This window comes from Pseudomonas sp. F-14 TE3623, from assembly GCF_053629015.1.
This window is the reverse complement of sequence record NZ_JBRJHM010000001.1, coordinates 628,598-685,307: the sequence shown is the minus strand read 5'-3', so window position 1 is coordinate 685,307 and position 56,710 is coordinate 628,598. Positions and strand designations below refer to the sequence as shown.

General features: G+C 59.7%; 52 protein-coding genes and 1 pseudogene (1 of these 53 only partly in view). 30 read left to right on the top strand and 23 right to left on the bottom strand.

The window, feature by feature from the left end:
* Positions 1-44: 44 nt before the first annotated feature.
* From AB7M29_RS03155 to glmS, 9 genes are all read left to right on the top strand, one after another.
* Complete coding sequence (locus AB7M29_RS03155) at positions 45-515, top strand: F0F1 ATP synthase subunit B (RefSeq protein WP_052966016.1); 471 nt, start codon at positions 45-47, stop codon at positions 513-515.
* A gap of 12 nt (positions 516-527) precedes the next feature.
* Positions 528-1,064 carry a F0F1 ATP synthase subunit delta gene (locus AB7M29_RS03150; RefSeq protein WP_027926211.1) on the top strand — a complete coding sequence of 179 codons (537 nt, stop codon included), beginning with the start codon at positions 528-530 and terminating at the stop codon, positions 1,062-1,064.
* A gap of 21 nt (positions 1,065-1,085) precedes the next feature.
* A complete protein-coding gene (gene atpA / locus AB7M29_RS03145; protein ID WP_454246311.1) occupies positions 1,086-2,630 on the top strand; it encodes a F0F1 ATP synthase subunit alpha in 1,545 nt (514 codons plus the stop codon).
* Positions 2,631-2,680: 50 nt separating this feature from the next.
* Positions 2,681-3,541, top strand: a complete 861-nt coding sequence (gene atpG, locus AB7M29_RS03140) for a F0F1 ATP synthase subunit gamma (RefSeq protein WP_052966018.1) — start codon at positions 2,681-2,683, stop codon at positions 3,539-3,541.
* A 27-nt stretch (positions 3,542-3,568) separates the two neighbouring features.
* Positions 3,569-4,948 (top strand): F0F1 ATP synthase subunit beta, encoded by a 1,380-nt coding sequence (gene atpD / locus AB7M29_RS03135; RefSeq protein ID WP_038980433.1) that lies wholly within the window; start codon positions 3,569-3,571, stop codon positions 4,946-4,948.
* 45 nt (positions 4,949-4,993) lie between these two features.
* A complete protein-coding gene (locus tag AB7M29_RS03130) occupies positions 4,994-5,419 on the top strand; it encodes a F0F1 ATP synthase subunit epsilon (RefSeq protein ID WP_010465460.1) in 426 nt (141 codons plus the stop codon).
* 118 nt (positions 5,420-5,537) lie between these two features.
* The gene (gene glmU, locus AB7M29_RS03125) at positions 5,538-6,905 is read left to right on the top strand and encodes a bifunctional UDP-N-acetylglucosamine diphosphorylase/glucosamine-1-phosphate N-acetyltransferase GlmU (protein ID WP_454246310.1); all 1,368 of its coding nucleotides are present in this window, start codon (positions 5,538-5,540) and stop codon (positions 6,903-6,905) included.
* Between the two features lie 219 nt (positions 6,906-7,124).
* Complete coding sequence (locus AB7M29_RS03120; RefSeq protein WP_217856986.1) at positions 7,125-7,901, top strand: DeoR/GlpR family DNA-binding transcription regulator; 777 nt, start codon at positions 7,125-7,127, stop codon at positions 7,899-7,901.
* Between the two features lies 1 nt (position 7,902).
* Positions 7,903-9,735, top strand: a complete 1,833-nt coding sequence (gene glmS, locus AB7M29_RS03115; RefSeq protein ID WP_217856985.1) for a glutamine--fructose-6-phosphate transaminase (isomerizing) — start codon at positions 7,903-7,905, stop codon at positions 9,733-9,735.
* Positions 9,736-9,815: 80 nt separating this feature from the next.
* Here the strand turns inward: glmS and AB7M29_RS03110 are convergent, their stop codons facing one another.
* Genes AB7M29_RS03110 through AB7M29_RS03085 form a run of 6 tightly spaced genes read right to left on the bottom strand, consistent with a single transcriptional unit; the run spans position 9,816 to position 15,554 of the window.
* Entirely contained in the window at positions 9,816-10,748 is a 933-nt protein-coding gene (locus tag AB7M29_RS03110; RefSeq protein ID WP_201061092.1) for a phosphatidate cytidylyltransferase, read from the bottom strand.
* 1 nt (position 10,749) lies between these two features.
* Positions 10,750-11,370, bottom strand: a complete 621-nt coding sequence (locus AB7M29_RS03105; protein WP_454246309.1) for a lysophospholipid acyltransferase family protein — start codon at positions 11,368-11,370, stop codon at positions 10,750-10,752.
* A gap of 11 nt (positions 11,371-11,381) precedes the next feature.
* Positions 11,382-11,837 (bottom strand): hypothetical protein, encoded by a 456-nt coding sequence (locus tag AB7M29_RS03100; protein ID WP_217856983.1) that lies wholly within the window; start codon positions 11,835-11,837, stop codon positions 11,382-11,384.
* The gene (locus AB7M29_RS03095) at positions 11,827-13,137 is read right to left on the bottom strand and encodes a phosphatase PAP2/dual specificity phosphatase family protein (RefSeq protein WP_454248695.1); all 1,311 of its coding nucleotides are present in this window, start codon (positions 13,135-13,137) and stop codon (positions 11,827-11,829) included. Before AB7M29_RS03095 ends, AB7M29_RS03100 begins: the two co-directional genes overlap by 11 nt.
* Positions 13,134-14,891: a bifunctional alpha/beta hydrolase/class I SAM-dependent methyltransferase gene (locus tag AB7M29_RS03090; protein WP_454246308.1), complete on the bottom strand. Its 1,758-nt coding sequence runs from the start codon at positions 14,889-14,891 to the stop codon at positions 13,134-13,136. The genes AB7M29_RS03095 and AB7M29_RS03090 overlap by 4 nt, the downstream gene beginning before the upstream one ends.
* Before the next feature lie 39 nt (positions 14,892-14,930).
* Entirely contained in the window at positions 14,931-15,554 is a 624-nt protein-coding gene (locus tag AB7M29_RS03085; protein WP_123720110.1) for a CDP-alcohol phosphatidyltransferase family protein, read from the bottom strand.
* Positions 15,555-15,713: 159 nt separating this feature from the next.
* Between AB7M29_RS03085 and AB7M29_RS03080 the strand changes: the two genes are divergently transcribed.
* The 6 genes and pseudogenes from AB7M29_RS03080 (at position 15,714) to AB7M29_RS03055 (ending at position 23,634) form a co-directional block, all read left to right on the top strand.
* On the top strand, positions 15,714-16,616 hold the full coding sequence (locus tag AB7M29_RS03080) for a LysR family transcriptional regulator (RefSeq protein WP_454246307.1): 903 nt from the start codon (positions 15,714-15,716) through the stop codon (positions 16,614-16,616).
* A gap of 130 nt (positions 16,617-16,746) precedes the next feature.
* Entirely contained in the window at positions 16,747-17,373 is a 627-nt protein-coding gene (locus AB7M29_RS03075; RefSeq protein WP_217856979.1) for a glutathione S-transferase family protein, read from the top strand.
* Between the two features lie 63 nt (positions 17,374-17,436).
* Positions 17,437-19,467 carry a pyridoxamine 5'-phosphate oxidase family protein gene (locus AB7M29_RS03070; RefSeq protein ID WP_454246306.1) on the top strand — a complete coding sequence of 677 codons (2,031 nt, stop codon included), beginning with the start codon at positions 17,437-17,439 and terminating at the stop codon, positions 19,465-19,467.
* Positions 19,468-19,917: 450 nt separating this feature from the next.
* A pseudogene (locus tag AB7M29_RS03065) lies at positions 19,918-20,016 on the top strand (DUF6124 family protein); the annotation flags it as partial.
* 305 nt (positions 20,017-20,321) lie between these two features.
* Entirely contained in the window at positions 20,322-21,515 is a 1,194-nt protein-coding gene (locus AB7M29_RS03060) for a DUF3142 domain-containing protein (protein ID WP_454246305.1), read from the top strand.
* Positions 21,502-23,634 (top strand): hypothetical protein, encoded by a 2,133-nt coding sequence (locus AB7M29_RS03055; RefSeq protein WP_454246304.1) that lies wholly within the window; start codon positions 21,502-21,504, stop codon positions 23,632-23,634. The genes AB7M29_RS03060 and AB7M29_RS03055 overlap by 14 nt, the downstream gene beginning before the upstream one ends.
* Positions 23,635-23,637: 3 nt before the next feature.
* On the opposite strand, the gene AB7M29_RS03050 is transcribed toward AB7M29_RS03055, so the two are convergent.
* On the bottom strand, positions 23,638-24,267 hold the full coding sequence (locus AB7M29_RS03050) for a LysE family translocator (protein WP_217856975.1): 630 nt from the start codon (positions 24,265-24,267) through the stop codon (positions 23,638-23,640).
* A gap of 145 nt (positions 24,268-24,412) precedes the next feature.
* Here AB7M29_RS03050 and AB7M29_RS03045 point away from each other — a divergent pair, with 145 nt between their 5' ends.
* The gene (locus AB7M29_RS03045) at positions 24,413-24,886 is read left to right on the top strand and encodes an Lrp/AsnC family transcriptional regulator (RefSeq protein ID WP_052966045.1); all 474 of its coding nucleotides are present in this window, start codon (positions 24,413-24,415) and stop codon (positions 24,884-24,886) included.
* Positions 24,887-24,944: 58 nt separating this feature from the next.
* On the opposite strand, the gene lpdA is transcribed toward AB7M29_RS03045, so the two are convergent.
* Positions 24,945-26,345, bottom strand: a complete 1,401-nt coding sequence (lpdA, locus tag AB7M29_RS03040; RefSeq protein WP_454246303.1) for a dihydrolipoyl dehydrogenase — start codon at positions 26,343-26,345, stop codon at positions 24,945-24,947.
* Positions 26,346-26,553: 208 nt separating this feature from the next.
* Here lpdA and hflK (AB7M29_RS03035) point away from each other — a divergent pair, with 208 nt between their 5' ends.
* The 5 genes from hflK (AB7M29_RS03035) (at position 26,554) to cfaB (ending at position 33,913) form a co-directional block, all read left to right on the top strand.
* Complete coding sequence (hflK, locus tag AB7M29_RS03035; RefSeq protein ID WP_454248694.1) at positions 26,554-28,518, top strand: protease modulator HflK; 1,965 nt, start codon at positions 26,554-26,556, stop codon at positions 28,516-28,518.
* Complete coding sequence (gene hflC, locus AB7M29_RS03030; RefSeq protein WP_454246302.1) at positions 28,515-29,564, top strand: protease modulator HflC; 1,050 nt, start codon at positions 28,515-28,517, stop codon at positions 29,562-29,564. Before hflK (AB7M29_RS03035) ends, hflC begins: the two co-directional genes overlap by 4 nt.
* On the top strand, positions 29,561-30,619 hold the full coding sequence (gene hflK / locus AB7M29_RS03025) for a protease modulator HflK (protein ID WP_217856972.1): 1,059 nt from the start codon (positions 29,561-29,563) through the stop codon (positions 30,617-30,619). The genes hflC and hflK (AB7M29_RS03025) overlap by 4 nt, the downstream gene beginning before the upstream one ends.
* Positions 30,616-32,526, top strand: a complete 1,911-nt coding sequence (locus AB7M29_RS03020) for a cation-translocating P-type ATPase (protein ID WP_454246301.1) — start codon at positions 30,616-30,618, stop codon at positions 32,524-32,526. Before hflK (AB7M29_RS03025) ends, AB7M29_RS03020 begins: the two co-directional genes overlap by 4 nt.
* Before the next feature lie 199 nt (positions 32,527-32,725).
* Entirely contained in the window at positions 32,726-33,913 is a 1,188-nt protein-coding gene (cfaB, locus tag AB7M29_RS03015) for a C17 cyclopropane fatty acid synthase CfaB (protein ID WP_217856970.1), read from the top strand.
* Here the strand turns inward: cfaB and cls are convergent.
* A complete protein-coding gene (gene cls, locus AB7M29_RS03010) occupies positions 33,910-35,349 on the bottom strand; it encodes a cardiolipin synthase (RefSeq protein ID WP_052966051.1) in 1,440 nt (479 codons plus the stop codon). The two genes, cfaB and cls, sit on opposite strands and share 4 nt — an antisense overlap.
* 132 nt (positions 35,350-35,481) lie before the next feature.
* Here cls and AB7M29_RS03005 point away from each other — a divergent pair, with 132 nt between their 5' ends.
* Complete coding sequence (locus AB7M29_RS03005) at positions 35,482-36,003, top strand: DUF3617 domain-containing protein (RefSeq protein WP_454246300.1); 522 nt, start codon at positions 35,482-35,484, stop codon at positions 36,001-36,003.
* Positions 36,004-36,081: 78 nt separating this feature from the next.
* Here the strand turns inward: AB7M29_RS03005 and AB7M29_RS03000 are convergent, their stop codons facing one another.
* Genes AB7M29_RS03000 through folE2 form a run of 7 tightly spaced genes read right to left on the bottom strand, consistent with a single transcriptional unit; the run spans position 36,082 to position 42,230 of the window.
* Positions 36,082-36,984, bottom strand: a complete 903-nt coding sequence (locus AB7M29_RS03000; RefSeq protein WP_217856969.1) for a His/Gly/Thr/Pro-type tRNA ligase C-terminal domain-containing protein — start codon at positions 36,982-36,984, stop codon at positions 36,082-36,084.
* Positions 36,985-37,018: 34 nt separating this feature from the next.
* Positions 37,019-38,356 (bottom strand): dihydroorotase, encoded by a 1,338-nt coding sequence (locus AB7M29_RS02995; RefSeq protein ID WP_454246299.1) that lies wholly within the window; start codon positions 38,354-38,356, stop codon positions 37,019-37,021.
* 2 nt (positions 38,357-38,358) lie between these two features.
* The gene (locus AB7M29_RS02990) at positions 38,359-38,919 is read right to left on the bottom strand and encodes a gamma carbonic anhydrase family protein (RefSeq protein WP_454246298.1); all 561 of its coding nucleotides are present in this window, start codon (positions 38,917-38,919) and stop codon (positions 38,359-38,361) included.
* Positions 38,916-39,791 (bottom strand): metal ABC transporter substrate-binding protein, encoded by an 876-nt coding sequence (locus AB7M29_RS02985; protein ID WP_454246297.1) that lies wholly within the window; start codon positions 39,789-39,791, stop codon positions 38,916-38,918. Before AB7M29_RS02985 ends, AB7M29_RS02990 begins: the two co-directional genes overlap by 4 nt.
* Positions 39,792-39,802: 11 nt before the next feature.
* Complete coding sequence (locus AB7M29_RS02980; RefSeq protein WP_454246296.1) at positions 39,803-40,669, bottom strand: metal ABC transporter permease; 867 nt, start codon at positions 40,667-40,669, stop codon at positions 39,803-39,805.
* Positions 40,669-41,337 (bottom strand): metal ABC transporter ATP-binding protein, encoded by a 669-nt coding sequence (locus AB7M29_RS02975; protein ID WP_454246295.1) that lies wholly within the window; start codon positions 41,335-41,337, stop codon positions 40,669-40,671. Before AB7M29_RS02975 ends, AB7M29_RS02980 begins: the two co-directional genes overlap by 1 nt.
* On the bottom strand, positions 41,334-42,230 hold the full coding sequence (folE2, locus tag AB7M29_RS02970; protein ID WP_217856963.1) for a GTP cyclohydrolase FolE2: 897 nt from the start codon (positions 42,228-42,230) through the stop codon (positions 41,334-41,336). The genes AB7M29_RS02975 and folE2 overlap by 4 nt, the downstream gene beginning before the upstream one ends.
* An 86-nt stretch (positions 42,231-42,316) precedes the next feature.
* Here folE2 and AB7M29_RS02965 point away from each other — a divergent pair, with 86 nt between their 5' ends.
* Positions 42,317-43,525: an N-acetylmuramoyl-L-alanine amidase gene (locus AB7M29_RS02965; RefSeq protein ID WP_217856962.1), complete on the top strand. Its 1,209-nt coding sequence runs from the start codon at positions 42,317-42,319 to the stop codon at positions 43,523-43,525.
* On the opposite strand, the gene AB7M29_RS02960 is transcribed toward AB7M29_RS02965, so the two are convergent.
* Positions 43,522-43,899, bottom strand: coding sequence for a glutamine synthetase (locus AB7M29_RS02960; RefSeq protein ID WP_454246294.1), 378 nt, complete (start codon positions 43,897-43,899; stop codon positions 43,522-43,524). The genes AB7M29_RS02965 and AB7M29_RS02960 overlap by 4 nt on opposite strands.
* Positions 43,900-44,026: 127 nt before the next feature.
* Here AB7M29_RS02960 and dksA point away from each other — a divergent pair, with 127 nt between their 5' ends.
* From dksA to AB7M29_RS02945, 3 genes are read left to right on the top strand one after another with little or no spacing between them, the layout of a single operon-like run.
* A complete protein-coding gene (dksA, locus tag AB7M29_RS02955) occupies positions 44,027-44,431 on the top strand; it encodes an RNA polymerase-binding protein DksA (protein ID WP_217856960.1) in 405 nt (134 codons plus the stop codon).
* A gap of 28 nt (positions 44,432-44,459) precedes the next feature.
* Positions 44,460-45,668 carry a zinc metallochaperone GTPase ZigA gene (gene zigA / locus AB7M29_RS02950; protein WP_217856959.1) on the top strand — a complete coding sequence of 403 codons (1,209 nt, stop codon included), beginning with the start codon at positions 44,460-44,462 and terminating at the stop codon, positions 45,666-45,668.
* Positions 45,668-46,318 carry a DUF1826 domain-containing protein gene (locus tag AB7M29_RS02945; protein WP_217857063.1) on the top strand — a complete coding sequence of 217 codons (651 nt, stop codon included), beginning with the start codon at positions 45,668-45,670 and terminating at the stop codon, positions 46,316-46,318. The genes zigA and AB7M29_RS02945 overlap by 1 nt, the downstream gene beginning before the upstream one ends.
* A 4-nt stretch (positions 46,319-46,322) precedes the next feature.
* Here AB7M29_RS02945 and AB7M29_RS02940 read toward each other — a convergent pair whose 3' ends face one another.
* Positions 46,323-46,679 (bottom strand): NADH:ubiquinone oxidoreductase, encoded by a 357-nt coding sequence (locus AB7M29_RS02940; RefSeq protein WP_217856958.1) that lies wholly within the window; start codon positions 46,677-46,679, stop codon positions 46,323-46,325.
* Positions 46,680-46,706: 27 nt separating this feature from the next.
* Here AB7M29_RS02940 and AB7M29_RS02935 point away from each other — a divergent pair, with 27 nt between their 5' ends.
* Positions 46,707-47,678 carry a CobW family GTP-binding protein gene (locus AB7M29_RS02935; RefSeq protein ID WP_454246293.1) on the top strand — a complete coding sequence of 324 codons (972 nt, stop codon included), beginning with the start codon at positions 46,707-46,709 and terminating at the stop codon, positions 47,676-47,678.
* Positions 47,679-47,828: 150 nt separating this feature from the next.
* Here the strand turns inward: AB7M29_RS02935 and AB7M29_RS02930 are convergent, their stop codons facing one another.
* On the bottom strand, positions 47,829-48,242 hold the full coding sequence (locus AB7M29_RS02930; RefSeq protein ID WP_217856956.1) for a DUF3301 domain-containing protein: 414 nt from the start codon (positions 48,240-48,242) through the stop codon (positions 47,829-47,831).
* A gap of 120 nt (positions 48,243-48,362) precedes the next feature.
* On the opposite strand from AB7M29_RS02930, the gene pdxY reads away from it, so the two are divergent.
* Positions 48,363-49,235, top strand: a complete 873-nt coding sequence (pdxY, locus tag AB7M29_RS02925) for a pyridoxal kinase PdxY (protein WP_217856955.1) — start codon at positions 48,363-48,365, stop codon at positions 49,233-49,235.
* A gap of 144 nt (positions 49,236-49,379) precedes the next feature.
* Here the strand turns inward: pdxY and AB7M29_RS02920 are convergent, their stop codons facing one another.
* Positions 49,380-49,862: an acyl-CoA thioesterase gene (locus tag AB7M29_RS02920; protein ID WP_007896533.1), complete on the bottom strand. Its 483-nt coding sequence runs from the start codon at positions 49,860-49,862 to the stop codon at positions 49,380-49,382.
* A 197-nt stretch (positions 49,863-50,059) separates the two neighbouring features.
* Here AB7M29_RS02920 and AB7M29_RS02915 point away from each other — a divergent pair, with 197 nt between their 5' ends.
* A complete protein-coding gene (locus tag AB7M29_RS02915; RefSeq protein WP_454246292.1) occupies positions 50,060-51,823 on the top strand; it encodes a cation:proton antiporter in 1,764 nt (587 codons plus the stop codon).
* 22 nt (positions 51,824-51,845) lie between these two features.
* On the opposite strand, the gene AB7M29_RS02910 is transcribed toward AB7M29_RS02915, so the two are convergent.
* From AB7M29_RS02910 to uvrD, 3 genes are all read right to left on the bottom strand, one after another.
* Positions 51,846-52,253, bottom strand: coding sequence for an SMI1/KNR4 family protein (locus AB7M29_RS02910; protein ID WP_008007803.1), 408 nt, complete (start codon positions 52,251-52,253; stop codon positions 51,846-51,848).
* 136 nt (positions 52,254-52,389) lie between these two features.
* On the bottom strand, positions 52,390-53,274 hold the full coding sequence (locus AB7M29_RS02905) for a Tim44 domain-containing protein (protein WP_454246291.1): 885 nt from the start codon (positions 53,272-53,274) through the stop codon (positions 52,390-52,392).
* A gap of 293 nt (positions 53,275-53,567) precedes the next feature.
* The gene (uvrD, locus tag AB7M29_RS02900) at positions 53,568-55,751 is read right to left on the bottom strand and encodes a DNA helicase II (RefSeq protein ID WP_217856953.1); all 2,184 of its coding nucleotides are present in this window, start codon (positions 55,749-55,751) and stop codon (positions 53,568-53,570) included.
* 257 nt (positions 55,752-56,008) lie between these two features.
* Here uvrD and AB7M29_RS02895 point away from each other — a divergent pair, with 257 nt between their 5' ends.
* Positions 56,009-56,710, top strand: partial view of an EAL domain-containing protein gene (locus AB7M29_RS02895; protein ID WP_454246290.1) — the beginning only. Its footprint extends 2,172 nt past the window's final position; the window shows 702 of its 2,874 coding nt (coding positions 1-702); it begins with the start codon at positions 56,009-56,011; its stop codon lies beyond the right edge, outside the window.

Sequence of the window (56,710 nt, the reverse complement as noted above, 5' to 3'; positions counted from 1 at the left end):
TCGAGTGATTAGTGTGTTGTGCAACGAACGAGCGAGGTGTTGGCGTGAACATTAATGCAACCCTGATTGGCCAGTCCGTTGCGTTCTTAATTTTTGTACTTTTTTGCATGAAGTTCGTATGGCCTCCGGTCATCGCGGCTTTGCATGAACGTCAGAAGAAGATCGCGGATGGACTGGACGCTGCCAGCCGAGCAGCTCGCGACCTGGAGTTGGCCCATGAGAAAGTGGGTCAGCAACTGCGCGAAGCGAAAGCTCAGGCAGCCGAAATCATTGAGCAAGCCAAGAAACGCGGTAACCAGATCGTTGAAGAGGCTGTTGAAAAAGCCCGTATCGACGCTGACCGTGTGAAGGTTCAGGCTCAGGCCGAGATCGAGCAGGAACTGAACAGTGTCAAAGACGTGCTGCGTGCCCAACTGGGTGCACTGGCTGTCGGCGGCGCCGAGAAGATCCTGGGTGCCACAATCGATCAAAACGCGCACGCGGAGCTGGTAAACAAACTGGCTGCTGAAATTTAAGCGAGGGCGATCATGGCAGAATTGACCACGTTGGCCCGACCTTACGCTAAGGCAGCCTTCGAGCACGCCCAGGCCCACCAGCAACTGGCCTCTTGGTCAGCCATGCTCGGCCTGGCTGCAGCAGTGTCGCAAGACGACACCATGCAGCGCGTGCTCAAGGCCCCGCGACTGACGAGCGCAAACAAGGCCGCCACGTTTATTGACGTGTGCGGCGACAAGTTTGATGCCAAGGCACAGAACTTCATTAACGTCGTTGCCGAAAACGACCGTCTCCCGCTGTTGCCGGAGATCGCCGCTCTGTTCGACCTGTACAAGGCTGAACAAGAGAAGTCGGTAGACGTTGAAGTGACCAGTGCTTTTGCATTGAACCAAGAACAGCAAGACAAACTCGCCAAGGTTCTCAGTGCACGACTCAACCGGGAAGTGCGCCTGCAAGTTGCGGAGGATGCCGCCCTGATTGGTGGTGTCATCATTCGCGCCGGCGACCTGGTAATCGATGGCTCGATTCGCGGCAAACTCGCGAATCTTGCCGAAGCATTGAAATCTTGAGTTTGAAGGGGCAGCAGAGCAATGCAGCAACTCAATCCTTCCGAAATAAGTGAAATTATCAAGGGCCGCATCGACAAGCTCGATGTGACCTCCCAAGCCCGTAACGAAGGCACTGTCGTCAGCGTATCTGACGGTATCGTGCGGATTCACGGTCTGGCCGACGTAATGTACGGCGAGATGATCGAGTTTCCGGGCGGCGTCTTCGGTATGGCTCTCAACCTGGAGCAAGACTCTGTAGGTGCCGTTGTATTGGGCGCTTACCAGTCTCTGGCTGAAGGCATGAGCGCCAAGTGCACTGGCCGCATCCTCGAAGTTCCGGTTGGTAAGGAACTGCTGGGTCGCGTAGTCGACGCACTGGGTAACCCTGTTGACGGCAAAGGTCCACTGGGCAACACACAGACCGACGCGGTCGAGAAAGTTGCTCCAGGCGTGATCTGGCGTAAGTCGGTAGACCAGCCTGTACAGACTGGCTACAAGGCTGTCGATGCCATGATCCCGGTCGGCCGTGGCCAGCGTGAGCTGATCATCGGTGACCGTCAGATCGGTAAAACCGCTCTGGCGATCGACGCGATCATCAACCAGAAAGACAGCGGCATTTTCTGCGTCTACGTAGCGATCGGTCAGAAGCAATCGACCATCGCCAACGTGGTTCGCAAGCTGGAAGAAAACGACGCTCTGGCCAACACGATCATCGTGGCTGCCAGTGCTTCGGAATCTCCTGCGCTGCAATTCCTGGCACCGTACTCCGGTTGCACCATGGGTGAATTCTTCCGCGACCGCGGTGAAGACGCGCTGATCGTTTATGACGATCTGTCCAAGCAAGCAGTGGCTTACCGCCAGATTTCCCTGCTGCTGCGCCGTCCACCAGGCCGTGAAGCTTACCCAGGCGACGTGTTCTATCTCCACTCCCGTCTGCTGGAGCGCGCATCCCGCGTTTCGGAAGAATACGTAGAGAAGTTCACCAACGGCGCAGTAACCGGCAAAACCGGTTCCCTGACCGCACTGCCGATCATCGAAACCCAGGCTGGCGACGTTTCCGCGTTCGTTCCGACCAACGTGATTTCCATCACCGACGGTCAGATCTTCCTGGAATCGGCCATGTTCAACTCCGGGATCCGTCCTGCTGTGAACGCCGGTGTTTCGGTATCCCGTGTGGGTGGTGCCGCTCAGACCAAGATCATCAAGAAGCTCTCCGGTGGTATCCGTACCGCTCTGGCTCAGTACCGTGAACTGGCGGCATTCGCCCAGTTCGCTTCTGACCTGGACGAAGCGACCCGTAAGCAACTTGAGCATGGTCAGCGCGTTACCGAGCTGATGAAGCAGAAGCAATACGCACCAATGTCGATCGCTGACATGGCGCTGTCGCTGTATGCCGCTGAGCGTGGGTTCCTGACTGACGTCGAAATCGCCAAGATCGGTAGCTTTGAACAAGCGCTGATTGCTTTCTTCAACCGCGATCACGCCGATTTGATGGCGAAGATCAACGTGAAGGGTGACTTCAATGACGAAATCGACGCTGGCATGAAAGCCGGTATCGAGAAGTTCAAGGCCACCCAAACCTGGTAAGCCGCAGCGGGAGCCGCAAGGCTCCCGCTTGCTAACCTGATAGGTGTTACATGGCAGGCGCAAAAGAGATTCGCAGTAAGATTGCGAGCATCAAAAGCACGCAAAAGATTACCAGCGCCATGGAAAAAGTGGCGGTCAGCAAAATGCGCAAGGCACAAATGCGCATGGCTGCTAGCCGTCCTTACGCGGAGCGCATCCGCCAGGTTATTGGCCATTTGGCCAACGCCAACCCGGAATATCGCCACCCATTCATGATTGACCGTGAAGTAAAGCGCGTCGGTTACGTTGTGGTGAGCAGTGACCGTGGTCTGTGTGGTGGCTTGAACACCAACCTGTTCAAGGCCCTGGTCAAGGACATGGCGGTAAACCGCGAAAACGGCGTCGAGATTGATCTGTGTGTAGTGGGTAGCAAGGGTGCGGCTTTCTTCCGCAACTTCGGCGGTAACGTCGTTGCAGCTATCAGCCACCTGGGTGAAGAGCCGTCGATCAATGATTTGATCGGCAGCGTCAAGGTGATGCTGGATGCCTACCTGGACGGCCGTATTGACCGCTTGTCCGTGGTGTCCAACAAGTTCATCAACACCATGACGCAACAGCCTACCGTGGAGCAGTTGATTCCACTGGTGGCAACCGCAGATCAAGAACTCAAGCACCACTGGGATTATCTGTACGAACCGGACGCCAAAGAGCTGCTTGACGGCTTGATGGTCCGCTACGTGGAGTCGCAGGTCTACCAGGCGGTGGTCGAGAACAACGCGGCTGAACAAGCTGCGCGGATGATCGCGATGAAGAACGCTACCGACAACGCCGGTGATTTGATCAGCGATTTGCAGCTGGTCTACAACAAGGCGCGTCAGGCTGCGATCACCCAAGAGATCTCGGAAATCGTCGGCGGCGCTGCCGCGGTTTAACGGTTCAAATATTCAGAGGATCCAGCTATGAGTAGCGGACGTATCGTTCAAATCATCGGCGCCGTTATCGACGTGGAATTTCCACGCGACAGCGTACCGAGCATCTACAACGCGCTGACAGTTCAAAGCGCGGCCGGGACCACCCTGGAAGTTCAGCAGCAGCTGGGCGACGGCGTGGTTCGTACCATTGCGATGGGTTCCACCGAAGGCTTGAAGCGCGGTCTGGACGTCATCGACTCCGGCGCAGCCATCTCCGTACCAGTCGGTAAAGCGACCCTGGGCCGGATCATGGACGTTCTGGGTAACCCGATTGACGAAGCTGGCCCGATCGACACCGAAGAGCGCTGGGGCATTCACCGTCCTGCGCCATCCTTCGCTGAACAAGCGGGCGGCAACGACCTGCTGGAAACCGGCATCAAGGTTATCGACCTGGTTTGCCCGTTCGCCAAGGGTGGTAAAGTCGGTCTGTTCGGTGGTGCCGGTGTAGGCAAAACCGTAAACATGATGGAACTGATCCGTAACATCGCCATCGAGCACAGCGGTTATTCCGTGTTCGCCGGTGTGGGTGAGCGTACTCGTGAGGGTAACGACTTCTACCACGAGATGAAGGATTCCAACGTTCTGGACAAAGTGGCACTGGTTTACGGTCAGATGAACGAGCCGCCGGGTAACCGTCTGCGCGTAGCACTGACCGGTCTGACCATGGCCGAGAAGTTCCGTGACGAAGGTAACGACGTTCTGCTGTTCGTCGACAACATCTATCGTTACACCCTGGCCGGTACTGAAGTATCCGCACTGCTGGGCCGTATGCCTTCGGCAGTAGGTTACCAGCCGACCCTGGCTGAAGAGATGGGCGTTCTGCAAGAACGTATCACTTCGACCAAGGAAGGTTCGATCACTTCGATCCAAGCGGTATACGTACCTGCGGATGACTTGACTGACCCGTCGCCAGCGACCACCTTCGCCCACTTGGACGCCACCGTCGTTCTGTCCCGTGACATCGCTTCCCTGGGTATCTACCCGGCGGTCGATCCACTCGACTCGACTTCGCGCCAGCTGGACCCGAACGTAATCGGCCAGGACCACTACGACACCGCTCGCGGCGTACAGTATGTTCTGCAGCGTTACAAAGAACTGAAGGACATCATTGCGATCCTGGGTATGGACGAGCTGTCGGAAGCCGACAAGCAGTTGGTAAACCGTGCTCGTAAGATCCAGCGTTTCTTGTCGCAGCCGTTCTTCGTGGCTGAAGTCTTCACCGGTGCTTCGGGTAAATACGTTTCCCTGAAAGACACCATTGCTGGCTTCAAAGGCATCCTCAACGGTGACTACGACCACCTGCCAGAACAAGCGTTCTACATGGTCGGCGGCATCGAAGAAGCGATCGAGAAAGCCAAGAAACTGTAATCCCGGCGCCCGGCAACGGGCGCTAATTTAGGTTGAGGCAATCAGATGGCTATGACAGTCCATTGCGATATCGTCAGCGCGGAAGGGGAAATCTTTTCCGGCCTGGTCGAGATGGTGGTTGCGCACGGTGCACTGGGTGATCTTGGTATCGCCTTGGGTCACGCGCCGCTGATCACTAATCTCAAGCCGGGTCCTATCCGCTTGATCAAGCAGGGCGGGGAAGAGGAGGTGTATTACATCTCCGGCGGTTTCCTCGAGGTTCAGCCGAACATGGTCAAGGTTCTTGCCGACACTGTGCAACGTGCTGCCGACCTGGACGAAGCCTCCGCTCAGGAAGCCGTTAAGGCTGCCGAGAAGGCCTTGCATGAGCGAGGCGCGGAATTCGATTACGGTTCTGCTGCCGCACGTCTGGCCGAGGCTGCAGCTCAGCTGCGCACCGTCCAGCAGATCCGCAAGAAGTTCGGCCATTAATTCGGCCGTCGACTTATTGTGTGATTGATTAAAAAGGGTAGCCTCGGCTACCCTTTTTTCTTTTCTGACTTTCATCACCCGGTCGCAGCCGCTGACCTCCCAGGATTAGTAGCCTGTCATGTCTCTTGAAATCGTTATCCTCGCTGCCGGCCAAGGCACGCGCATGCGTTCGGCTTTGCCGAAAGTTCTGCACCCGGTTGCCGGTAATTCAATGCTTGGCCATGTTATCCACACGGCGCGGCAACTTGATCCGCAACGTATCCATGTGGTGATCGGCCATGGTGCCGAAGCGGTGCGCGAGCGTCTGGCGGCCGATGACCTGAATTTCGTCCTGCAGGATCAACAGCTGGGTACCGGACATGCGGTGGCCCAGGCTGTGCCGTTCATTAAGTCCGACACCGTGCTGATTCTGTACGGCGACGTACCGTTGATCGAAGTCGAAACCCTGCAACGCTTGCTCAAGCTGGCTGCACCGCAGCAACTGGGCCTGTTGACCGTTGAGCTGGATGACCCGACTGGTTATGGCCGCATCGTCCGCGATGCCGCCGGCAAAGTTACCGCCATCGTCGAGCATAAAGACACCAACGACGTCGAGCGTGCGATCACTGAGGGCAATACCGGCATTCTGGCGCTACCTTTCGAACGTCTGGGCGATTGGGTGAGTCGTCTCTCCAATAACAATTCCCAAGGCGAGTACTACCTGACCGACGTGATCGCCATGGCGGTCAGTGATGGTCTGGTGGTGGCTACCGAACACCCCCATGACACCATGGAAGTGCAGGGCGCCAACGATCGCAAGCAACTGGCCGAGCTTGAGCGTCACTATCAGCTGCGCGCTGCTCGTCGTTTGATGGCTCAGGGCGTGACCCTGCGCGACCCGGCACGTTTCGATGTGCGTGGTGAGGTCACCATCGGCCGCGATGTGCTGATCGACATCAACGTGATCCTCGAAGGCAAAGTGGTCATCGAGGACGATGTAGTGATCGGCCCGAACTGCGTGATCAAGGACAGCACCCTGCACAAAGGTGTGGTGATCAAGGCCAACAGCCATATCGAAGGCGCGATACTCGGTGAAGGCAGCGATGCCGGCCCGTTCGCTCGTTTGCGTCCCGGCACGGTGCTGGAAGCTCGCGCGCATGTGGGTAACTTCGTTGAGCTGAAGAACGCCCATATGGGCGAGGGCGCCAAGGCCGGTCACTTGACGTATTTGGGCGACGCCGAGATCGGTGCGCGTACCAACATCGGCGCAGGCACCATCACCTGTAACTACGATGGCGCGAACAAGTGGAAAACCGTGTTGGGCGAAGATGTATTCATCGGTTCCAACAACTCGTTGGTAGCGCCTGTGGATATCTCAGCGGGTGCGACTACAGCGGCCGGTTCGACCATTACCCAGAATGTGGATAAGGCTCAGTTGGCTGTGGGTCGGGCTCGGCAGAAGAACATCGATGGCTGGAAACGGCCGGATAAGATCAAGAAGAGCTGAGTTATCCACAGCGCATGATGTGGCGCTCATGAGATCGCTTTCGCGGGCAAGTCGGATCGCCGCACCTCTCGCTCCTACGGAATATCACCGTCCGTAGGAGCGAGGCTTGCCCGCGATGCTTTTTATCCACAGATCATTTTTATTGTGTCCCGCTTGACGAAGTTTCGTTAATAGGTTTTGATTGCTTACGTTATCTTTCGAATCGAAACTTACCAAGCCATGTCGAAGCGCAATACGCCCCAACGCCGCCACAACATCCTCGCCTTGCTCAATGAGCAGGGGGAAGTCAGTGTGGATGAGCTGGCCAAGCGCTTCGAAACCTCGGAAGTTACGATTCGCAAGGACTTGGCGGCGCTTGAAAGCAACGGCCTATTGCTGCGTCGCTATGGGGGGGCGGTCACCATGCCTCAGGAGCTGGTCGCCGATCTCGGCCAACCGGTTTCCAAATACAAGCAGGCCATTGCCCGCGCCGCCGTCACGCGAATCCGCGAGCATGCGCGAATCATCATCGACAGCGGCAGTACCACCGCCGCGATGATCCCGGAACTCGGTCAGCAACCGGGTCTGGTGGTGATGACTAACTCCCTGTATGTCGCCAACGCTTTGAGCGAACTCGAGCATGAGCCGGTGCTGCTCATGACCGGGGGTACCTGGGATCCGCATTCCGAGTCCTTCCAGGGTCAGGTGGCCGAGCAAGTACTACGCTCATATGACTTTGATCAGCTATTTATCGGTGCCGATGGCATTGATCTGGTACGCGGGACCACCACCTTCAATGAATTGCTGGGCTTGAGCCGTGTCATGGCCGAGGTTGCCCGCGAAGTGATTGTGATGGTCGAGGCCGACAAGATCGGTCGCAAAATTCCCAATCTGGAGCTGCCGTGGAGCAGCGTCCATACCCTCATCACCGATGATCGCCTGCCACTGGAGGCACGCGATCAGATTCAGGCCCGCGGCATTAATTTGATTTGCGCCGCCGTCAGTCAGGAGAACTAGCATGTGTGGAATTGTCGGTGCAGTCGCAGAACGTAACATTACCGCCATCCTGCTCGAAGGCCTCAAGCGGCTGGAATACCGTGGTTATGACAGCGCCGGTGTGGCGGTGTACACCAACGACGAGAAACTCTTGCGCACGCGTCGTCCGGGCAAGGTCAGCGAACTGGAACAGGCGCTGATCGAAGAGCCTCTGGTCGGCCGTCTGGGCATTGCCCACACCCGCTGGGCGACTCACGGCGCGCCCTGCGAACGCAACGCCCACCCGCATTTTTCGGGCGATCTGGCGGTGGTGCACAACGGCATCATCGAGAACCATGAAGCCCTGCGCGAGCAACTCAAGGCTCTGGGTCACGTGTTCACGTCGGACACTGACACTGAAGTCATCGCGCATTTGCTGCACGAAAAACTCAATGAGCAGCCTGACCTGGCTGCGGCCCTGAAAGCGACCGTCAAAGAACTGCACGGTGCTTACGGCTTGGCGGTGATCAGTGCCCGGCAACCGGATCGCCTGGTGGCGGCCCGCAGTGGCAGCCCACTGGTGATCGGTTTGGGCCTGGGTGAAAACTTCCTGGCCTCCGATCAATTGGCTCTGCGCCAGGTCACTGACCGCTTCATGTACCTGGAAGAAGGCGATATCGCCGAAATTCGCCGCGACAGCGTGCAGATCTGGGACATCAACGGCGCACTCGTCGAGCGTGAAAGCGTTCAGTACCGTGACGGGGCCGAAGCGGCTGACAAGGGCGAATTCCGCCATTACATGCTCAAGGAAATTCACGAGCAACCGGCCGTGGTGCAGCGCACCCTTGAAGGTCGCCTGAGTCAGAACCAGGTGCTGGTCGAGGCGTTCGGCCCAGGAGCTGCCGAGCTGTTCGCCAAGGTGCGCAATGTACAGATCGTCGCCTGCGGCACCAGCTATCACGCCGGCATGGTTGCCCGTTACTGGCTCGAAGAACTGGCTGGCATCCCATGTCAGGTCGAAGTCGCCAGCGAATTCCGTTATCGCAAGGTAGTGGTGCAGCCGAATACCCTGTTTGTGAGCATCTCCCAGTCAGGTGAAACCGCCGACACTCTGGCCGCGCTGCGCAATGCCAAGGAGCTGGGATTCCTCGCCAGCCTGGCAATCTGCAACGTCGGCATCAGCTCTCTGGTGCGTGAATCGGACTTGACGCTGCTGACCCAGGCCGGTCGCGAAATCGGTGTAGCCTCGACCAAAGCCTTCACCACTCAACTGGTTGGCCTGCTGTTGCTGACCCTGTCTCTGGGTCAGGTTCGCGGTACGTTGGCTGAAGGTGTCGAAGCCACACTGGTCGAAGAGCTGCGTCGCCTGCCGACCCGCTTGGGCGAAGCCCTGGCCATGGACAGCACCGTGGAGAAAATCGCCGAGCTGTTCGCCGAGAAGAACCACACGCTGTTCCTCGGTCGCGGCGCGCAATTCCCGGTGGCGATGGAAGGGGCCCTCAAGCTCAAGGAAATCTCCTACATCCACGCTGAAGCCTATCCGGCCGGCGAACTGAAACATGGCCCGTTGGCGCTTGTGGATAACGACATGCCGGTGGTCACTGTGGCGCCGAACAACGAGTTGCTGGAGAAGCTGAAGTCCAACCTCCAGGAAGTCCGCGCCCGTGGTGGTGAGTTGATCGTCTTCGCCGACGAGCAGGCCGGCATGACCAATGGCGAAGGCACTCATGTCGTCCAGATGCCGCACATCCACGACATCCTGTCGCCGATCCTCTACACCATCCCGCTGCAGCTGCTCTCGTACTACGTCGCCGTGCTGAAAGGCACTGACGTTGACCAGCCGCGTAACTTGGCGAAGTCGGTGACTGTGGAATAAGTTATCCACAAGCAATGAAATGAATGAAAAGACCGCAGCTTTGGCTGCGGTCTTTTTTTTTTAAAAAAAGGTCAGCTATTTCAAGTCCACCAATACCGCACAAGATGAAAGAAGATCGGTGCCGCAAAACACACTGAATCCAGTCGATCCAGCATCCCGCCGTGGCCTTCGATCATGTGCCCCCAATCCTTCACGCCGCGATCACGCTTGATTGCCGACATCACGATGCCGCCGGCAAACCCCAGCAGGTTGATCAGCAGCGCAATCAAGAACGACTGCCACGGGCTGAACGGTGTGGTCCACCACAAGGCCGCGCCAATCAGCGAGGACAGCAAAACGCCGCCGACAAAGCCTTCAACGGTTTTCGACGGTGACAGACTGGGCGCGATTTTGTGTTTGCCGAACAATTTGCCGCATACGTACTGCAGCACGTCCGACAGCTGCACCACGATCACCAGATACGCGATCAGCAGCAGGTTGCGGCCTTCATAACCGACGATGTCCAGGGTCAGCAGGGCGGGCACGAACGACACGCAGAACACCGCGATCATCAAACCCCATTGCACTTTCGACGCCCGCTCGAGGAAGTGCGTGCTGTCGCCGCCGAGAGACGCAAGGATCGGCAGCAGCAAAAACACGTACACCGGAATAAAGATCGAGAACAGTCCGTACCAATCAGAATAGATCAGCAGATATTGCAGCGGCAATGCCAGGTAAAACGCTGCCACCAGCGCCGGGTAGTCGCTGCGTCGGGTGGGCATGAGGGTGAGGAATTCGCGTAGCGCATAGAACGATACCGCGTAGAACAACAGAATCACCGCGCCGGTGCCTAGCCAAAAGGCGACGCCGATCACCACCACCATCACCCACCAGGCATTGATGCGGGCGTTGAGGTTTTCGATGACTGCATTGGGCGTGCCCCGGGTGCGCAGTTTGAGGATCAGGCCAATCAGTGAGGCCAGCACCAGGATCATGCCTATCCCGCCGAACAGCATCAGGGTTTGTCTATCCATGTCAGGAATGCTCCGGGGCGAGGGCCAGCAGTGCGTCGCGGCTGCGTGAAAGGAACTGCTCCTTGCTCTCGTCTTCAGTCAGTTGCAGGGGCGCGCCGAAACTGGTGGTACACAGCAGCGGCAGTGGCAGCACTCGGCCCTTGGGCATGACCCGGTTGAGGTTGGCGATCCACACCGGAATCACCTGAGCCTGTGGGTAACTTTTTGCCAAGTGGTACAGGCCGCTTTTGAACGGCAGCAAACCCTCTTCCAGATTGCGCGTGCCTTCGGGAAAGATGATCAACGAATCACCGTTCTCCAGGGCGTCGAGCATGGGCTGTAATGGGTTATCCACAGGGTCCTTGCGCTCGCGGTCGATCAGCACGCCGTTGAACACCCGGCTGATGATGTAACGGCGTAACGCGCTCTTGTTCCAATAGTCGCTGCCGGCCACCGGTCGCGTAAGTTTGCGCAGGGTGGAAGGGAGCGAGGCCCAGAGCAGCACGAAGTCGCCGTGGCTGCTGTGGTTGGCAAAATAAATGCGCTGCACGGGTTCCGGCGCGCAACCCATCCACAGGCTGCGGGCGCCAGTAACGGTTCGGGCCATGGAGGTGATGAGGAAGGCGACCACAGGTTCGAACATTAACGATTTCCTTATCCAGCGAAAGGCAGCCAAGGGCTGGCCAGAATGACAGCCAATGGTGGCAGCACTTGGGCGACCAGCAGGACAGCCTGTTTACGCAGCAGTTTAAGCCCCCCACGCTGACGTTCGATCCAGGGCCGGCCGGCACGGTTGGCCGGTTGCAGGCCGAGGTTTTGCAGGGCCTGATCGAGGGCTTGAGTGCGGTCTGACAAAGTGTCAGCGTCGCGGGCCATCAGGGTAAACAGGTCAGCGTCGAAGGCCACCCGCAGCGCCCAGTATTTTTGCCATAGCCCGAGGATGATCAGCCAGGCGCTGAGGATCAAGAACGGCGCAGTCGGGGTGATCAGCAGCAGTTGCAGCAGGCCGAACAACACACCCAGCAAGGTCAGCCCTGTGGATAACTGATCGAGGGTGCGGCCCCGGCGCAGCAGGCTGGCGACCACGTGCAGTTCCATATCAACCGGCATAGGCACTCTCCAGGGCTTGGCGATGGGCCGGATGCAGCACCACTTGCGGGCGTGCGGCCTGGATCATCGCCACGGCGGCATCGACGGTGGTCGCTCGACCGCTGTGCAGCAACCAGGCCGCGATAGCAGTGGCGCTGCGTGAATAGCCCAAAGCGCAGCAGACCAGCAATGGACCTTGCTGGCGCAGATGTTCAATGGCCTGAGCGGCAGCGAGGCATTGCTCAGCGCTGGGCGCGGTCAGGTCGAGTATCGGAACGCTTTGATAGGCGCGGCCTCTCGGGTTGAGCGGCAGCTCAGCGCATAGATCAACCACCGCTTTGAACGGCGCCAACTGCTCAGCGTCGGGAAGCCTGCCGAGCCAAACGTTATCCACAACCTCATTGGGCTGTGGATGCTTGCGGGTCCAAAGCCGTGAGTTGATCCACGCCGCTGCCACGTAAGGTGCAAATAACCAACGGGCGGCCGGGCTAAGGCGGCCGTCGGCACGTTTCTGAAACCCGGTGGCGTCCAGCAGCGTGTAATTGAGCGCCACCAACAGCAACGCCACGGCGGGCCAGATCAGCCACAGCCATCCGCCGCCCAAGCCAAAGGCTGGAATGGCGAATATCGCCGCACCGATGCCATAACGCAGGGCCAGGCGCCAGCGTTTCGGATCCTTGGCCAACCGCAGACTACTCAAGGGGCTGGGCCGATCCAGCGGCCACAACCACACGCACAGCCAGCCGGCGAGGGCGCCTGTGGGTAAGTCGATAAAGTGATGTTGATAAGTGGTCAGCACCGAAATCCCGATCAATGCGAACCAGCCGTGCACCAGCCAGCGCCACAGGCCTTGCGTGTGCCGTTGGTACATCACCCACAAAATCACCAGCAGGGCGATGTGCAGCGACGGTGCCTGATTGAACGGCTTGTCGAACCCGGCCAGCACCGCGAACAGCCAGCCGAACACTCCGTCCAGTTCAGGCCGTTCGAAGGTGAAGCGCAGCGGCCATAACAGGAAACAACTGACTGAGATCACTTGAGCACTCAGCAGGCGCAAGGCGTGGCGCTTGAGTTCATGGCGACTGTCGGGCAGCACCAGCGAAAAACCGTACAGCAGATCAATCGTCCAGTAGGGGACGATGGTCCAGGCCCAGAAGGGCATGGCGGTTTCCCAATCGAAAACGAAGGTGTCGACATCGCTGCGCTGGGCCGTGACCCACGTGGCAAAGCCGTAGCTGGCAAAAAACAGCGGTGCCAGCACCAGCAACCAGAGCACGGCGGGTTTCAGCAAACCCGGCTCTCTCGGGGCAGCCCCCATCATTGCACCCGTTGCGCGAGGGACACGGTGAAGATCCCCCATTCATCCACTCGCTGGGTGATTTTACGAAAACCCGCTGCTTCCACCAGTTGATCCATTTCCGCCTGGCTGCGCCGACGCATCACCCAAGCCTGGCCTTGACGGTGACTGGTGAGGGCGCGGGCGATCAGTTCCAGTTGCGGGTGCCAGGGCTGACCGGTGTAGACCAGATAGCCACCGGGCTCCACGGCCTCGGCCAGGCCCGCCAGAGAGCCGCCGACCAGTGCATTGTCGGCAAACAGTTCATACAACCCGGATACCACCGCCAGCGTCGGCTTTGGGTCCAGTGCCGCCAGGTCGGCGCGGTCGAACGCGTCGCCTTTCACGAACTGCGCGATGTCTCCAAGGCCCTTATCGCGAATCAGCGCACCACCGTCACGTACATTGATGTCGCTGTAATCGCGCAACAGTATCGATTCCGGTAGCGGGCTGACGCCTTGCAAGGCTTCGAGAATATAGCGGCCGTGACCGGCGGCGATGTCGACGATGCGCACCGGTCGGCCTTCTTCGCGCAGCTTGGCCATGGTCAGGCGCAGCAACTCTTCGACATTGAGTTTGCGCTGGCGAATACCGCGCCAGCCGATGGAGTTCAGGTAGTTCTGATCAATCATCCGCCCGAGCCCGCCCTTGCCGGTGGGCTGGTTGCGGTACACGTAGTCCAGGGTGCTGCCGGAGTCGAAACCGGTGTCGAAGCCCAGCTTCACCCCGTCAGACAGCCGGCTGCCCAGGCGCATGCTGGCACGGGTCATGCGCCAGTACAGGTCGCGCAACGAGTTGTGCGGCAGCGGGGCGGCGAGGGATTCGGATTCGGCGCAGGTCAGGCCGATCTTGTCGGCATCGAGCAACGAGGCCCGGTCCAGCGGGTATTCAAAGTTTTGCAGGATAAAGCGTTTGGCGCTGGCTACGGCCACGGCGCGATCGCGTTCCCCAAGCGTGTCGTGGAAGAAGCCCGGGAGAATGTGTTTTTCCTTTTTCAGGCTGCCCAGACGTTCGAAAAACTGTTCCTGGGGTTTGCGGTGGACCACAAAATCCGAGCCGGAAATCAGCAGTTGGGTCGGCACTTGAATCGCCTGCGCATCGGCCACCACACGGTCGGCGGCTTCATACAAGCCGAGCAGCACATTCACCGAAATCGCCTTGGTGATCAGCGGATCGCTGTCGTAGGAGGCGACGCGTTCCGGGTCGTGGCTGAGGAACTTGGCCTTGACGTAGCTGTTGACGAAAAAGTTGCCGCGAAACGTGCGCATCAGCGCCAGGCCCGGACGGGCGAAAGGTACGTAGAGCTTGACCTTGAATGCGGGCGACGCGAGCACCAGCGAGCGGATACGCGGTGCATAGTCGTGGACCCAGGTCGAGGCAATCACCGCGCCGACACTCTGGGCGATCACGGCCATGTTCTCTTCGTCGATCTGGTGGGTCGCGTTCAGATGATCGCAAAACGTCTGCACGTCACGCACGCTGGTGGCGAAACTCGGGCTGTCGCCGCGAGCGCCCGGCGACTGACCATGGCCGCGCGCGTCCCAGGCAAAGAAGTCGAACGCTGGCAGGTCCAGTTCATCCACCAGATGGGCGATGCGCCCCGAGTGTTCATGGCCGCGATGAAACAGCAGTACAGCCTTGCGCGGTTCGCCCGGATTACCCGCCGTGGCCGGCCAATGGCGGTAGAACAATTCAACGCCGTCGTGGGTAGTGAAGGTCTGATTCTGAGTTTCACGCATTGCACTTTCCTTATGCTTGGGGAGCCTTACGCTGAGGCCTTATGCCGAGGGAGCGTTTTCCTGCACTTCTTTCAGGCCCAGACGGACCCGGTTGACCAAGGTGTAAGCCAGCAGGACGGCGACCACCGCAAACACAACGTTAATCCACAACGCGCTGATCCAGCCGATGGCAATGCCGGTGGCCAAGACGCCGAGTACAAACGCGCGATCGCTCTTGCCCATCGGGCCGTCATAACGCCGCGATGCGCCGACCATCGGCCCGAGGACGCCACTGTACTCGCTGAACAATGCCAGCAGCGTGACCAACAGCACAATCAACACACTCACGTCGGGAATCAGGGCAAAAGGCAGGATCAGCGCGCTGTCGGCAACGATATCGCACAGTTCATTAAGGTAGGCGCCGAGGCGCGACTGCTGGCCGAATTCCCGGGCCAGCATGCCGTCGATAGCGTTCAGCGCCATCCGCAGGATCATCCACACGGGAATCAGCAGAAATACCCACAGGTGATTGGCGAAACAGGCGATCCCGACGCCCGTCACGACCGAAATGACGCCGGCCAGAACGGTGATTTGATTGGCGGTGGTACCGTTATCGAACAGTCGCTGAACCAGCGGTCGCAACAGATTCTGGAAGGCGGGTTTAAGTTGGTAGATGGAGGGCATCTGGATACGGTCTCAGCAATTGAAAGCGTGAACGTTCAGGGTTATACGTCACAATAATCAGAATGCCAGTAAAACTGCACGGCTCATCCTCTTCCAGCGATATCCAGGTCCAATCGGGAGCTGTCGGCCTCGCGTTTTTCAGTGCTCAGGAGTTAATCCATGGACCGCTTCCAGGAAATGCAGGTCTTCGCCACCGTCGCCCAGGAGCAAGGCTTCTCGGCGGCGGCGCGGCGTTTGGGGATGTCGGCGGCCAGCGTCACCCGCGCGGTGGCGGCGCTGGAGAAACGCATCGGCACCCAGTTGCTGACGCGTACCACCCGCAGCGTGCATTTGAGCGAGGCGGGTCAGCGTTATCTGGAGGACTGTCGGAGAATTCTCACCGAGGTGCAGGAAGCCGAGGATTCAGCAGCCGGGAGCCACGCCCAACCCCGTGGGCAACTGACGATCACGGCGCCGGTATTGTTCGGCGATTTGTTCGTCACGCCGGTCATGGTCGGTTACCTGACTCAATTCCCTGAAGTCAGCATCAACGCTCTACTGGTCGACCGGGTGGTGAGCATGGTCGAGGAGGGCATCGATGTGGCTGTGCGCATCGGTGAGTTGCCGGACAGCAATCAGCATGCAATTCGTGTGGGCGAAGTGCGGCGGGTGATCTGCGCTTCCCCTGGATTCCTGACCGACCATGGTCGGCCTCGCCATCCTGCAGATTTGAGCGCAGCCCCGATCATCGCTACCTCGTCCATCGGTCAGCACAGAAGCTGGCCGTTCCTTGACGGGGGAGAGCCGATCAGCGTTCGTCCGGAACCGCGTCTTGTGGTCACAGCCAATCAGGCTGCTATTACTGCCGCCGCCATGGGACTGGGACTGACCCGAGTGCTGTCGTATCAAGTGGCGAGCAAGGTCGCCGCCGGTGAGCTGGAAATCGTTCTGGCTGACTTCGAACTGCCGCCATTGCCCATTCATGTGGTCTACCAGGGTGGGCGCAAAGCCCCGGTGCGGGTCCGTAGTTTTGTGGACTTCGCGGTGAAGGTACTGCGCGAACACCCAGCCCTGCACGACTGAGGGTTATTGCACTGGGTGAAATAATTGATTGCGTTTGCTGGTTATTCTGTTGTTTTGGTTGCGGATGGAAGATAGCCCCCTATCGGCGCTGATCTTTCCTGAATGGCGCCACTACCCAGCGGAGTCGACCATGCAAGCCATCAAACTCTACAATTTCCCCCGCTCTGGCCATGCTCACCGTGTGGAGTTGATGCTGTCGCTGTTGCAACTGCCGACCGAGCTGATCTTCGTCGATTTGGCCAAGGGCGCGCACAAGCAAGCGGATTTTCTGGCGCTCAACCCGTTCGGTCAGGTTCCGGTGATTGATGATCAAGGCGTGGTGCTGGCCGACTCCAACGCGATCCTGGTCTACCTGGCGTTGAAATACGGCAACGGCCACTGGCTGCCAACCGATCCGGTCGGGGCAGCCAAGGTTCAGCGCTGGTTGTCGGTCGCCGCCGGGCCGATTGCCTTTGGCCCTGGCAGGGCAAGACTAATTACCGTGTTTGGTGCGCCTTACAACGCGCAAGAGGTGATCGCTTACTCCCACACCTGGCTCAAAGTGATTGATCAGGAATTGGGCGCAACGCCCTATCTGGTCGGTAGCGAGCCGACCATCGCCGACATTGCCGCGTACAGCTACATCGCCCATGCACCCGAAGGCAATGTGTCGCTGGACGACTACGCCAACATCCGTGCCTGGCTGGCGCGGATTGAAGCCTTGCCAGGATTTGTCGGCATGCCGCGCACCGTCGCCGGTTTGCAAAAAACTGCCTGATGCTCACGGCCCGATTCAGTCGGGCCGTTCTTATTGCGCGAGGAGCGCAGGGGAGAAGCCGTTATGGAACGTTCACCTTGGCACGCAGGCGAGAAACAGTTGCAGGCTCACGTGGGTGTCGTCGAGCGAATGGACGCATTAGGTCGTAGGGTGATTCGCAGCGAGATGCCGGATCAGCACCGCGCGTTCTATCAGCAACTGCCGTTCATGCTGTACGGCGCGGTGGATGCTGACGGCAACCCTTGGGCCAGCATTCTTGAAGGAGCGCCGGGCTTTGCCCATTCGCCAGAGCCCACGCTGTTGCAGTTCGGCAGCCTGCCTGGCAGCGACGACCCTGCGCAATTGCAAGAGGGAGCGGCGATCGGTCTGCTCGGTATCGAACTGCACACCCGACGTCGCAACCGCCTCAATGGTCGAGTCGGCGCTGTGACGGCGGGCGGCTTCGAGGTGAAGGTGGAGCAGTCTTTCGGCAATTGCCCGCAATACATTCAATTGCGCCAGTTTCGCTCGGTGCCATTGGCGGATCCGGCGACCCGTATTGCGCAGCACCTCAATGGGCTGGATGACGCGGCCAAAGCCATGATCACCGGCGCCGATACCTTCTTTGTCGCCAGTTATGTGGACGTCGATGGCCAGCGCTCGGTGGACGTTTCTCACCGGGGTGGTCAGGCCGGTTTCGTCCATGTAGAGGGCAATCGCCTGACCATTCCGGACTTCGCCGGCAATCTGTTCTTCAACACCCTGGGCAACCTGCTGATCAATCCTCGAGCCGGTTTGCTGTTCATCGATTTCGATTCGGGCGATCTGCTGCAGCTCAGCGGTCGCACGCAAATCATCCTCGAAGGCCCGCAGGTCGAAGCCTTTCAAGGGGCCGAGCGGCTGTGGACATTCGAAGTGGAGCGCGTGGTGCGGCGGCCCGCGGCACTGGCCTTGCGCTGGCGCTTTGACGGCGTGTCACCCACCAGTTTGCTGACCGGCACCTGGGCGCAGGCGAACGCACGCCTGCAAGCCCAGGCCCTGGGGGATCGCTGGCGGCCGCTGCGCGTGACGCGCATCGAACAGGAAAGCCACAACATTCGTTCGATTTATCTGGAGCCTGCCGATGGCGCCGGGTTACCGGTGTTTCAGGCCGGGCAACATTTGCCTTTGCGGTTCAATCTTGGCGGCGAAATACATATCCGGACTTACAGCCTGTCGAGTGCACCGTCCGACGATTTTTTCCGCATTAGCGTTAAGCGTGACGGGGTGGTGTCATCGCATCTGCATGAACTGATCCGTGTGGGAGATCTGCTGGAAGCCCGTGCGCCTCAGGGGCATTTCACCGTGGCACCCAATGAGCGTCGGCCGCTGGTGCTATTGGCCGCCGGCGTCGGCATCACGCCGCTGCTGTCGATGGTGCGTGAGGTTGTTTATCAAGGCCTGCGCACGCGGCGCATCCGTCCTACGTGGTTCTTTCAGAGTTCGCGGACTTTGGCGGATCAGCCGTTTCGTCCTGAGCTGGATCGCTTGCTCGACGGCCTCGGTGACGTGGTGCGCGTGCTGCGTTTGCTCAGCCAGCCGGAACCCGACGCCCGCGAGGGTGAAGATTATGACCTGACGGGTCGCATAGACGCCGAGTTGCTCAAGACGATTCTCGAGGTGGAAGACTACGAGCAAGTGGATTTTGTCCTTTGTGGCCCGGGAAGTTTTACCCAGGGGCTGTACGACAGTCTGCGGGATCTGGACATCCGCGACTCAAGGATTCATGCCGAAACCTTTGGGCCGTCGACGCTGCGTCGCAAGCCTGATCCGGACGCCGTGGTCATCGAGCAACCCCCGGCCGCCACCGTTTCGGTGCCAGTCGTGTTCCAGCGCTCGGCCAAAGAAGCACGTTGGCAGCCGGACGGCGGCAGTTTGCTGGAGCTGGCGGAGAGTCGTGGCCTGCGCCCGGAATTCAGTTGCCGCGGCGGCTCGTGCGGGACCTGCAAGACCCGCCTGATCAGCGGAGAGGTGAATTATCCACAGCCCCCTGCGGAGGTTCCGGACGCTGGAGAGGTGCTGATTTGTTGTGCGGTGCCGGCGCAGGGTTCGCGGCCTTTGGTGTTGGATCTGTAACTGAACCAGACAACACAGAAAATCCCCTGTGGGAGCGGGCTTGCTCGCGAAGGCGGTGTGTCAGGCAACTTCCATGTTGAATGTTAAACAGCCTTCGCGAGCAAGCCCGCTCCCACATTTGATCTCGGCTGGCCTGAAAACATTTGCGAATATCCTACAGATTTGGCTGTTCTGAAGGACGATTCCGACAAGTTCTAGCGGTTGTCGTGTCAGAAGTCGGGGGGATAGGCTTTGGGGGTCGCTGCAAATTCAGTGATCGGGTTTGGTCGCCCAAGTTTAGAATGGCGCACTTTTATGCTTGCTTCATGGCGAGCTGTGCGTGGGAGGGCTTAGGCCCTGCCGGGTTCCATTCCCTGGTTGACCAACCCGCGTACGGTTCGCCACCCTTCTGCTTGGTCGCAGTGTTGGCGAACTCCAATCCTCGAATGGAGTTTCACCATGTTCAAAGCAACGGCGATGGCGATTCAACAGATCGTCATGCTGGCTGAACTGGCGGTGAACCGGATGCTGGATAACGTTGCCATACCAAAACCTGCGCCACACAACTGACCCAATGCGGGAATGGCTTTTGTGGCGAGGGAGCTTGCTCCCGCTTGAGTGCGCAGCACTCACAAATTCTGCAATAGATTGCCAGAATCCTGGGGCCGCTACGCAGCCCAGCGCGAGCAAGCTCGCTCGCCACAAAAGTCCGGCGCCGCAGGTTTAGGTGTAGGACAGGGATTTCTCTTCCAGTAGCGGGTGGTACCGAAAAGTGAGGTGATCATTGCCCGCAAGCCAATGGCTGAGTAGGGTAACGAGCAGAGCGACAAAGGGCCTTGAGAGGCCCTTTTTGTATTTCAGGGATAAGGTTTTTCATGGTTTTTTTCACACGCTTGATCGTTTTGTTGGCAGCGGTGTTGCTCAACGGTTGCGAGCGACCGGACGCGCCGCCGCTCGATCAGCAACTCTATGTGTGGCAACGGCAATGGACGCCCGCCCATGAGGCCGCGCTGCGCGACAGCCGTGCGGACTTCTCGACCTTGCGCGTGCTGGCCTTGCAGGCGTTTCCGCAGGCTGGCTGGAGCCGGGCGCGGATTGATCCGGCGCTGCTCAAGCGTGATGGCAGGCCGCTGATTGCAGTGATTCGTCTGGATGGCCAGCTCAAGGGGCTGGATCAGGACGAGGTCACGGCGCAAATCCAGCAGGTGCTCAGCGATTGGCAAGGGCAGGGGCTGATCCTCTCCGGCGTAGAAATCGACCACGATGCAGGTAATGCCCGGCTACCGGCCTACCGCGAATTCCTCACGCATCTACGCGCTCTTCTGCCGGCCTCCTTGCCACTGAGCATCACCGCGTTGCCGGCCTGGCTCGACAGCCCTGAATTGCCGGCGCTGCTGGCGACAGTCGACAGCAGCGTCTTGCAGGTGCATGCAGTGAGCGATCCACGGCGTGGGTTGTTCGACCCGGATCAGGCCCGGAAGTGGGCCAAGGCCTGGAGCCGTATTACCTCGAAACCGTTTTATCTGGCGCTGCCGGCTTATGGCGTGGCGCTGTTGCCGGGGGCCGGTGGTGCGCCGGTCGTGGAAAGTGAAGTGCCCATCGAGCGGGGCGGCAAACGCCGGGAGTTACTGGCGGACCCGTTGCAACTGAGCAAACTCGGCGCCGAGTTGCGCGCCGATTCACCGGCTCATCTGGCCGGGCTGATCTGGTTTCGCCTGCCGCTGGCCAATGATCGCAGGGCCTGGAGCCTGACGACGCTAATCGCTGTGGCGCGTGGCGATATGCTCGACAGCCGCGTGGGGCTGAAGCTCTCGGCGCAGGACGGCCTCTACGACATCAGCGTCAGCAACCAAGGCAACCTCGACAGCGCCTGGCCCGAACGCCTGACACTGGCGGTGCAGGGCTGCGATGGCGCCGATGCATTGGCCGGTTATGCGTTGCAACAACGCCCGGATCTGCTTACCTTCACCCGCCTGCGCGAGGGTCGAATCCCCGCCGGCGGGCAGCGCGCCATCGGTTGGGCACGCTGCGCAACTATTGATCAAGGAGGTTCGAATGTTCACCCGTAACTGGCCCCGCCATGTGCTTTGCCTGAGCCTCAGCCTGCCATTGGGTTCGGCGCTGGCCTGCGGGCCGGACTTCCCCATGCGGCTGCTGGACAACCGTGGCCAGTCGCTGGCGGAACTGCCGGAAGGCAACTTCAACTTTGAGATCAGCCGCCTCGGGCATGCCATCGCGGGACTGAAAAATGCAACCGCAGCCACCAACATTCCGGGGGACGGTTACGGCGATGCGCCGGATTACACGGGTCAGCGGAGCACCGCCGAACAGGCCGGTCTGACGCCTGAGCAGCAAGCGCTGGTTAAACAGCTGCGCAGCCTGACCGATGCCCGTCAGGTTGAAGAGCAAGGCACGAGCCTGCCGACCGAGCACATGTTCTATCTGGCGGGCGCTGTGGCGTTCAATGCCGGTGACCATGGTTTGGCCGCCGAATACTTTCAGAAGGTGTTGGCGCTGCCGGCGGATCAACGTGCGTTGCGCAGTACCTGGGCGGCTTACTCGCTGGGGCGGGCACTGTTTGCCATGAGCTCAGAGGCGGGCGCGGGCCCCGACCTGTTGGCTCAATCTCGAAAGGCTTTCGAGCAGACTCGTCAATTGAGTATCGACGGCTTCAGCGACCCGCTGGAACTGGGTGTTGCCAGCCTCGGCGAAGAAGCGCGAGTGGCCCGCACCGCTGGCGATTGGGATAGCGCCATCGAACTCTATGCCACGCAGAACCTCCACGGCTCGGCGGTGGGCTACAGCTCGTTGAAGTTGTTGATGGCTGATCTGATGGCAATGCCCGACGATCAACTGGCCGTGTTGCTCAAGGGCAAAGCGGTGCAGCAACTGGTGACGGCGTCGTTGATCAGTCGATTGGGCTGGTCATTCGGTGATCAGCCGCCAAGCGAACAGAAACTGATCAAGTTGCTGCAAAACAGCACCCGCGGCAGCCTGGATAACGCGGATCGCCTGGCGGCGATGAATTATCAACAGGGCGATTACGCCAGTGCCAAAGCCTTCCTCGAACAGGCCGGTGACGGTGGTCTCGCATGGTGGCTGCGGGCGAAACTCGCGTTGCGTGATGGCGACAAAAGCGCTGCCGCCGCGGCGTATGCCAAGGCAGCCCAGGCCTTCCCGCAGAACGAGTCCTGGGGCGAACGACGGACCCCGGACTGGGATTACGAAACGGTGCAGCCCAAGTGCCGGGTCGACGGCGAAAGCGCGATCCTGGCCCTGCAACGCGGGGATTATCTGCAAGCCTTTGATCAGCTCTATCGCAGCCAAAACATTTACTGGTACGACGCGGCCACCGTTGCCGAGCGGGTGCTGACCCTCGATGAACTCAAGCAGTACGTCGACACTCAGGTGCCCGCACCGCCGCCGCTCACCCAGCAGGATCGCGACAATTATGTGCCGTTGTCGGTAGCTGCGAACCTGCGCAATTTGCTCGGGCGGCGCCTGCTGCGTGAAGGGCGTTATGACGAAGCACCAGGGTATTTCGATAATGCTGTCTTGCAGGCCAGGGCCAAGTGGTACGGGGAGTTGCGCAACGACGCCGAATCAAAGTGGTGGCCGACCAAACGGGCATTCGCTTACTACCATGCAGCGACACTGGCCCGTTTTTACGGAATGGAGTTGTTGGGCTACGAAATGGCGCCGGATTACGCGACCTTCGGCGGCAATTACAGTCTGGAGTCTCCCGATCTCAAGGTCGGACCGCTGATAGCCGAGGGTGAGGTGCAGCGTCGGCAAGCCACGGTGGCGCAACCGGATGAACGTTTCCATTACCGTTATATCGCCACAGCCCTGGCGAGCAAGGCCGCTGATCACCTTCCTCATACCAGTCAGGCGTTTGCTTCAGTGCTGTGCAAGGCTTCAACGTGGGGTACCAGCCTGCAAGAGCAAAGTGCGTTCTACCGTCGTTACGTAGAGGAGGGACCGTATGTGGTCTGGGCCGGTGATTTCGGTCATCAATGCCAGGATCCAGACTTCCAGAGCGCCGATAAGCGTTATGTGACTCAGGTCACCGACGCTGCGCGATCCGTTCTGCGGCCTTACAAAAAACCATTGCAGATCGGCGGTGTGGTAGCGATCACGGCGGCGGCTTTGCTGCTGATCAGCCGCCGCCGTCGTAAAGCGCGGTAACGCTCAGGCCTGCTGCACAAAGGTCAGCCGCACCGCGAAGCCAATCAACAGGCTGCCGAACAACCACTGCTGCACCCGCTGGGCCGATGGACTGCGTTGCAGCCAGCGGCCCAGCGCTGCGCCGACCAGCGCGTAGGCGCTGTCGAACAACAACCCGACACCGACCAGCATCACGCCCAGCGTTGCAAATTGCGCGAGCACTGGCCCGGCGTGAGGTTCGATGAACTGCGGCAACAGCACCGAGCAGAACAGCAGCGCCTTGGGGTTGAGCAGGTTAGTCAGCAAGCCGCGTTGGATCGCCTCGCGCCAATGCGGTTTTTCGGTCGTTGCGTCTGTACCGTTCAAGCTCGGCAGCATCGTGGCGCGCAGGCACTGAATGCCGATCCACAGCAGGTACGCGGCCCCAACCAGGCGTACCACATCAAAAGTCCAGGGCGCCGTCTTGAACAGCGCCGCCAAACCCAACGCGGCCAAGGCCACATGACAACCACGCGCTATGCCCAGCCCCAACGCCGTGGCCAACGCCGCGCCTTTGCCCTGACGCGCGCCGGTCTGCAACAGCAGAATCATGTCCGGGCCGGGCAACAGGTACACCACCGCCAGTGCCATGAAAAACAGCCAGAGTCCTGCCATGTTGCACCCCATTCGTTGTCGATTTGGTGGGATCAGTCTATGGCTTAAGAGCAGGGCAGGTGGTTGCGTAGTCAGCTTCTAAAGCTTCGATATTTGGCATAACCTGCCATTTTGTGATGATCGAACCATCGGGATCTGCCAAACCATGAAACTGGACGCTTACGACCGCAAGATTCTCGCGGCGCTGCAACGGGACGGTCGCCTGAGCAACGTGCAATTGGCTGACGAAATCGGTTTGTCCGCCTCGCCCTGTTTGCGTCGGGTACGGATGCTGGAAGAAGCGGGAGTGATTCGCGGCTATCAGGCCAATCTGGATCGAGATGAAGTGGGCCTTGGGCTGACAGTGTTTGTCGGGGTCAAGGTCGAACGACACAACGATGAACAGGCCGAAGCCTTTCGCTTGGCCGTGACGGCATTGCCTGAGGTGATTTCGGCGTTCCTGGTGTCAGGGGAATCAGATTTTCTGCTGCAAGTGGTGGTGCCGGATTTACGCGCCTATGACCGTTTTCTCACCGGGCGACTGCTGAAATTGCCGGGTGTGAGCGACATCCGCAGTAACTTTGCGATTCACACGGTGAAGACGCCGGGGGCACTGCCGTTGGAGCATTTGCCCAGCTGAAAAGTGAAAGATCGCAGCCTGCGTAGGAGCTGCCGCAGGCTGCGATCTTTTGATCTTTCTACATCTGCGTCGCCATGCCCTCCACATCCATTGCCGCCTGGCGCAAGGCTTCGGAGCGGGTCGGGTGTGGATGACAGGTCAGGGCGATGTCTTCGGCCGAGGCGCTGAATTCCATGGCCACGCAATATTCGCCAATCATTTCACTGACGCTGGGGCCCACAAGGTGCACGCCGAGGACTTCGTCGGTGCGCTCATCGGCCAATACTTTGGCGAAGCCTTCGGTTTCATGGTTGATCTTCGCTCGGCTGTTGGCGGTGAAGGGGAATTTGCCGACCTTATAGGCACGACCTTCGGCCTTCAGCTGTTCTTCGGTCTTGCCGACGCTGGCCAACTCCGGTTTGGTGTAGATCACGCTGGGGATCAAGTCGTAATTGACCTCGCCGGCCTTGCCGACGATCTGCTCGATGCAGGCCATGGCTTCGTCTTCGGCCTTGTGGGCGAGCATCGGCCCCGACGTGACATCACCGATCACCCAGACGCCAGCAGCCTCGGTGCGGTGGCCCTTATTGGCGAGCATGCCGCGTTTGTCCGTGGCGAGACCGACGTTTTCCAACCCCAGGCCTTGGGTATAAGGGCGTCGACCAATGGCCACCAACACATAATCGGCTTCAAGCAACTCGGCGGTGCCACCCGTGGCCGGTTCGATGCTGAGCTGAACACCGCTCGCCGACGTCGTGGCGCTGGTGACTTTCGAACTCAACTTGAAGCTGATGCCTTGCTTGCTCAATGAGCGCTGAAGGGTCTTGCCCGCTTCGCCATCTACACCGGGGCAGATCCGGTCGAGAAATTCGACCACCGTCACCTGAGCGCCCAGGCGCCGCCATACCGAGCCCAGCTCCAGACCGATCACCCCGGCACCGATCACCACCAGGTGCTTGGGCACTTCGCCCAGCGACAGCGCGCCCGTGGAGTCGAGGATGCGTTTGTTATCGATGTCCACACCGGGCAGGGGAGTGGGTTCGGAGCCGGTGGCGATAACGATGTCCTTGGCGCTCAGCTCGGTCTTGACGCCCTGGCTGTCGGTCACCGTGACTTTGCCCGGCCCGTCGAAGTGGCCCCAGCCCTTGATCCAGTCGACTTTGTTTTTGCGAAACAGAAACTCGATGCCTTTGGTCAGCCCGGTAACGCTTTCATCTTTCTGTTTCATCATTTGAGCAAGGTTGAGGACGGGTTTGACCTCAATCCCCAAGTTGGCGAATTCCGCCCCCATGGCCGCGTCGTAGAGTTCGGAGGCATGCAGCAGGGCTTTGGACGGCATGCAGCCGACATTCAGGCAGGTCCCTCCCAGGGTGGCGCGGCCTTCCACGCACGCCGCTTTCAGACCCAGCTGGCCGGCGCGGATCGCTGCGTTATAACCGCCGGGGCCTGCGCCCAGAATCACGACGTCATAGGTGCTCATAGTGGTACTCCTGATGAAAGGGTGCAGGATCGATAAAAGTAGCCTTCGATAAAAATTACGAACGTAATATGTGCGTTTCGAGCCATTTCGGTCAAGGCTTCAGCTTGGCGACAGGGTCAGCGCTTTTAGATAGAGCGATTTACGACGAATATTTCACCACTTTCGTTATATCGTAACGAATTGTGATGTGAGCGATGGCTGGGGTGGTATGCAAGTCGATCTCGATGGCGATGGGGCACAAATAGCAGCACTGCCGCGCTTTCAGCAGGCGGTCGTTCAAGGACGTCGATTGCGGCAGGTCGCAATCGGTTTGGGTGCTTTGGCTGCAGCAGGGCTGGTGCTGGCGTTTTTTGTCGGTCTGTTTACGCCGCAGTCGTTGTGGGCGGCGCTGCTGGTCAATCAGAGCGCCAGTTTGCTGGTGCTGGTCGCCGGCCTGCAATCGGCATGGTGGGTGACGCAATGGCGCGCAAGAGCGATGAATCCGGCTGTGTTAGTGCCGGTGGTTGTCGCTGAGGAAGTCGTTGCCGGTGAAGGCTGGTACGAGCGGTTGCTGGACCGGATCAGTCAGCGTTGGTTGCGCTTGCTGGGGCAGATCGGTGCACCGACGCTTTGGCTTGGCGGCTGGGCGTTGTTGACGTTGTACAGCATCGAGCAAGTCTGGAATCTGACCTTGCCGCCCGCTGCGCTGGGGTTGTCGGCCAGTGTCGGCGCCGCGCTGTCGTTGCTGCTGGCTTTCGGTTTGCTGGTGCTGGAGCGGCAACTGGCGCAGGAAAACGTCGCCCAGTGGCCCGAAGCGGGGCCGTTGGCGCAGCTGACGCGGGTGGCGATTATTGGCCTGGTGCTCAGCGCCCTGTGTTTGTTGTTCGGCAGCGAAACATCGGTCTGGCCGGTGCGTCTAGTGGTGCTGATCGGCTTGCTGCCGGGGCTGGTCGCCGTCGAGTTGCTGCTGCGGGCCGTGTTGTCGCTGTTCAGTCCCCGTCGTGAACAGCTGGAACCGGCCTTGCTGGCACGAAGCTTCGTCGCCGACATGCTGCGCTGGCCGCCGCAACCTCTGCTCGCATTGCAGCACGAACTGCACAACCGCTTCGGTATCGATCTGCGGCAAATCTGGGCCTTCACCTACATGCGTCGGGCGTTTTTGCCGGTGCTGGCGGTGGTGGCTATCGTCGGTTGGTCGCTCACCGGCATTCACGAAATTGCGCTGCAAGGGCGCGGTATCTATGAGCGTTTCGGCAAACCGGTGGAAGTTTTCGGTCCTGGTTTACACGCCGGTTTGCCGTGGCCGCTGGGCCGCGTGCTGAGCGTCGAAAACGGTGTGGTCCACGAATTGGCCACCAGCGTGGGCGAAACGTCAGCACCGGTCGAGGCCGAACCAGCCGAAGGCCCGGCACCAGCGATTGCCAATCGCTTGTGGGACGCCAGCCATGTGAACGACAAATCCCAAGTCATTGCCAGCAGCCGCGCCGACAAACAGAGCTTTCAGATCGTCAATATGGATGTGCGCTTCGTCTATCGCATCGGCCTGAGTGATCAGGCGGCGCTGGCCGCAACGTACAACAGCGCTGACGTGCCAACGTTGATCCGCAGTACCGCCAGTCGGATTCTGGTTCACGATTTCGCTTCGAGAACCCTGGATGGTTTGCTCGGCGAGGACAGAGTAGGGCTCGCCGAAGAAATCGGTCGCGCCGTGCAGGCTGACCTGCAAAAACTCGACAGCGGCGTGGAAATTCTTGCCACGGTAGTTGAGGCCATCCACCCGCCAGCGGGGGCGGCCAACGCTTATCACGGCGTGCAAGCGGCGCAGATTGGTGCTCAGGCATTGATTTCCCGTGAGCGCGGGGCCGCGGCGGAGGCGACCAACCAGGCACAGTTGCAAGCCAGCATCGCTTACGATCAAGCCACGGCCAGTGCTCATGAAATCAACTCCACCGCCCAGGCCGCCGACCTGAAATTTGCCGCCGAGCGAAAGGCTTTTTCCAGCGCCGGCCAGGCCTTTGTGTTGGAGCAATACCTCAGTCAACTGACCCAAGGTTTGGCCAACGCCAAGCTGCTGGTTCTCGATCATCGTCTGGGCGGCAGTAGCAATGCGCCGACCATCGATCTACGTACATTCACGCTGCCGGCTGATCCTGCGTCGTCGCGTAATACCGTTCAGCCAGGAGCCGTCCATTGAGCCAGCCGACGCCTACACACAATCGCGATCACGATGACCACGCCGGCCACGATCACGGCCATGGCGGACATCACCACGGTCATCACCATAATCACCACGGCGATCCACACGAAGCTGGCCCTTTCCCGTGGCGGCGAATGGGTTGGGCGGCGTTGCTGGTGGCGTTTGCCATTGCAGCGGCGAGCCTGGTGCAAGTGCGTTCGGGAGAAGCCACTGTCATCACGCGCTTTGGCAATCCATCGCGGGTGTTGCTGGAACCGGGTCTTGGCTGGCGTTGGCCGGCACCGTTCGAGGCGGCGATCCCGGTGGACCTGCGGCTGCGTACGACCTCCAGCGGTTTGCAGGATGTGGGTACGCGCGATGGCCTGCGCATCATCGTGCAAGCCTACGTGGCCTGGCAGGTGCAGGGTGATCCAGACAACGTGCAACGCTTTATGCGCGCCGTACAGAACCAGCCGGACGAAGCGGCGCGGCAGATTCGCACCTTTGTCGGCTCGGCGCTGGAAACCACCGCCAGCAGTTTCGATCTGGCCAACCTGGTGAACACCGATGCCAACCAAGTGCGCATCGCCGATTTTGAAGCGCAGCTGCGTCAGCAGATCGATCAGCAGTTGCTCACCACCTATGGTGTGCGAGTGCTGCAAGTCGGCATCGAGCGTTTAACCCTGCCGTCGGTGACGCTCACCGCGACTGTCGATCGTATGCGCGCCGAGCGTGAAACCATCGCCACTGAACGCACCGCCATCGGCAAGCGCGAAGCCGCGCAAATTCGCTCTGCGGCCGAGCGTGATGCGCGAATTGTGCAAGCCGATGCGACGGTGAAAGCTGCGGACATTGAAGCCCAATCCCGCGTCGAAGCCGCGCAGATTTACGGCCGTGCCTACGCCGGTTCGCCGCAACTCTACAACTTGCTGCGCTCTCTCGACACCTTGGGCACCATCGTCACGCCGGGCACCAAACTGATTTTGCGTACTGATGCCGCACCGTTTCGGGTGTTGGTTGACGGTCCACCGACGCTCGATAACAAGTCCGGGTCGCAGCCATGAGTTTAGTTCCACGTGGAACACATGAGTTGAGCAGCCCCTGGATTCAGGCCGGACGCTTGGCTTTTTTGGCGCTTTACGCCGTGACCGTGCTGGCTGCGTTGGCGTGGGCCTTCTCCAATGTGCGGCAAATCGACCCGCAAAATCGTGCCGTGGTGCTGCACTTCGGCGCACTGGATCGTATTCAAAATGCCGGTTTGTTGTTGGCATGGCCGCGTCCGTTTGAGCAGGTAATCTTGTTGCCTGCGGCGGATCGGGTGATCGAGCGCCGGGTGGAAAATCTGCTGCGCACGGATGCCGCGTTGCAGGCGGATCGAGTCGCGAGTTTCGCCACGCCCATCAGCGATGCGCTCGCCGGCTCCGGTTATCTGCTGACCGGTGATGCAGGCGTCGTGCAGCTGGATGTGCGGGTGTTCTATAAAGTCACCGAACCGTATGCCTTCGTTCTTCAGGGTGAGCATGTGCTGCCAGCGCTGGATCGGCTGGTGACGCGCAGTGCCGTGGCGCTCACCGCCGCACGAGATCTGGACACCATTCTGGTGGCTCGACCGGAACTGATCGGTGCCGACAATCAGGCCGCTGAGCGCCGCGAACGTCTACGCGGCGATCTGGTGCGGGGCATCAATCAGCGCTTGGCCGAACTGACGGCGACTGGGCAGGGGTTGGGCATTGAAGTGGCGCGGGTCGATGTGCAATCGAGTCTGCCCGGCCCGGCGGTGAACGCGTTCAACGCAGTATTAACCGCCAGCCAACAGGCCGACAAAGCTGTGGCCAACGCGCGCACTGAAGCCGAGAAGCTGACTCAGTCCGCCAACGAACAAGCCGACCGCACGCTGCAAGTGGCTCACGCCCAAGCCAGCGAACGCCTGGCCAAAGCCTCTGCCGACACCGCCACGGTGCTGAGTTTGGCCAAGGCGCAACAGCAGGGCACTGACCCGCAAATGCTGCTGCGTATTTACCGTGAACGGATGCCGAAAATTCTCGGGCAGGCCGGCTCGGTGACCACGGTTGATCCGAAAGACGATTCCCGCCTGATCATTCAGGGAGCTGCGCAATGACTGCCCAACCCGCCGCCGCGCCGAGCATGTTGTCCTCGGCTGAACAACGTAGCGCCGCGCGCCAGTTGACCCTGGCCATGCTTGCGCTTGGGTTGCTTGTGCTGGGCCTGGTCTGGCGCTGGTTGTCGCCGGACCAGACCGGTGTCAGCCAATTGCTGCTGGGTTTTGCCTCCTTGCTGGTGGCCGTGCCGGTCATGCGCTCGGCGTGGTACAGCTTGCGTTATCCGAGCCTGCACGGGATCACCGATCAACTGATCGCCCTGGCCATGCTCGGCGCCTGGGCCACAGGCGATCTACTCACTGCGGCTCTGCTACCGATCATCATGATCTTCGGTCACGTGCTGGAAGAGCGCAGCGTAATCGGTTCCCAGGAAGCGATTCATGCCCTCGGCAAACTGACTCGCAGCCATGCGCGCAAGATTCAGGCTGACGGGTCCGTCGTTGAAGTCGACAACGGAACACTCAAGGCCGGTGACCTCGTGGAGGTGCGTGCCGGTGATCGAGTGCCGGCGGATGGCCGGGTGTTGTCCGGTCAGGCAAGCCTCGACACCGCCTCGATTACCGGTGAGTCGGTGCCGATAGAAGCCGGCGTGGGCATGCCGGTGTTCGGAGGGGCGATCAATCTTGATGGCCTGCTGCGCATTGAAGTGACCCGCACCGGTAACGAATCGACCCTGGGCAAAGTCATCGCGTTGATGCAAAGCGCGGAACGTTCCAAGCCGCCAATCACGCGATTGCTCGAACGCTATGCCGGCAGCTACATGGTGTTGGTGTTGCTGCTGGCCGCCGTGACCTGGTTCGTTACCAATGATGCGCAAGCAATGCTCGCAGTATTGGTAGCGGCTTGCCCTTGCGCGCTGGTGTTGTCGGCCCCGGCCACGGCCATTGCCGGGGTGGCGGTGGCGGCTCGACACGGGATTCTGATTCGCAGTTCGGCGTTCCTTGAAGAGTTGGCTGACCTGACGTCGTTGGTGGTCGACAAAACCGGGACGCTGACGTTCGGCACCTTGCGCCTGCAATCCATCGACAGTCCGCTGGAGGATCGCAGTCACGTACTGAAGCTCGCCGCCAGCCTCGGTTCCGCCAGCAGTCATCCGGTCAGCCGCGCCTTGGCCGGGTTGGTCACTCAGGAACACTTTCTGCTGCTCTCTGATATTCACGAGCGTCAGGGGCTGGGTGTAGTGGCGATGACCGAGCAGGGCGAAGCGGCCCTCGGTCGTCCGGAGCTGTTCGCGCAATTGGGTATCGACACTTCAGCTGTGCCCGACCACGACGGCCCGATTGCCGGGCTGGCACTCAACGGTGAATTTCTCGCCTGGTTGTTGCTCGCCGACAGCGTCAAACCCGAGGCGCGGTTTGCCCTGAGCGAGTTGCGTGAACTGGGCTTGGGTCGTCAGCTGTTGCTCACTGGGGACCGGCAGAGCGTTGCGCACACGCTGGCCCGGGATGTGGGCATCAGCGATGTCGAAGCCCAAGCCTTGCCCGAGGACAAACTCAATCGTGTGCTGAAAGAAATCGGCAGCGGATTTCGGCCGATGGTGGTGGGAGACGGCATCAACGATTCCCTGGCGCTCAAGGCCGGTGTGGTCGGCGTGGCGATGGGCGCAGGCGGTGCGGACATCGCGCTGGCCTCGGCCGATATCGTCCTTATCGGCAGCGACCTGCGCCGACTCGGAACCTGTGTACGCTTGAGTCGCCAATGTCGGCAGACCTTGCAGGTCAACGTGATCATCGGGTTGGGCTGGACCCTGGCCATAGTCGCGTTCGCCGCATTCGGCTGGCTCGGCGCGGCAGGGGCGATGATTGCCGCGCTGTTGCATAACTTGAGCACGTTATTAGTGCTCGGGAATGCCGGGCGTTTGCTACGCTTTCAGGAACCCCTACTCAAGCTTAAGGATGAGGTGTGAGCGTCTACAACTTTTCAGAACTGTGTGCCGGATTTGTAGTCATCTAGGGTAAGGCGATCATTTTCAACGATCGCCCGTTGGATGGTTTCAGTGTTGCAGGCAACACCGGGAATAGAAAAAGGCTATTAATTCGATAGCCTGCTATTTTTCAAGGATGGTCTACCCTCAGATTTGACGTCTGAAACAAGGGGGACTTTTCATGCTCGCGCAACTTCCACCGGCCTTACAGAATTTGCAATTGCCGCTTCGCTTGCGACTCTGGGACGGCCATGAGTTCAATCTGGGGCCGACGCCCAGCGTCACCATTGTGGTCAAGGACCCCCACATGGTCACCCAGTTCACCCATCCCAGCCTGGACGCGTTGGGGGCGGCGTTTGTCGAAGGCAAGCTGGAGCTGGAAGGCTCCATCAGCGATGTGATTCGTGTCTGCGATGAATGGAGTCAGGCGCTGCTCAACGAAGACGAAGATGCGCAACCGGTGCGCGCGGCTCATGACAAGGAAACCGACGCCAAAGCCATCTCCTACCACTACGACCTTTCCAACGCGTTCTACCAACTGTGGCTCGACAGCGACATGGCGTATTCCTGCGCCTACTTCGAGACCGGCAGTGAAACCCTCGAGCAAGCCCAACAAGCCAAGTTTCGCCATCTGTGCCGCAAGCTGCGGTTGCAGCCAGGCGAATATCTGCTGGATGTCGGTTGCGGCTGGGGCGGGTTGGCGCGGTATGCGGCTCGTGAGTTCGGTGCGAAGGTATTCGGGATCACGCTGAGTAAAGAGCAATTGGCGCTGGCCCGTGAACGGGTGAAAGCCGAAGGCCTGGAAGATCAGATCGAATTGCAACTGCTCGACTACCGCGATCTGCCTCAGGACGGGCGCTTCGACAAGGTGGTCAGTGTCGGCATGTTCGAACACGTCGGCCACGCCAATCTGGCCGAGTACTGCAAAATCCTGTTCGGTGCGGTGAAAGAGGGCGGGCTGGTGATGAACCACGGGATCACCGCCAAGCACACCGACGGCCGGCCGGTTGGGCGCGGCGCTGGTGAATTCATTGAGAAGTATGTGTTCCCCAACGGCGAGCTGCCGCATCTGTCGATGATATCGGCCGAGATCAGCGACGCGGGGCTGGAGATCGTCGATGTCGAAAGTCTGCGCCTGCATTACGCGCGAACCCTGGACCACTGGAGCGAACGCCTGGAAGACAATCTGGAAGCTGCCGGCAAACTGGTGCCGGATCAGGCTTTACGGATCTGGCGGTTGTACCTGGCGGGGTGCGCCTATGCCTTCGCCAGAGGCTGGATCAACCTGCATCAAATCCTCGCGGTGAAAGCCCATCCCGATGGCAGCCATGAACTGCCCTGGACCCGCGATGACATTTACAACCCTTAAAGAATTGGTGAAATAAGCCGGGCGATCCGCATGCCGATCTGTTGCAGGCGGTGGGTCTCCCGGCTTTCTTCTTTGGCGATTTCGTGAGCCTGGGCGAAGTCATCGTTGAGCATCTGTTCCACTTCGGCAGCAAACGCACTGTCGACCGTCAGCAACATCACTTCGAAATTCAGCCGGAACGAACGGTTGTCCAGGTTGGCGCTGCCAATGGCGCTGATTTCGCTGTCGATCAGCACCACTTTCTGATGCATGAACCCCGGCTGGTAACGGAACAAGCGCACACCGGCACGTACCGCTTCGAAGGCGTAAAGGCTGGAAGCGGCGTAGACGACCCGGTGATCCGCCCGCGACGGCAACAAAATTCGTACATCCACACCACGCAACACTGCCAATCGCAACGCGGCGAACACCGCTTCGTCGGGGATGAAGTAAGGGGTGGTGATCCACACCCGCTCTGCCGCCGCATGGATGGCTTCGACGAAGAACAGCGAACAGGTTTCGTAGGAATCCGCCGGGCCGGTGGCTAGCAATTGGCAGAGCACGCCATCATCCGGATAAACCTCCGGCAGGATCAGTGGCGGCAGCGAACGGGCCGCCCAGAACCAGTCTTCGGCGAAGGATTCCTGCATGCAGGCCACCACCGGCCCGCGCACTTTAACGTGGGTGTCGCGCCAGGGTGCCAGGGGTGGTTTCTCGCCCATGTATTCGTCGCCGACGTTGAGCCCGCCGACAAAACCGACAATCCCGTCGACCACGACGATCTTGCGGTGGTTGCGGAAGTTGACCTGAAAGCGGTTGAGCCAGCCACTGCGGGTGGCGAAGACTTTGACCTCGATACCGGCATCGCGCAACGGTTGCACATAACCATGGGGCAGGGAGTGGCTGCCGATACGGTCGTAGAGCAGGTAAATCGCCACGCCTTCGGCAGCTTTCTTCGTCAGCAAGGCGTGCAGGCGTTGGCCGAGGCGGTCATCGTGGATGATGAAGAACTGGATCAACACCGCTTGCCGGGCGTTGCTGATGGCGTCGAAAATCGCATCGAAGGTGGCTTGGCCATCGATCAGCAAGCGCACTTCGTTATTTGCCAGGCACGGCATGCGTCCCAGTTTCGGCATGGCCCTCAAGGACGCGTAGGCGCTGGAGGCACGAGCAGCCAGTGCCTCTTCTACCCAGGGACGCCAGTTCAACTCGGAGATTGCCTTGCGCATTTCCTCGTTGGCTTGCCGCCGGGCCTTGATATAGCCATCGAAGGTGCTGCGGCCGAAGACCAGATAAGGGATAAGCGTGAGGTAGGGAATGAACAGCAGTGACAGAGCCCAGGCGATCGAGCCTTGAGCGGTCCGAACGGTCAATACGGCATGGATGGCGGCAATCGAGCCCAGCGTGTGCAGCAGAGCGATCAGATAACCGAAAACATGCGGTCCAAAATAATCCATGGGGCAGCCTTGCTCCTGAAGAATTCAATGCTTAACAGACCATGTTCCGGGCAGAATGTCGCTATTTAATTGGCCCATGAACCGAAGCCCGTGACTGACGTCTAACGGCCACTAATGATCAGGAGTTACTCGATGAACGTTCGTCTGCTGGGTTTGGTCATTGCGTTTGGTTTGGCACTTCCTGTGGCTGCTCAGGCGCAGATGTTGCAACCGGGTTTGTGGGAAATGACTTCAAGCAACATGAAGGTCGATGACCAGAACCTGCCCGATCTGCAACTGATTCTCGGCCAGATACAGAGTCAGATGACCCCTGAACAGCGCGCGCAGCTGGAGAAGCAGGGTATCACCATGGGCGGCAAAGGGATTCGGGCGTGCCTGACGCCTGAGCAGGTGAAGACCGACAACATTCCACTGACGGACCCACAATCGGGCTGCAAGCAGGAAATCACCGAGCGTACCGGCAACCAGTGGAAATTCCGTTTCAGCTGTCCGAAAGCGCAAGGTGCGGGTGTCGCCACATTCCTCAGCGATCGTGAGTTCACCACCAAGGTTAACGGCACCTTCAACGCCACCGGCATTCAGCAGAAGGGTAGCCTCGATACTCGCGCTGTGTGGCTGGGACAGGATTGCGGCACAGTGAAGCCAAGGGCCTAAAAGCATCGCGAGCAGGCTCGCTCCCACAAGGTCATACGCGATCCCTGTGGGAGCGAGCCTGCTCGCGAAGGCATTCGCTCAGGCACCTCCAGTCTTCGGCAAATTCAACAATTCACACACCGCCTCAATCCCTTTCTCCCCGAAGTTCTCTCCGCTGCCGCTGCGCATGCTGACAAATCCGCCTTCCTTTTCCTTCTCTCCCACTACCAACAGATATGGCACTTTCTGGCTGTGCTGGCGAATCTTGTGGCTGATTTTCTCGTTACGCAGGTCCGAGTTGGCCCGCAGTCCGCGGCGGCGCAGCGTCTCGGTTACTGAGTGCGCATAAGCGCTATGACGTTCATCGATGTTCATGACCATCACCTGCGGCGGCGCTCGCCAAGTGTCCAGCTGCTGTTGGCTGGACCAGCATGTGCCGTAGATCCGTTGCTCAGAGGTGCCGCCAATATGATCCAGGGCGAAGGCCTGCAACACCTTGGTGGTGGGAACATGCGGGCCTGCGGCAAAACTTTCAAAATCCCCCAAGCGATACAGCGTTAACCGTTCGACTGGCGTCGCCCGGGGAGCTGTTTCCCGGCGGATCGAATGGTTGGTCGCCGCCAGTGCACGCATGCGCGCTTCGATAACTGGCAGCTCGGCCAGAGTTAAAGAGCGCTGGAAAGCAAACTCATAAAAGAAACCATCACCCAGCGACGATCCGGCTCGCAACTGTGCACGCGGATGGAGCTGCTTGACGGCCATGGCCAGCATCAGCGCGCAGGAACGCCGAAGGATCTCCAGGCCATCGGGTTCCTGGGGCGTGACGATACTGACCCGGGCATCGCCCTCGATCAGGAAACCACAGTCGACCAACACGCCGTCGACTCGACCGGCCACCGCCGCGTTGGCCAACCCGAGACTGATACTTGCGGCGACTTCATACACAGTCAGCGGCTGATCGTACTCACGCAATGAACCATCGGGCAGGGTGATATGGATCATGATCGGTGTTCTCGAATATTTTCGACAACGAGCGCTAGCGCATAAACCGTAGGGCTAAACCCTGGCAGCTGTCATTTAGACGTTGGTCGTGCCAGGCAATTTGCCCCGACACGACCGTGGTGGTGACGCTGTGGCGAAAACGATGGTGGGTGAAGGGCGTCCAGCCGCATTGCGAAAGGATCGGCTGCCGGGAAACGGCAAGGCCATCGGGCTCGGGTTTGATCAACACCAGGTCGGCCCAGTAGCCTTCGCGCAGGTAGCCGCGGTCAGGAATGGCAAACAGATCGGCGACCCGGTGACTGGTTTTGGCCACAAGGGTGGTGATCGGCAAAACTTCATCGGCCACCAGTTCCAGCAGCGCGGGCAGGGCGTGTTGCACCAACGGCAAACCGGACGGCGCCTGGCTGTAGGGGCGCTGTTTTTCGGCCCAGGTATGAGGCGCGTGATCACTGCCGATCACATCCAGTCGATTGCTCAACAATGCTTTGCGCAACGCATCGCGGTCGGCCTGGGTCTTGATCGCCGGGTTGCACTTGATCAGGTTGCCGAGGCTCGGGTAGTCGCGATCGTCGAACAGCAAGTGGTGCAGACAAACCTCGGCAGTGATGTGTTTCTGTGCCGGCAGTCTGTCTTCGAACAGCGCCAGTTCGCGCGCGGTAGTCAGATGCAAAACGTGCAACCGGGTGCCGTGTCGTTTGGCCAGATCAACGGCCATAGAGGAGGAACGAAAGCACGCTTCGGCGTTGCGGATCAGCGGGTGAGCGGCTGGCGGAAGGTGCTCGCCGAACAGCTCTCGCAGGTTCGCGGCATTGGCCTCAATGCTCGGCGTGTGTTCGCAGTGAGCCAACAAAATGGTCGGCACCTCGGCGAAGAGTCGCTCGAGAATCCGTGGATCGTCCACCAGCATGTTGCCGGTGGAGGCGCCCATGAACACTTTGACCCCGGCCACCTCGCAAGGATTGAGCGCGGCAACCGTGTCGAGATTGTCATTGCTCACGCCGAAATGAAAACCGTAATTGGCCACTGAACTTGTCGCCGCTCGACGCTTCTTGTCGGCCAGCGAGGCGAGAGTCAGGGTGGCCGGGGAGGTGTTGGGCATGTCCATGAAGCTGGTGATGCCGCCGGCCACCGCCGCTCGAGACTCGGTATGGAAGCTGCCCTTGTCTGGCGCTCCTGGATCGCGGAAATGCACTTGGTCATCGATCATGCCCGGCAGTAGCCATTGGCCGTTGGCATCGATTTCCACGGTGGCCGTTTCACCTTCGATGCTGCTGGCGATCTTGACGATGCGACCGTGGCTTACCAGCAAATCACCGTCGAACTCACGACCTTCATTGACCAGCCGGGCATTGCGAATCAGCACGCTGCTCATGGTCAGAACTCGTTTTGCAGGGCTTTGTAGCCCCGCACCAGATCGACGTTGGTGCGCGCCACGTCTTCGGAAAACTCCGAAGCGCTGACGCTAACTGGTGGGAACTGCGACAAGTCAGTGTTGGGGCCGATGCGCGTGGTGGAGGGCACGTAGAAGTCTTCAGGCAAGTCACGACCGTCGACCACCGAGTTGTGCCGCACCACGCAACCGTCGCCCACTTCGCAGTTGAACAGCACGCTGTTGAACCCGATGAACACTCGGTTACCGACGGTGCAGGGGCCATGCACGATGGAGCGGTGGGCGATGGAGCTGAATTCGCCGATTGTCACCGCCGCGCCGGACTTGGAGTGAATCACCACGCCGTCCTGAATGTACGAATTGGCGCCGATGGTGATTGGCTCCATCTCGCCTGAGTCATCCACTTCATCGGCGCGAATCACCGCGTACGGACCGACGAACACGTTCTCGCCAATCACCACTTTGCCGCAGATGATGGCGGTTTTATCCACATACGCCGACTCCGCAATCGACGGCAGATCACCTGAAGGATTCTTGCGGATCATGGCTTGCTCAACGCCTCATACAAGGTGTTGAGGTTGTATTCGAACAACCCGGCGAACGTGCTGGCCGGGCCGCTCGCCGCGAGGGCATCGGAGTACAGCGTGCCACCGATGTGCGCGCCGCTTTCATCGGCGATTTGCTTGAGCAGGCGCGCGTCCTTGATGTTTTCGATAAACACCGCTTTGACCTTGGCCTGACGGATCTGCGTGATCAGCGCAGCGACTTCGGTGGCCGACGGTTCGCGCTCGGTGGACAGACCTTGTGGCGCCATGAAGTCGATGCCGTAAGCCTGACCGAGATAGCCGAAGGCGTCATGGGAGGTCACGATTTTGCGATTACCCGGCGGCAGCGAACCGAGCTTGGCTTTGGCCTCGGCGAGCAAGGCGTAGATCTTTTTCAGATAGGCCTGGCTGTTGTGTTCGTAGTCGGTTCTGTTGGCAGGGTCGGCGGCGATCAGGGCTTTGGTGATGTTGCTGATGTACAACTCGGTGTTCGCCAGGTTGTGCCAGGCATGTGGGTCGGGAATGGTTTCGCCGTCTTCATCCAGCGAGCGTGGAATGACCCCATGGCTGGCGCTGATGACTGCGGCTTTGGTCTCGGTGCTGGTCACCAGACGGTCCAGCCATGGCTCGAAACCTAGTCCGTTTTTGATGATCAATCTGGCCTTGAGCAATGCCTTGGCATCGTCCGGAGTCGGCTCGTAGGTATGCGCATCGGCGTCCGGCCCGACCATGTTGGTGATCTGAATATGGTCGCCGCCGACCTGATGGGTCATGTCGGCGAGGATGCTGAAGCTGGTGACTACCTGGAGTTTTTCCGCGGCAGACAACGACATCGACAGCATCAAACTGAACAGCACGAGTAAAGCGCGCATCGGGCAACACCTCATTGGGATGTGAGCAAAGGCGGGCGGCGCAACAAACCGTGCACCGGACCGAACACCACGGACAGCAAATACAAGCCGCCAGCCACCAGCACGATCGCCGGGCCGCTGGGCAGTGAGTAATAAAGCGACAGCAACAAGCCGAACCAGACCGAGAGGCAGCCGAGCAGTGCGGCGATGGCGATCAGTACCGGCAAGCGACGACTCCAGAAGCGAGAAGCCGCCGCCGGCAACATCATCAAACCGACCACCATCAGGGCGCCGATGGCCTGGAAACCGATCACCAGGTTCAGCACCACCAGCGTCAGAAATACCCCATGAGCCAATGGCCCGAGGCGGCTGACGGTTTGCAGAAAGAGCGGGTCGAGGGTGTCCAGCAACAGGGGTTTGTAGATGAGGAGCATGGCGAGCAGGCTGAAGCCCGAGACCCAAATCATGCCGGTCAACGTCGGCCCGTCGACCGCGAGCGCCGAGCCAAATAACAGGTGCAACAGGTCCAGCCGTTTGCCGGCGATACCGAGGATCAGCACGCCACTGGCCAGCGATATCGGGTAGATCGCAGCCAGGCTCGCGTCTTCCCGCAGGCCGGTGCGGCGGGTGATCCAGGCGGCCAGTCCGGCCATGCTCAGGCCGGCGCCGAGACCACCTATGGTCAACGCGGGCAGACTCAACCCGGCAAACCAGAAGCCCAATGCGGCGCCCGGCAAGATGCCGTGAGCCACCGCGTCACCGATCAGGCTCATGCGCCGCAGGATCAAAAACACCCCAAGCGGAGCGGTGCTGCACGCCAGAACGAGACCACTAAGCAACGCCCGGCGCATGAACACGAATTCGTGGAACGGTTGCCAAAGCTGAGCGGAAGCGATCATCAAGCCACCTGCGTCTGGGGTTGTTGGCGAATCAGATCGGTACTGGGGCCGAGGACGCAGCCGCTACTTTTGATCAATAGGGCTTGTGGGATGTGTTGGCGTACGGCGGCGAGGTCGTGACACACCACGACCAGGGTTCGGCCTTCGGCATGCCAGGCGTGGATGTGTTTCCAGAGCAGCGCCTGGCCGAGTTCGTCGAGCGCGGCGTGAGGTTCGTCGAGCAGCAGCAAGGGGGCTTCGGCGAGACTCAACCGGGCGAGCAGGGCACGCTGTAATTCGCCCCCGGAAAGGGCCATCAATGGGCGGTGTTCCAGGCCGGTCAGACACCAGTCTTCCAGCGCAGACTTGAGTCGCTGGCTGCGAATTTCCGGAGTTTGTTTGCTGCCCCAGAAACCTGCGGCCACCAACTCTTGCAGACTGATGGGGAATTGCCGGTCCAGGTGTTGTTGCTGAGCCAGGAATGAAAGGCCGCCTTTGCGTGGAACATCAATGATCACTTTTCCTGTCAGTGGCTTTTGCAGACCGGCGATGACTTTTAGCAGGCTGCTTTTACCCGAACCGTTGGCACCGATGATGGCGGTCAGACTTCCTTTGGGTAACTGGAAGTCCACCGGCGGAGTGAGTGGTTGACCGGGAGCGCCCCAGCGCAAGGCTTGGCATTGGATCATGCGGCCTCCCAATTCCAGCGACTTTCGGCGACAGCATCGTGGGCGTGAAGACTTTCTGCGTGAACGACTCGCACGTGAAAGGCGTTGATGCCCGGGGTGCGTTTCAGGGCCAGATTCAAGCGTCGGGCGGCGTCTTCGCAGAACATCAAGTTCTGGCCGTTGGCGAGGGCGAAGGCTTGTTCGTCGGCGCGTTTCACGGCGGTTTGCACGGCGGTGCCGAGGGCGGCTTCCGCATCGTTGATCGCGGCGATCAGCGGCAGGTCATCCAGGTAGTCGTTCAGACGCAACTGCAATTGCGCATTGCTGCGTTGGCTATGGGGCGTGGCGACGATGCCTTTCGTGGAGCCGAGCCAAGCCAGAACGTCGGCGTGTTGCAGTGACTTGTTGGCAAAATCATCAACGAATTGCTGCTGAATTAACTGCCGAGAAAGTGCCGCTGAGCACGGACAGGTTGAGGAATAAGGAACGTCAATTTTTAGTTCCACGTGGAACATCGCGTTTTTCAAACTGGCTTCGATGCTCACCGGATAAGTTTTCCAACCGGCTAGCGGACTGATGAGCGCGGGTCTTTTGAGCAATAGTTCGGTGTGAATTTTTAGGTAAGCGCTGTGGGAAAGTCCCTCATGAGTATTGAGAAAACTCTGCAAGACTCGCCGCAACAACGTGGGTGAAAGGTGTTCCTGCTCAAGCATTTCCAACGCCAGATACAGCCGCGACATATGGATGCCGCGCGCCTCTCCATCGTCAAGGCTAACGCCAGTGTCGACCTTTGCACTCAGTCGCTGGCCATCGAGTAAAACAGGAAGAGCAATGCCGCACATGCCCACCCAATCGAGTGGCAGGGCTTGGCGTGAGGCCTGCGCGGCGATATCCGGCAGAGTCAGCGCATTCATGAGCAGGTCCATCGTGGGAGTTGATTTGGCATGTTATATTATAACAATCAAATCGACGATGCCTTTTTCGTGAGCGGGCTTTCACCATGCACAGACGTCACTTGCTCAACCTGATTCTGGCCAGCGTGGCCTTCGCATTTCCCTTTAGTGCGTCGGCCACGCAAATTCGCAATGCACGACTATGGCGCTCCGATGACAAGCTACGACTGGTCTTCGATCTGAGCGGGCCGGTGCAATACAAGACGTTTTCTCTGAGCGCTCCGGAACGGCTGATCATCGATCTGAGTGGCGCCAATCTCAGTGGCGACTTCAGTCAGTTGGCACTCAACAATACGGTGATTCGCGCAATTCGCTCCGGACATTTCGGTCAGGGCGATACGCGAGTCGTCCTTGACCTCAGCGGCCCGGTGCAGCTCAACAGTTTTCTGCTGCCGCCACAGGACGGGCAGGGGCACCGATTGGTACTCGATCTGAAGACCGATGCGCCGCCACAGATCGCAGCGGCGCCGATGGAAAAACCTGAACCCGTCACCGACAAGGCTCACCCCAAGCGCGACATCATCGTGGTGGTCGACCCTGGTCACGGCGGCAAAGATCCGGGCGCGGTCGGTGCCAAAGGTGAGCGGGAAAAAGATGTGGTGCTGTCGATCGCCCAGCTGCTGGCCAAACGGCTGAAACGTGAGAAGGGCTTCGACGTGAAACTGGTGCGCAATGACGACTTCTTCGTCCCGCTGCGCAAGCGCGTGGAGATTGCCCGCAAGCACAAGGCCGACATGTTCATCTCAGTCCATGCGGACGCGGCACCGCGTCTCACCGCTTCAGGTGCGTCGGTGTACTGTTTGTCCGAAGGCGGCGCGACCTCGGCCACGGCGCGCTTCATGGCGCAACGGGAGAACGGTGCAGACCTGCTAGGCGCCACCAGCCTGCTCAATCTCAAGGACAAGGATCCGATGCTCGCCGGGGTGATTCTCGACATGTCGATGAACGCCACCATCGCCGCCAGTTTGCAGTTGGGCAGTACGGTGCTCGGCAGCCTCGCGGGCATCACCACGCTGCATCAGAAGCGCGTGGAACAAGCGGGATTCGCCGTGTTGAAGTCGCCGGATGTGCCGTCGATTCTGGTGGAAACCGGCTTCATCTCCAACGCCCGCGACAGTCAGCGACTGGTGACTGCCCGCCATCAGCAAGCCGTGGCCGATGGTTTGTTCGAAGGGTTGCAGCGCTATTTTCAGAAGAACCCACCGATGAACAGCTACATCGCCTGGCAACAGGAACAGAAAAAGATGCAGGCCTAGCAGCCGGTCATCCGGCTACACGTGAACTTGCCGCTGCTGCCGCCGGAACTGGAAAACCGATTGATGGTTGTCCAGCCAACCCGGCGGTTGTAGCCGACCCAGGCTTCGCCATCGGACGCGATGCCCGTGAAGAACGTCAATTGCCCGTAGCGGCTATTGGTTTGCGCCCATTGGCGTTTGCCGGCCATTTCGAAGCCGCGCAAATAGATCGTGTTGCCGACGGTGTTAACGCTGTAGGCATTGCCGTCGGCATCCACGCAGGCCAGCAGATTGGCGCTGCGAGTGCAGTTGGCCAGGCTTGGGACTTGTCCCCTGGCATCGACCGCGATCAGCAACGAAAGGCTCAACAGCGAGAATCTCAGGGCGTTTCCCATGGCATTTCTCAAAGGGGCGGACGGGTTAAAGCATCGTGCCCTTTGTCGCAGCGAGCAAGAGGGGAGTGGCTTATTTGTATTGTTATACTATAACATAAAAATACTCCCGCTCTGATGATCCACCGCCATGACTGAACAAGAACTGCTCGCTCAACCCGCCGCCGATTACATGAACGATGCCCAGCAAGGCTTCTTTCGCGACCTGCTACTGGCTCAGCGCAGCGAGCTGCAGGAGCGCATTGCCGGCGAGTTCGACGTGTTGCGCGAGCAGGAACCCCACAGCGATCCCGCCGATATCGGCAGCGCCGAAGAACAGCGCCAGTGGCAACTGCGCCTGCTGGAGCGGGAAAAGAAGCTGCTGGACAAGATCGACGAAGCCCTCGAACACCTGGCTCGTGGCGAATACGGCTGGTGTCGCGAAACCGGTGAGCCGATCGGCCTTAAGCGCCTGCTGCTGCGACCCACCGCCACTCTGTGTATTGAAGCCAAAGAACGTGAAGAGCTGCGCGAACGCCATCAACGTGCGATTTGACCGGCCACATCCTGATGAGGAATACCTGATGCCCAATCGTCTCCCCGTGACCGTCCTGTCGGGCTTTCTCGGCGCCGGAAAAAGTACACTTCTTAATTACGTACTACGTAATCGCGATAATTTGCGGGTCGCGGTAATCGTCAACGACATGAGTGAGATCAACATTGATGGCAGTGAAGTTCAACGCGATGTGAGCTTGAACCGTGCCGAAGAAAAACTCGTGGAAATGAGTAACGGCTGCATCTGCTGCACCTTGCGCGAAGACCTGCTCGAAGAAGTCAGCAAACTCGCCAAGGACGGTCGTTTCGATTACCTGCTGATCGAGTCCACAGGGATTTCCGAGCCGCTACCCGTGGCGGAAACCTTCACGTTTCGCGATGAAGAAGGGCAGAGTCTGGCCGACATTGCACGGCTCGACACCATGGTCACCGTGGTCGACGGCATGAACTTCCTACTCGACTATCAGGCCGCCGAAAGCCTCGCTTCCCGTGGCGAAACCCTGGGAGAGGAGGATGAACGCTCGATCACCGACCTGTTGATCGAGCAGATCGAATTCGCCGACGTGATCCTGATCAGCAAGATCGATTTGATCAGCAGTAGCGAGCGCCAGGAGTTGATCGCGATCCTCGAGCGGCTAAATTCCCAGGCCGAAATCATTCCGATGGTCATGGGCGAAGTGCCGCTCAAGAAAATCCTCAACACCGGGCGCTTCGACTTCGAAAAAGCCGCTCAGGCGCCGGGATGGTTGCAGGAATTGCGCGGTGAACACGTGCCGGAAACCGAGGAATATGGTATCGCCTCCACGGCTTATCGGGCGCGGCGACCGTTTCATCCACAGCGCTTCTTCAGCTTCATCGACCGTCCGTGGGTGAACGGCAAATTGCTGCGTTCCAAAGGCTTTTTCTGGTTGGCCAGCAAACACAGGGATGCTGGCAGCTGGTCCCAGGCCGGCGGCTTGATGCGTCACGGTTTTGCCGGACGCTGGTGGCGTTTCGTGCCGAAAAACCAGTGGCCGCAAGATGAAGAAAGCACTGCCGGGATCATGGAAAACTGGACGGCCGCCACCGGTGATTGCCGTCAGGAGCTGGTGTTTATCGGCCAGAACATCGATTTCGCGCAACTCACCGTCGAACTCGATAACTGCCTGCTTACGGATGCTGAGATGGCCTTGGGTGTCGAGGGCTGGCAGTTACTGCCTGATCCGTTTGGTCCTTGGCACGAAGAGGCGGCTGCATGATGTTGGCGCCCAGTCTGAAGCTGCGACCGGTCATTCGCCAGGTTCAAGGTGATACGCCAAAAGCGCTGACCGGAATTCTGGACGACGGCGTGAACCTGGCCCTCTGGCAGCGCCAACTCCCGGCGCACATTGCCGATTTCGGTCGTTTGTTGTTGTCCCTGAACGAGCCGTTGGCCGAGGCGCTGTCCCTGGAAATGCCCGGCGATGACGCCGAACCCAATCTCCACGGTTTAGCCTCAGGCTTCAGCGACCTTGAAGGCTACGAAGGCTTTATCGCCGATGTTTCCTGGCTGGTCAGCGCCTTCGCCTGCCTGTTGGGCGCCCAGCGTATCGGCCTGCGTCTGCGGGTTCTGGACAAAGCCATGTGCCCGCGTTTCCACGTCGATCATGTGCCGGTGCGGTTGATCACCACCTACGCAGGTATTGGCAGCCAATGGCTGAAAGAAGGGGCGATGGATCGCCGGCAATTAGGCAAACCTGAGGCGGAACCACAGGACGGTTCGCTGATTCAACAAATCACCAGCGGCGAAGTGGCGTTGCTTAAAGGGGAGAAGTGGCACGGCAACGAAGGCTTCGGTTTGATCCACCGCTCGCCGCAGCCGGCGCCGGGCGAGCGTCGTTTGATTCTGACCCTGGACTGGCTGAGTTAGCGGTTCAAGGTTTGAGCCAGGTTCCCTGGCTCTGGGCTTCGCAAAACGGCTTCAAATACACCGCATCGGTGGCCACGCCGTAATAGTGAATATCCTGCCGGTAAGGCATATTGGCGACTTGAGCATTGCTGCACACCCCGAACGCGCCGGTAGGGCATTGGTCGACGTACTGCACCTCGACTTTCTGCCCGGGCAGATTCGGCTGGCAGAATCCGTCGGCGAACAGTTTTTCCGGGATGCTGCGGTTTTGCTGGCAAACTTTCACGTCGAGCCGCTCAGCCGTGCTGTGCACCACGCAGGCCTGAGCCAGCGCTTCGCCCGATGTGAGCGCCAGAAGCAACGACCATCCCATCAACCGCATTCTTTACCTCCTCAGAAAACCTCGACCATGTTGCAGAACATTCCCACCCACGTCATTGCCGGCCCGCTGGGTGCCGGCAAGACCAGCCTGATCAAGCACCTGCTGGCGCAACGGCCCGTGGGTGAGCGCTGGGCAGTGTTGATCAACGAGTTCGGCCAGATCGGTCTGGATGCCGCGCTGTTGACCCAGGACGCCGATGGTATCGCACTGGGGGAAGTGGCCGGAGGCTGTTTGTGTTGCGTCAATGGTGCACCGTTTCAGATCGGTCTCGGGCGGTTGCTGCGCAAGGCACGACCGGATCGACTGTTCATCGAACCCTCAGGCCTGGGACATCCGGCGCAGTTACTCAGGCAATTGAGTGAGGCGCCGTGGCAAGGTGTCCTGGCGGTGCAGCCGTGCGTGCTGGTGTTGGACGCCCAGGCGCTCGCGGCCGGAAAAGCGCTGCCTGAGGCGCAACAGCAAGCCTTAAGCAGTGCCGGGTTGCTGTTGCTGAACAAGGCAGAAGGCCTCGACGACAGTGATCGCCAGCGAATCGCCACACAGTTGCCGATGCGTCCTTTGTACTGGACGCAGCAAGCCGTCTTGCCGTTGAGCGAGTTACCGGGGCTCGGGGCTCAGGCTGTCGCGGGTGTGGATAACTTTGTCGTGCCCAAGGGATTGGCGCAGATGCCGGCCATCTGGACTGACCCCACGTTGCCGATTTGCTTGAGTCAGGCACAGGAGGGTGGCTGGAGCGTTGGATGGCGGTGGCATCCGAGTCAGATATTCGATGCCGTATTGATCGGGAAGTGGCTTGAGCGCCTTGAATGGCGGCGGGCGAAGTTGGTTATCCACAGTGTCGAGGGTTGGGTGTCGGCGAATGCGCTGGATAACTCGTTACTGGATTGGCAGCCCAGCGAATGGCGTCGGGATTCGCGTATCGAGCTGATTTTCAGTGAGGCGCAGGTTGTTGAAGTGCTGCAGGAAGGTCTGGCGGGATGCAGGGTTCAAGCGAACTAGCTGATTTTTTTGCACAGTCTGTGAAGGCCTCTTCGCGAGCAAGCCCGCTCTCACAGGGGGGCTGTGGTGTGCATACAAGTTGTGCAGCACAACAGATCAAATGTGGGAGCGGGCTTGCTCGCGAATGGATTTAACCGACAACAACTACCTTCAAGGACGCCACTTCGTGTGTTCTTGCCGCCACTGACTCAGTTCAATCACCTCAGCTCTGGGCTTCGTGATGTCGACCACCGGCGGTGTGTCATCGAACGGCATCGGGTAAGGCGCGAGCTCGATCTGCGCGCTATGGGCGCCGAATTGGGTGATGGTGCCGGTGTGGCGGGTTTCGCCGGTCACGGTGAATTCGAAGTTATACACACGGGCCAGGCGCCGACGGCCATTGGCGTCTTTAATGAAAGCGATCTTCTTCAAGGCTACGTTGCCGTCCAGCAGCTCGATCCGCAGCTTGGCGCAATGCTGTATGACCCGCTCCAGCGCGCGTTCGCGCAAGCCGTGGTTGTGCCACAACCACGCGCCACCGGTGGCGAGCAGCATCAGCACGAAGATATTTCCGAGGGTCAGCATCAACAGGGTGCTCCAACAAGATAGTGCCAGCTTAACTGCGTCGCCGGTCTGTCGTACAGGCTGCGTTTAGTCGCATACTGCGCGGCTCGAATTTCAATCGTTTGACGGAAAACTCACCGCATGAAACGTACGCCCCATGTGCTCGCCATCCAGTCCCACGTGGTGTTCGGCCACGCAGGCAACAGCGCCGCGGTTTTCCCGATGCAGCGGGTCGGGGTGAACGTGTGGCCGCTCAATACCGTGCAGTTCTCCAATCACACGCAATATGGCCAGTGGGCCGGTGAAGTACTGGCCCCGCATCAGATTCCGGAACTGGTGGAAGGCATCGCGGCGATCGGTGAGCTGGGCAATTGCGATGCTGTGTTGTCCGGCTACCTCGGTAGCGCGGCCCAGGGCCGGGCGATTCTCGCGGGCGTGGAACGAATCAAATCGATCAATCCCAAAGCGCTATACCTCTGCGACCCGGTGATGGGCCATCCGGAGAAGGGCTGTACCGTTCCAGCCGAGGTCAGCGATTTTCTGCTGGAAGAGGCGGCGGCAATGGCCGACTTCATGTGCCCGAACCAGTTGGAGCTGAACAGCTTCTCGGGGCGCAAGGCGCAGTCATTGTTCGATTGCCTGGCCATGGCGCGGGCGCTGTTGGCTCGTGGTCCGAAGGCGGTGCTGGTCAAGCACCTGGACTATCCCGGCAAACCGGCGGAGGGCTTCGAGATGTTGCTGGTGACCGCTGAAGGCAGCTGGCACCTGCGTCGGCCGCTGTTGGCGTTTCCGCGTCAGCCGGTGGGCGTTGGCGATCTGACCGCCGGGCTGTTCCTGGCGCGTGTGCTGCAGGGTGACAATCTGGTGAGCGCCTTCGAATTCACCGCGGCGGCAGTGCATGAAGTGATGCTGGAAACCCAGGCCTGCGCCAGCTATGAGCTGGAACTGGTGCGGGCGCAGGACCGGATCGCCCATCCGCGGGTGCGGTTTGAGGCAACAGCGATCAGCCTCTGACCTTCGCGTCGACTCCATTCGCGAGCAAGCCCGCTCCCACACTGGTTCTCTGTCGTACACGAAATCTGTGTGCACTGAAGATCCATTGTGGGAGCGGGCTTGCTCGCGAAGACGATCTAATGAACACCGTCAAACTGACTGAATTCAGGCGTCGCCCTTGATGTCCTGATAACGCTTTTCCAGTTCCTGACGAATCTGCCGACGCTGCTGGGCCTGCATGTACCGACGCTTGTCTTCACTGTTCTGCGGCTGCAGCGGCGGGACTGCGGCCGGTTTGCGCTGGTCATCCACCGCGACCATGGTGAAGAAGCAGCTGTTGGTGTGGCGCACCGAGCGCTCGCGGATGTTCTCGGTCACGACCTTGATGCCCACCTCCATCGAGGTGTTGCCGGTGTAGTTGACCGAGGCCAGAAAGGTCACCAGTTCACCGACGTGAATCGGCTCGCGGAAGATCACCTGATCCACCGACAGGGTTACCACATAGCGGCCGGCATAGCGGCTGGCGCAGGCGTAGGCCACTTCATCGAGGTATTTGAGCAGGGTGCCGCCGTGGACATTGCCAGAGAAATTGGCCATGTCGGGGGTCATCAATACCGTCATCGACAGCTGGGCGTTTCCGGGTTCCATAACGTACTCACGGGTTCAAGGCAGGATTCGGGGTTACACCTCTGCGGGCGCTTGGTTTTTCAAACCAACAGTTATCGGGACGCCGGGCGGGGGGCCGCCGTCACGCCGGAATCTATCTGTTTCCATATATTGCACCCTCTTTCCGCCGGAAGTCGCGATGTTACCCTTCAAAAGCCCACCCCAAGGAGCCACACGCCATGCATGCCATCAGCTTCATTCAGGATTTGGCAGTGATCATGTTGATCGCGGGTGTGGTGACCGTGCTCTTTCATCGTTTCAAACAGCCGGTGGTACTTGGCTATATCGTCGCCGGCTTCATCATCGGCCCGCATACGCCACCGTTCAGCCTGATCCACGACGAAGCAACCATCAAAACCCTTGCCGAGCTCGGGGTGATTTTCCTGATGTTCTGCCTGGGCCTGGAATTCAGCCTGCGCAAGCTGTTCAAGGTTGGCGCCACGGCGTTCATCGCGGCCTTCCTGGAAATCGTCCTGATGATCTGGATCGGCTATGAAATCGGCCGCTGGTTCGACTGGAATACCATGGACTCGCTGTTCCTTGGCGCGATCCTGGCGATTTCCTCGACCACCATCATCGTCAAGGCGCTCAATGATCTGAAGATGAAGAACGAGCGTTTTGCCCAGCTGATCTTCGGCGTGTTGATTGTCGAAGACATCCTCGGTATCGGCATCATCGCGTTGCTGTCGAGCATCGCGGTCAGCGGCACCGTCAGTTCCGGCGAAGTGTTTTCCACGGTCGGCAAGCTTTCACTGTTCATGATTGTCGCACTGGTTATAGGCATTCTGCTGGTGCCGCGACTGCTGGCCTACGTGGCGAAATTCGAAAGCAATGAGATGCTGCTGATCACCGTGCTGGGCCTTTGTTTCGGCTTCTGTCTGCTGGTGGTCAAACTTGAATACAGCATGGTCCTCGGCGCGTTCCTGATCGGCGCGATCATGGCCGAATCGCGGCAACTGCTGAAGATCGAGCAGTTGATCGAGCCGGTTCGCGACTTGTTCAGTGCCATTTTCTTCGTCGCCATAGGCCTGATGCTCGACCCGATGATCCTGCTGCAATACGCCAGGCCGATCGCGGTGATCACCGTGGCAGTGGTGCTGGGCAAGATGTTGTCCTGCGGCCTCGGTGCCTTTATCGCCGGCAATGACGGACGCACCTCACTGCGCGTGGGGATGGGGCTTTCACAGATTGGCGAATTCTCTTTCATCATCGCGGCGTTGGGCATGACGCTGCAGGTCACCAGCAACTTTCTCTACCCGGTGGCGGTGGCCGTCTCGGTGATAACCACGCTATTGACGCCGTATCTGATTCGCGCGGCTGATCCGCTGTCGATCAAGCTTGCTGCAGTGATGCCACAGCGCCTGAGCCGTGTGCTGGGGATGTATGGCGAATGGCTGCGCAGCATTCAGCCTCAGGGTGAGGGCGCACTGTTGGCGTCGATGATTCGGCGGATTCTGTTGCAGGTAGGGGTGAATCTGGCGTTGGTGATTGCGATCTTTTTCTCGGGCGCGTTCTTTGCCGAGCGCATGTCCGTTTACCTGCAAGACTGGATCAGCGACCCGAGCTGGCAGAAAGCGCTGATCTGGGGCGGGGCGTTACTGTTGTCACTGCCGTTCCTGATCGCCGCCTATCGCAAGCTCAAGGCGCTGTCGATGTTGCTGGCAGAGATGGGCGTGAAGCCGGAAATGGCCGGCCGCCACACACAGCGAGTGCGTCGGGTGATCGCCGAAGTGATCCCGATCCTCTCGCTGTTGGTGATTTTCCTGCTGCTGGCAGCCTTGTCGGCCAGTATTCTGCCGACCAACAAGTTGCTGGTGCTGATCGTCATAGTCGCGGCCGCGGTGGCGGCGCTGCTCTGGCGTTGGTTCATTCGCGTGCATACGCGGATGCAGGTGGCCTTGCTGGAAACGCTGGACAATCACAAGGACTCGTCCGGGCATTGACCACGCGGTGCATCAGGGTGGATCAGCTTTCCAGCCAGACGTCCCGCGCCCAGTGCCATACCGATTCCCAGGTTTCTTCGGCGATCAGCTCTTCTTCGGCCAGCCACAGCACCACGGTGCCGTCTTCTTCGACCAGGTAGTAATTGTCACCGTCCTGGCAGATCGGAATCATGCTGCGATCCACGCCTGCATCCCAGGCGTTGGCAGCAACGTCTGGCAGGTAGGTGTGGGACTGCGGGTCGGTGACGGTCACCGGCTCCAGGCTGCCGTAGACCACGTCGCTGACGGTCAGCAAAAATTCTCTGAAGACGAACGGGATGTCGATGAACAGTTGCTCTTCGATTTCCACAATCTGATCTTCGTCAGGCAATTCCAAGGGGACCGGTACCGGTTCGTTGGCTTCACGCAGTTGTTCGATGATTTCTTCCACGTCCGGGATCCTCTTGCTTGATGGCGCGGTTTAGTTGGGGCGGTTTATACAGTAGCTCGCTATAGATGCAACCGCGAAATAGAAAACCCCGGCCGAGGCCGGGGTTTTATTACAACAGGTGAAACGCGGGAAGTGATCAGCCGTTCTGGCGGATACCGGCCACCAGCCAAGGCTGGTTTTCGCCCTGTGGACGTTCCATGTTCCAGCTTTCGCTGAACACTTCGCCCTGGTCGAAACGCGAGGACTTCGACACGCCGCTGAAGGTCAGGGTGGCGATGGTCTTGTCCGCACGGTCATCAACGCCGTCCAGTTGTACCTGGAGGTTATCGATGTAGGTCGACTGGAAGCCGTCGCCCAGGTCAGCACGTTCGCGCTTGAGGAACTCCAGCAGTTGCGGAGTCACGAACTCGGCGATCTTGTCCATTTCGTTGGCGTCCCAATGCTGCTGCAGGGACTGGAAGTGGTTGCGGGCCGCTTCAATGAAGTTGTTTTCATTGAACCAGGCTGGCGCGTTGATCACCGGACGAGCGGCAGCAGGTGCAGCCGAGCCACCGAAGATCGAACCCATGGCTGATGGTTTCTGTTCGAACACTTCACGCTGCATCGGCGCGCCGGCTGGAGCCATGTGCTCCTGCTGCTTGCGACGACGGGCGGCGATGAAGCGGAAGACCAGGAAGGCGATGACCGCCATGATCAGGATGTCGAAGATCTGCATGCCCTGGAAGCCGTCGCCCATGAACATGGAGGCCAGCAGGCCACCGGCAGCGATACCGGCCAGAGGGCCGAGCCAGCGCGAAGCACCGCTGGCCTTGGTAGCGGCGCCAGCAGCACCGGCCGCGCCCGCAGTGGCAGCAGTGGCAGCAGCGCCGCCTGCAGCAGAAGAAGGAGCCATTTGGCTGGTCTGGTGAGTCGGCGCAGCGCCGGAGCTCTTGCCGCCACCAAAGCGCTTGGCAGCATTGGCGTCGAGGCTCATCGTCAGGCCAATGCACAACGCCATGGCGATGCTAAGAAAACGTTTCATAAAGGGAATTCCCATTTGTGGAAGGCACGCGCGCCATGTTGCACAGCTGAAGTGTTACTGGCTAGCGGCAGAGTGTTTCGGGCTTTTGCCTGACAGGTTGTGTTCAGCTTCAGCCAGCGCAATAAGGCCTGTTAACTTTGGTCTGTAGGACGAGTGGATAAGTTCTGTAGGAGTCAGGGCATCAACATGTGGGAGCGGGCTTGCTCGCGAAGGCAGCACCTCGGTGTATCAGAGGCACCGCGTCATCGTTCTTCGCGAGCAAGCCCGCTCCCACAAAAAGCTCTCGGTTGTGTTTATACCGCTTCCAGCTTGGCGTAACCCAGCATTAACCACTTGCTGCCTTCGCTGAAGTTCACCTGCACCCGCGCCTGAGCGCCGGCGCCTTCGAAATTCAGGATCACGCCATCGCCGAACACCGAATGCCGCACCGTCTGGCCGAGGCTGAACCCGGTGTCCGGGATCTCGCTGCCGCCGAACAGGCTGCTGGAACTCTGCTGCTGGCCACCGCCGAACGGACGGCTGACGCTGTTGGACAGCCGCACTTCCTGGATCAGGCCTTTCGGCACTTCACGTACGAAACGCGACACCTTGTTGTAGGTCTCGCTGCCGTACAGGCGTCGGGTTTCAGCATAAGTCAGTACCAGATTTTGCATCGCCCGGGTGATTCCGACGTAGGCCAGGCGGCGTTCCTCTTCAAGACGGCCGGGTTCTTCCAGGCTCATCTTGTGCGGAAACAGGCCTTCTTCCATGCCCACCAGGAACACGTAAGGGAATTCCAGGCCCTTGGCACTGTGCAGGGTCATCAACTGAATGCTGTCTTCGTGTTCGTCGGCCTGGGTGTCTCCGGCCTCCAGCGAGGCGTGACCGAGGAACGCTGACAGGGGCGACTGCTCTTCATCCTCTTCCGGGTTTTCGAAGTTGCGCGCGGCGCTGACCAGTTCCTCAAGGTTTTCTACCCGGGCCTGGCCTTTCTCGCCTTTTTCCGCCTGATGGTAGGCAATCAGCCCCGATTGCTCGATCACGGTTTGGGTCATCAAATGCAGCGGCATTTCCAGGCACTTGGCGGCGAGATCGTCAATGAGCTCCATAAACGCCCCCAGGGCGCCGGCAGCACGGCCAGTCAGGCCTTTGTTGGCCACCAGCTGACGCATGGCTTCCCACATTGACACATGGCTGTGGCGCGCATGATCGCGGATCGCTTCGACGGTTTTTTCGCCGATGCCACGGGCCGGAACGTTGATCACCCGCTCCAGGGCCGCATCGTTGCCACGGCCTTCCAGCAAACGCAGGTACGCCATGGCGTTCTTGATTTCTGCCCGCTCGAAGAAGCGCTGACCGCCATAGATGCGGTACGGAATGCGTTCACGCAGCAAGGCTTCTTCCAAAACGCGCGATTGAGCGTTAGAGCGGTACAAAATCGCGATATCGCTACGAGCCAAGCCGGTTTTCAGCGCACTTTCAATGGTTTCAACCACGTAGCGTGCTTCGTCATGCTCGTTGAAGGCGGCGTACAGATTGATTGCTTCGCCTTCGCCGCCATCGGTCCACAACTCTTTGCCCATGCGCCCGGTGTTGTTGGCGATCAGGGCGTTGGCGGCCTTGAGGATCCCGGCGGTGGAGCGGTAGTTTTGCTCCAGACGAATGATCTGGGCATCCGGGAAGTCGTCGGAATACTGATAAATGTTCTCGATTTTCGCGCCACGCCAGCCATAGATCGACTGATCGTCGTCGCCGACCACCATCAGGCTGTCGCCACCCTTGGCCAGCAGGCGCAACCAGGCGTACTGCACGGCGTTGGTGTCCTGGAACTCGTCCACCAGAATGTGCCGGAAGCGCTTCTGATAATGGGCGAGCAGTCCCGGGTTATCGCGCCACAGATCGAGGGCGCGCAGCAGCAGTTCAGAGAAGTCGATGACGCCGGCGCGCAGGCACGCGGCCTCATAGGCTTCATAAATGCTGCGCATGGTCGCCAGGAACAGATCGCCGCTGGCTTGAATATGTTGCGGACGCAGACCTTCGTCTTTCTGCCCGTTGATGAACCACTGGGCCTGTCGGACCGGCCAGCGTTGCTCGTCCAGGCCCAGCTCGCGGATCACCCGCTTGACCAACCGTTGCTGGTCGTCACTGTCGAGAATCTGGAAGGTCTGGCTCAGGCCGGCTTCCTGCCAGTGCGCCCGCAGCAAGCGGTGCGCCAGGCCGTGGAAGGTGCCGACCCACATGCCGGCCGGGTTGATACCCATCAGCTGCTCGATGCGATGACGCATCTCGGCAGCGGCCTTGTTGGTGAAGGTCACCGACAGAATGGAGTGGGGTGAGGCGTTTTCGACCTGGATCAACCAGGCGATACGGTGCACCAGCACTCGGGTTTTACCGGAGCCAGCACCGGCCAGGACCAACTGACGACCCACGGAGGCAGCTACGGCCTGACGTTGGGCATCGTTGAGGGAGTTCAGCAGAAGGGAGAGATCATCGCGCATCGGGGCATTCTAGGGTGCGCCGTCACACCGGGCAAACCGAGCTTTGCATTAGCCGATGAAAGAAGCACCGATGACGACCGGTCGGTCACCGGCTGCAAGCATTGGCGGAGCTCGTCTGGCCGCTTTTGTACCGGGGTGGGCGGCTCAAACTTTCGTCTATTTTATGACCTTGGGCTGTTTGGTCCGGGCATTTGCTTGTGTATGCTCCGTCCACAATTCGGGCTCGCATGCTCACTATAAGAACAAGAACATTGCCTATGACCCTCAGCTCCGACCTGTCGGGCCCCTCTGTGGAGCCCCGGGTTATCCGCAAACAGTACGCCATGGAAATGGCGGTCGAACGCACGCGTCTGCTGTATCAGGGCTCGCTGTTGCCTACGCTGTTTATGCTGATCAACGGTCTGGTATGTGCCGGCCTGCTCTGGAGCCCACAGCGTTACTTCGTGGTCAGCGTCTGGTTGATCTGGTTATTGTCGCTGGTGGCGTTGCGGGTGATTCAGGTCGCGGCCTTCGATTCGGCGATTCCCAACCGTCAGGCCCATCCGGTCTGGCGTCGCATGTTCATGCTCGGCTCTGCCATGACTGGCCTGACCCTGGCTTGTGCCGGCATCGCGTTGGTGCCCGCTGACAATTTCATGCAGCAAGCCTGGGTGTTCGGCCTGATCGGCGCCGCGGCCCTCTCGGCCAGCGTCGCTTATGCCGTCAGCCTGCCGGCTTTTCTGTCCTTTACCTTGCCCTGTCTATTGCCGGCCATCGGCTATCTGTTCTGGGGCGGCGATGAGCAAGAACAGGGCTGGGGCTGGTTTGGCCTGATTTTGCTGGGTTCGTTGAGCGTGGTCGCCTGGCAGGTCAATCGGCTGATTAACCAAGGGCTGCTGCGACGCTTTCAAAATCAGGCCCTGATCGAGCATTTGCAGCAGGCGCAAAGTCGCAGCGATCAGCTCAACCACGAACTGGCC

Coding starts and splice junctions, on each gene's coding strand:
- AB7M29_RS03150 (WP_027926211.1), top strand. CDS start 528: ATGGCAGAATTGACCACGTTGGCCCGACCTTACGCTAAGGCAGCCTTC.
- atpA (WP_454246311.1), top strand. CDS start 1,086: ATGCAGCAACTCAATCCTTCCGAAATAAGTGAAATTATCAAGGGCCGC.
- atpG (WP_052966018.1), top strand. CDS start 2,681: ATGGCAGGCGCAAAAGAGATTCGCAGTAAGATTGCGAGCATCAAAAGC.
- atpD (WP_038980433.1), top strand. CDS start 3,569: ATGAGTAGCGGACGTATCGTTCAAATCATCGGCGCCGTTATCGACGTG.
- AB7M29_RS03130 (WP_010465460.1), top strand. CDS start 4,994: ATGGCTATGACAGTCCATTGCGATATCGTCAGCGCGGAAGGGGAAATC.
- glmU (WP_454246310.1), top strand. CDS start 5,538: ATGTCTCTTGAAATCGTTATCCTCGCTGCCGGCCAAGGCACGCGCATG.
- AB7M29_RS03120 (WP_217856986.1), top strand. CDS start 7,125: ATGTCGAAGCGCAATACGCCCCAACGCCGCCACAACATCCTCGCCTTG.
- glmS (WP_217856985.1), top strand. CDS start 7,903: ATGTGTGGAATTGTCGGTGCAGTCGCAGAACGTAACATTACCGCCATC.
- AB7M29_RS03110 (WP_201061092.1), bottom strand. CDS start 10,748: ATGGATAGACAAACCCTGATGCTGTTCGGCGGGATAGGCATGATCCTG.
- AB7M29_RS03105 (WP_454246309.1), bottom strand. CDS start 11,370: ATGTTCGAACCTGTGGTCGCCTTCCTCATCACCTCCATGGCCCGAACC.
- AB7M29_RS03100 (WP_217856983.1), bottom strand. CDS start 11,837: ATGCCGGTTGATATGGAACTGCACGTGGTCGCCAGCCTGCTGCGCCGG.
- AB7M29_RS03095 (WP_454248695.1), bottom strand. CDS start 13,137: ATGATGGGGGCTGCCCCGAGAGAGCCGGGTTTGCTGAAACCCGCCGTG.
- AB7M29_RS03090 (WP_454246308.1), bottom strand. CDS start 14,891: ATGCGTGAAACTCAGAATCAGACCTTCACTACCCACGACGGCGTTGAA.
- AB7M29_RS03085 (WP_123720110.1), bottom strand. CDS start 15,554: ATGCCCTCCATCTACCAACTTAAACCCGCCTTCCAGAATCTGTTGCGA.
- AB7M29_RS03080 (WP_454246307.1), top strand. CDS start 15,714: ATGGACCGCTTCCAGGAAATGCAGGTCTTCGCCACCGTCGCCCAGGAG.
- AB7M29_RS03075 (WP_217856979.1), top strand. CDS start 16,747: ATGCAAGCCATCAAACTCTACAATTTCCCCCGCTCTGGCCATGCTCAC.
- AB7M29_RS03070 (WP_454246306.1), top strand. CDS start 17,437: ATGGAACGTTCACCTTGGCACGCAGGCGAGAAACAGTTGCAGGCTCAC.
- AB7M29_RS03060 (WP_454246305.1), top strand. CDS start 20,322: ATGGTTTTTTTCACACGCTTGATCGTTTTGTTGGCAGCGGTGTTGCTC.
- AB7M29_RS03055 (WP_454246304.1), top strand. CDS start 21,502: ATGTTCACCCGTAACTGGCCCCGCCATGTGCTTTGCCTGAGCCTCAGC.
- AB7M29_RS03050 (WP_217856975.1), bottom strand. CDS start 24,267: ATGGCAGGACTCTGGCTGTTTTTCATGGCACTGGCGGTGGTGTACCTG.
- AB7M29_RS03045 (WP_052966045.1), top strand. CDS start 24,413: ATGAAACTGGACGCTTACGACCGCAAGATTCTCGCGGCGCTGCAACGG.
- lpdA (WP_454246303.1), bottom strand. CDS start 26,345: ATGAGCACCTATGACGTCGTGATTCTGGGCGCAGGCCCCGGCGGTTAT.
- hflK (WP_454248694.1), top strand. CDS start 26,554: ATGCAAGTCGATCTCGATGGCGATGGGGCACAAATAGCAGCACTGCCG.
- hflK (WP_217856972.1), top strand. CDS start 29,561: ATGAGTTTAGTTCCACGTGGAACACATGAGTTGAGCAGCCCCTGGATT.
- AB7M29_RS03020 (WP_454246301.1), top strand. CDS start 30,616: ATGACTGCCCAACCCGCCGCCGCGCCGAGCATGTTGTCCTCGGCTGAA.
- cfaB (WP_217856970.1), top strand. CDS start 32,726: ATGCTCGCGCAACTTCCACCGGCCTTACAGAATTTGCAATTGCCGCTT.
- cls (WP_052966051.1), bottom strand. CDS start 35,349: ATGGATTATTTTGGACCGCATGTTTTCGGTTATCTGATCGCTCTGCTG.
- AB7M29_RS03005 (WP_454246300.1), top strand. CDS start 35,482: ATGAACGTTCGTCTGCTGGGTTTGGTCATTGCGTTTGGTTTGGCACTT.
- AB7M29_RS03000 (WP_217856969.1), bottom strand. CDS start 36,984: ATGATCCATATCACCCTGCCCGATGGTTCATTGCGTGAGTACGATCAG.
- AB7M29_RS02995 (WP_454246299.1), bottom strand. CDS start 38,356: ATGAGCAGCGTGCTGATTCGCAATGCCCGGCTGGTCAATGAAGGTCGT.
- AB7M29_RS02990 (WP_454246298.1), bottom strand. CDS start 38,919: ATGATCCGCAAGAATCCTTCAGGTGATCTGCCGTCGATTGCGGAGTCG.
- AB7M29_RS02985 (WP_454246297.1), bottom strand. CDS start 39,791: ATGCGCGCTTTACTCGTGCTGTTCAGTTTGATGCTGTCGATGTCGTTG.
- AB7M29_RS02980 (WP_454246296.1), bottom strand. CDS start 40,669: ATGATCGCTTCCGCTCAGCTTTGGCAACCGTTCCACGAATTCGTGTTC.
- AB7M29_RS02975 (WP_454246295.1), bottom strand. CDS start 41,337: ATGATCCAATGCCAAGCCTTGCGCTGGGGCGCTCCCGGTCAACCACTC.
- folE2 (WP_217856963.1), bottom strand. CDS start 42,230: ATGAATGCGCTGACTCTGCCGGATATCGCCGCGCAGGCCTCACGCCAA.
- AB7M29_RS02965 (WP_217856962.1), top strand. CDS start 42,317: ATGCACAGACGTCACTTGCTCAACCTGATTCTGGCCAGCGTGGCCTTC.
- AB7M29_RS02960 (WP_454246294.1), bottom strand. CDS start 43,899: ATGGGAAACGCCCTGAGATTCTCGCTGTTGAGCCTTTCGTTGCTGATC.
- dksA (WP_217856960.1), top strand. CDS start 44,027: ATGACTGAACAAGAACTGCTCGCTCAACCCGCCGCCGATTACATGAAC.
- zigA (WP_217856959.1), top strand. CDS start 44,460: ATGCCCAATCGTCTCCCCGTGACCGTCCTGTCGGGCTTTCTCGGCGCC.
- AB7M29_RS02945 (WP_217857063.1), top strand. CDS start 45,668: ATGTTGGCGCCCAGTCTGAAGCTGCGACCGGTCATTCGCCAGGTTCAA.
- AB7M29_RS02940 (WP_217856958.1), bottom strand. CDS start 46,679: ATGCGGTTGATGGGATGGTCGTTGCTTCTGGCGCTCACATCGGGCGAA.
- AB7M29_RS02935 (WP_454246293.1), top strand. CDS start 46,707: ATGTTGCAGAACATTCCCACCCACGTCATTGCCGGCCCGCTGGGTGCC.
- AB7M29_RS02930 (WP_217856956.1), bottom strand. CDS start 48,242: ATGCTGACCCTCGGAAATATCTTCGTGCTGATGCTGCTCGCCACCGGT.
- pdxY (WP_217856955.1), top strand. CDS start 48,363: ATGAAACGTACGCCCCATGTGCTCGCCATCCAGTCCCACGTGGTGTTC.
- AB7M29_RS02920 (WP_007896533.1), bottom strand. CDS start 49,862: ATGGAACCCGGAAACGCCCAGCTGTCGATGACGGTATTGATGACCCCC.
- AB7M29_RS02915 (WP_454246292.1), top strand. CDS start 50,060: ATGCATGCCATCAGCTTCATTCAGGATTTGGCAGTGATCATGTTGATC.
- AB7M29_RS02905 (WP_454246291.1), bottom strand. CDS start 53,274: ATGAAACGTTTTCTTAGCATCGCCATGGCGTTGTGCATTGGCCTGACG.
- uvrD (WP_217856953.1), bottom strand. CDS start 55,751: ATGCGCGATGATCTCTCCCTTCTGCTGAACTCCCTCAACGATGCCCAA.